A 57,671-nucleotide genomic window follows, 5' to 3' on the forward strand; every position below is an offset into this window, starting at 1 on the left:
GAATATACTTCTTCAAGCCAAGGCTGAAGGGTGTTCTTCAGCTCGCGACCTTCATTGGTCAGCAGGATCAGTCTATTGCGCCTGTCCTTTTCGTCTTCCGTTCTCAATACCAGTTCTCTTTTGACCAGGTTGTCGATAAGGTACGTCATGCTTGACTTATCTTTAAGGATATGATCTGCAATTTCCTGCTGGTTGATGCCGTCTTCTTTCCATAGTAAGGACATCACTTCCAGCATCTCAAAGGTGATGTCAATCTTTGCCTCTTTGATTTTCTCCTGGATGTATTGACGCATAAAAGTTCTCAATTCGGCCATCGAACGGCCAAGCGATATTGCCAGCTCCATTTTATTTTTCTCCATAAAGTTTCATTTATGTAAATGATCAAGTTCGTCAGGCTTACCTGGAGCGGAGATGGATTTTCCGGTTCCCGAATATTGATGACTACAATAATTTTAATGAGTAATATAAAGTTAACGGGATAATAGTTTAGATTCAAACCATTATACTGTATTTATTTAAATATGATTTTTCTTTGATGAAGCAGTTTGTGATGTAATGTCGATATGGAGATAAACAAATAAAGCATTCCGATATAGGCCTATCTATACAAAAAGAGGCCGATCATAATTATGATACGGCCTCAGGAAGGATAATTAAGACAAACAATACCCCAACTACCTTTTCATTGGAATAGCTGACTGAGTACACTCAAGTCCTACAAGAAAGGTACGCTGACACCAAACGTCACATTGCGTCCGGCATTGTAAATTCCCTCGGGCTTATAGCGGCTAAGGTGATTGAAATATTTCTTGTCCAGCAAGTTCTGTCCGGTAATCCAGATGTTGAATTTTCCTTTGGCAGTGCGGATGGCAGTACCTATTCCGGCGTCTAAAAGTGTATAACCACTGGTTAGCGTTTCAAAATCATCAAATCTTGACTGTTTGAAAACATTGTTTAATCCAACTTTGATATAACTGTCGGTCATCCCTTTAATGCTAGGCTCAAAGCGCAGTTCGTTATTCAGACTAGCTGCCGGAATGAAAGGCAGTGCCTGATCATTATCGCGATTGGTACCTTTAACATAAGCAAAGGAGTTTTCAAAATGTAAGGATTTGATCAGGTGTATATCCACAGATGCTTCCCCGCCAATCAGGTCTGCATCGGTCTGCACAAAACGATACACCGGCAATGTCTCTGCTGTCCCATCTTCATTGATCAGATCCGTTGTTTCATTATTGAAATTTCCCGGATAGATGTAATTGTAGATGCGGTTGGCGTACGCATTAAGACCCAGCGTTACATTCTTACCTGTATATTCAAGTCCGAGGTCAAACTGAAGACTGGTTTCCTGTTTAAGGTTACTATTGCCGATTTCATACCGAAAAGTCCCCTCATGGCGTCCATTTGCTGCGAGTTCTGCGATATTTGGTGCACGGAATCCGGAACCTGCATTTCCTTTAAACACCAAATCTTTAGCGACTTCAAATGAGAAACCTAAAGATCCTGAGACATTGGAGAAGCTATTGTCAAATGCGGCAAACACTTGCTCTCCATCAGCAGTAAGCTCATCGCCATTAATCTTTTTATAATCATAACGAGCACCGACATTGATTGCCCCTTTTTCAAAGTTGCGTTTTAGATAGAAGAACGCGCCAATGTTATTGCTGCTGTAATCAGGAATCAGAAACTCGTCGCCTTTATTGACGTTATCCTGATACATACCCTGTACGCCAATTGCAGGTTCCCATTTACCTGCATTGGGGAAGTAATATTTTACATCGTAGGTGTAAGAGTTCAGATTGAGGTTCAGTCCTGGTTCCTGAAGTCTTTCTTCAAATTCCTTTCTCATGTTACGCTGAAAAGCAAAAGTTGTTTTCAGCTGACCACTGCCAAGGATGAAGTTACTGTTCAGCGCAGCGCGGTAGTGGTTGATGTCCTGATAAGGCAGTCCCAGCCGACGTTCACGGGCTACAGATTTGGTAATGACATTGCCATCTTCGTCGAGGTAATTTCCGTCGCCATCAGGGCCAGCTTCTACCAGGCCGATATTGGTATGAAAACGGGAGAAGGTCAGGTGAGAGTATCCCCAGCTCTTGTTGAGTCCAACCATTCCATTGAGATTGAACTCATCAAAACCGGAGTTTGGTACGACTGCATCTTTATATCCGAAGCCGTAAGCATTTTTATAGGAGGCACGACCACGATAAACAAAGCCGTTATCGTTTCCCTGAAGCATCAGTGATGAAGCAGTCAGTCCATTGTTAGTGCTGTAAGCACTGGTAAAACTACCATTAAATACCCCGGGTGCCGGAACGACATCGTCGATAATGTTGATGACACCACCCAGAGCATCGGAGCCATATAACAAACTGGCTGGTCCTTTGAGGATTTCCACCCTCGCCGCGGCGAACTGATCTACTTCAATACCATGCTCATCTCCCCATTGCTGGGCTTCTTCGCGGGCACCATCAACCATAGTTAACACACGGTTGTAGCCCAATCCCCGGATGGTGGGCTTGGAGATTGCTCCTCCTGTACTTACCTGTGATATTCCTGGAATCCTGGCTACCGCATCAATGAGATTTGTACCAGCCGCCTGAGTCAGCTTATCTTTGCCAACGGTAACCACAGATAGACTGTTGGTCTTATTGTTGGAGCTGAATGGTGATCCGGTAATGACGACCTCTGCACTTTCCACTACAGAAGATTCGAGCAATACCTCAAGGTTTGTTCCTTTTGCAAGGTCTACAACCTGAGAAAAGGTTTTATAGCCTACATAGCGTACCTCGAGCAGGAATCTGCCTTTTGAAGGTATATTTTTGAGGTTGAACTCGCCGGCAGCATTGGTTGTTGTAACCGCCTTCAGGTCGGTAATGTAAATGGTCGCACCCGAAAGCGGGGCATTGGTGGCAGCGTCTTTTACCTGTCCACGCAGTTCCGAAAATCCGGAAGCGAAGCTGCTGATTGTATATAATAATGCGGTGATGAATAAAGTTATCTTTTTCATTTATATATCATTTTCCCGAACGGCATTTTTAGCATTCGGGATGGCCGGAGCCGTTTTCAGGATGTGTGAATTGTAATAGAGATATGGGCTAAAAAATGCCAATAAAAAATCAACAAACGCATAGCGTTCATTCCATTGTTATCAAACTTAAAAAGCCTAAACAGAGGGTGGCCCCCGAAGAGCGGTGCCAATGAGGGCAACGTAACTTCCCGCACATACACTGAAGGTTTTCAACAATGGTTTTGAGAGGAAATAAGTTTCAAAATGATTTTGTGTTGCCGTATAGTTCTTCTCAAAATGGGCCGCACAGACCAGGCAGTTATCAGAATGACTATGAATGTGAACGGTATGAGCACAGATCTTACCTGTTGCTGCGCATATTGGTTCTTCCTCATGATGATGGAAAGCAGAAAATGGAGTTAAGGCAATAGCGAAGACCATCAGCAATATTGCCGACAGAAAACGATTGATATGTGACCTCCTCCTTTTCAAACTAAAGCCCAAAACTAGTCAATTTTAGACATAAATCTCAATATACATCCAGCTGAGGAAGCTAGGAATTACACCTTTTCTACACAATGTGGCATTTGCACGGCAGGGAAAGCAATTCAGGTTCTACCGATACGTCAAAAGCCTAATGGAAAATTACACAGTAATGATCAAATAATCAGCTATATTGGAAAATTGTTAAACTAAGCAGGTTCGTAAAACGTTATTAAATAAAAAAAGAATGGCAACGTCTCAGCAAATAAAAACCGCATACATCGACTTCGTACTCAGCAATGACGAGCAACCTAAGTCTGTCTATAGCTTTGTAAAAAAACTTAAAATCTCTGAAGCAGATTTCTACGAGTTTTACGCTTCGTTTGACAGTATAGAGCGACTCATATGGGTAGAGTTGACCATAGAAACCATCAGCACCATCCAGCAACAGGAAGTCTGGCAACAGTATTCATCACGCGAACGCGTATTAAACTTTTTTTACAGTTATGTAGAAGTGTTGAAACGCCAGCGGAGTTTCATCCTATATAGTCTTAAAAAACACCAAAACAAACTGGGTATGCCGGCGATATTATCTGGTGTAAAGCCCATCTTCGAAAACTTCGCCGAAGAATTGATAAATGAAGGGCTGGAAAGTGGGGAACTAGCCGAACGCAGGTTTTTGAGCAAGCGTTATAAAGATGCCTTGTGGTTGCAGTTTGGCTTCATCCTGAATTTCTGGGTTGGTGATGAGAGTATCGGTTTTGAAAAAACAGATGAAGCAATTGAGAAGGGGATCAATGTCACCTTCGACCTCTTCCAACATTCTCCAATAGACAACCTGCTGGAGTACGGAAAATTCCTTTCCAGAAATGGAAAGTTTAAGGAAAAGATGGGACTATAAATAATCCATGAAAGAACAGAAAAGTATCCCGGTGACCAGAACTGAAAGGTCTGCGAAATTTGTAAAAACAGGCATTCAGATTGGGGGAAATTACATCAAACACTATTCAAAAAAGCTATTTAATCCGCAATTGAGCCGAGATGAGCTGAATGAAGACAATGCCACTGACATTTACAAGTCACTCAGTGAGCTGAAGGGTAGTGCATTAAAAATAGCACAGATGCTGAGCATGGACAAGAATATCCTGCCAAAATCATATGTCGACAAATTCACGCAATCTCAATACAATGCCCCTCCGCTCTCCGGACCACTAATTGTAAGAACTTTCAGCAAGATCTTTGGTAAAACGCCGGATCAGATTTACGATCATTTTAATTTACATTCGACGAATGCGGCTTCCATCGGGCAGGTACACCAGGCCACCCTTGACGGAAAAACTTTGGCGGTTAAAATTCAGTACCCTGGGGTGGGCGACAGCATTTCATCAGATTTGAAGCTGGTAAAACCTTTTGCATTCAGGTTGCTCGGAATGAGCGAGAAGGAACTTAATATCTACATCAAAGAAGTGGAAGAGCGCCTGCTGGAAGAAACAGATTATGAGCTGGAAGTAAAAAGGTCAGTCGAGTTTTCCGAAGCTTGCAAACACCTGAACAACATCACCTTTCCGAAATATTATCCGGAGCTTTCGGGTAAACGCATCATCACCATGGATTGGATCCAGGGTCTTCACCTCAAGGAATTTTTAAAAACAAATCCTTCACAGGAGCTGCGAAATAAGATTGGACAGGCATTATGGGATTTTTATAATTTCCAGCAACATCAGCTCCGGGCGGTCCATGCTGATCCACATCCGGGAAATTTCATGATCACGACTGATGAAAAACTTGGGGTAATTGATTTTGGCTGTATTAAAGAATTGCCAGACGACTTTTATGTGCCCTTCTTTTCGTTGATTTCTACAGATGTTATCAACGACAAAGCAAAAACCATTGAAGCCTTCCGCCAGCTGGAAATGATTCATCCCGAAGATACCGACATACAAATAGAATTCTATTATAAAGCTTACCTGGAGATGATTACCTTATTTGCAAAACCCTATACCAGTAAATCTTTCGACTTCAGTGAACCGGAATTTTTCAAACAGCTGTATAACTACGGCGACAAGATTGCGAAGATGCCTGAGTTTAAGCAGGCCAGAGGTGTAAAACATTTTATCTATGTGAACCGCACCAACTTCGGACTGTATACGATTCTTCATGAACTAAAGGCAATGGTAGATACAGAAACTTATCTACCTCACTTTTAGTCTTTTTTGATAGAGATTAGAGGGCTGATAGCCACGTTGGGATGGTATAAAAAAGGTGCAATCGCCACAATTACACCTTTCGTACTAACCTAAAAACTAATAATAAGACGCAACAAGATTCAAAAGGTTTCATCTGACCAAAAAAAAATTTCACAAAAGTCACCATATCAGTATTTTGCAGCGACCAAGATCGTCAACAATGGCCCACAAGGGTATTTAAAGGCCATTAAAAAAAATTGTTTACAATAATCAAATAATATGTAAACAAATCAATCTTCTTAAATATATTTGTACTCTTAAAAATACCCCGATTTGGCAAACAGCTCAAAAATTTATAAAAACATACTTGTTATTGAGGATAATCATGCCATTCTGGATGTGATCACATTAATTCTTCAAAGCGAGGCTTACAAAGTATCTGGCCTGAATAAAAGCGAGAACATGATGCTTCACATTGCTGATTTCAAACCTGATCTTGTGATTCTTGACATCATGCTTCCAGATGCTGATGGCCGGGAGCTGTTAAAGCAGCTAAGGTCTGAGGCCAGCACCGCGCACATTCCTGTGCTGATGATTTCTGCAAGGTACACGGAGCAAAATGTCCAGCATGGAGAGATCAGGCCAAACGGCTTTCTCGCCAAACCTTTTGATATCGACGACCTGCTGGACAGGATTGAAGGAATTCTGGCAGGAAAATCTTATTAACCTTTCTGATTATATTCCTTAGCTTTAGGGGAAAGACAACACTATGAATCCCAATGAAGCGCTGTTACATGCTTTTTATACCTGCTTTAAAAATGCCGATTTTATTGGTATGCAGTCTTGTTACCATGATGAGGCGGTCTTTAATGATTCCATTTTCAGCAACCTGACTGCAGATGAAGTTAAAGCGATGTGGGCAATGCTGGTTAGCGGCGCCAAAGACATGCAGGTCAACTTCAGCGATATACGTGCAGACGATCATTCAGGAAGCGCGCATTGGGAAGCAGTTTATACATTCTCCTCCACAGGAAACAAAGTAATCAATAAAATTGACGGTAGCTTTATTTTTAAGGATGGAAAGATCCTGCGACATAACGATCACTTTGACTTCTACACATGGGCGACACAGGCTTTTGGCCTGACAGGTATACTGATTGGCTGGACCTCTTTTTTCAAACATAAAGTAAAGGGACAGGCACAACAAAGGTTAAAAAAATACATGAGCCATTAGTAGGAACTTTTTTTAGCCATTACGAAAGGGCCGCTTTCCTTTTTTCCCGGAGAGGACTAACGTCCAACCCGGGTAATGATTTCTGCAATCGCCAGTTTTTCCTGTTGACCAGTCCGCATATCTTTTAAAGTCAGTAGTCCCTCCTGCATTTCTTCACTTCCAATCAGGACAACATATGGTATATTTTTAGCATCAGCGTAGCTCATTTGCTTCTTGAGTTTCGCAGCCGCTGGGTACAACTCTGCAGCGATACCTGCAGCACGTAGCTGTTGTAACAAAGGCAATGCGTAGCGTTCAGCAGCATCGTCAAAATTACTGATGAGCACGCGGGTACCTGCCACGGCAGATTCAGGGAAGAGATTCAACTCCATCAATACATCGTAAATGCGGTCAGCACCAAAGGAAATCCCTACTCCTGTAAGCCCTTTTAGCCCAAACATACCAGTAAGGTCATCGTATCGGCCGCCACCTCCGATGCTACCCATGGTAGCCTCATTGGTTTTTACTTCAAAGATGCAGCCAGTATAGTAATTCAGTCCCCTGGCAAGGGTAATGTCCAGCTCCACGTTTGGCTGGTGCATTGTATCGGGATGTTGTAGCGCTGCCAGGTAGCCAAATACCGTTTCAATTTCAGCGATCCCCTTCATTCCAGCCTCAGAGGAACCAAGGACCTTGCGCAGGCTATCAAGCTTCGCTTCATTGGTGCCCTGCAACAAAATCACAGGTGTTAGTTTCTCCAGATCGCCTTCCGTAAAACCGCGCTCCAAAAGTTCTTTACTGACACCATCAAGACCAATTTTGTCCAATTTATCGATGGCAACAGTCATATCAATGATCAACTCAGGCTTACCAATGATCTCAGCAATTCCAGTCAGGATTTTACGGTTATTGAGCTTTATGGTAAAGTCTTTTAACCCAAGGTCGCTCAATGCTTCCTGATAGATCAGAATAAATTCCGCTTCATTCAGCAAGCTATCCGAACCTACAACGTCCGCGTCGCATTGATAAAACTCTCTGTAACGGCCTTTCTGTGGTCGGTCTGCTCTCCATACCGGTTGCACCTGGAAACGCTTAAAAGGAAGCGTTATATCATTCTGGTGCATCACCACATAACGTGCAAATGGAACAGTAAGGTCATAGCGCAAAGCCTTCTCGCTAATTGATGAGGTGAGCGCATTGGAATTGCCCGCTGCGAGCAGCTCCGGATTAGCTTTAGACAGGTAATCGCCGCTATTGAGGATTTTAAAGATGAGCTTATCACCCTCGTCCCCATACTTCCCGGTCAAAGTACTCAGGTTCTCCATAGTTGGCGTTTGAATCTCGGCGTAACCAAATTTCAGGAATACCGTTTTTATGGCATCAAAGATATAGTTGCGTTTGACCATTTCCTGTGGGGAGAAATCCCGGGTTCCTTTAACTAAAGAAGGTTTAATATTCGACATGGCGCAAAAGTACAAAAAGTAACAGGCATAAAAAAAGCTGCCGAAGCAGCTTTTTAGATTTTAAATGTATTTGTGTTAAACCAATAAACGAACTGGTTCTTCTAACAGCGATTTAAAAGTTTGAAGGAATGCAGAACCTGTTGCTCCGTCTACCACTCGGTGATCGCAGCTCAAGGTTACTTTCATTACATTTCCTGGTACCACAGCACCATTTTTAACTACAGGTACCTGAGATATCCCTCCAATTGCAAGGATACATGCATCAGGCGGGTTGATGATTGCAGTAAACTCATCGATACCAAACATACCTAAATTAGAAATGGTAAATGTCGAGCCTTCCCAATCTGCAGGCTGTAGTTTTTTTGCTTTGGCACGTTGTGCAAAGTCTTTTACTTCAGCAGAAATGTGCGACAATGATTTGCCATCTGCGAAACGTACTACAGGCACAAGCAGTCCGTCTTCAACGGCAACAGCCACACCAATATTTACGTGCTCATTGTAACGGATTTTATCACCTAACCATGAAGAGTTTACAGCAGGGTGTTGTTTCAGGGCGATGGCGACAGCTTTCAGTACCATATCATTGAATGAGATCTTTACAGGAGCAAATTCATTGATTTTAGTACGTGCAGCAATGGCACCATCCATATCAATAGACATGGTCAGGTAGAAGTGAGGAGCAGTAAACAAGCTCTCTGATAAACGCTTGGCAATTACCTTACGCATCTGAGTAACTGGTTTCTCCGTAAATTTCTCTTCACCAATATATTGAGGAATAGCCGGCGCAGATTTTTCTGCAGGAGCAGCTGCAGCTTCAGTTGGTTTCGCAGCTGGTTTGAAGTTTTCAATATCTTTTTTAATGATACGTCCCCCATCAGCACTACCCGCTACTTCAGCAAGGTCAATTCCCTTATCTTTTGCAATTCTTTTAGCTAATGGAGATGCTTTTACGCGATCCGATCCAGTCGCCACTTTTGGTACTTCTTCTGCCTTTGCAGCTTCCGTTTTTTCGGCTACAGGTGCATCAGATTTTTTATCTGCAGCAGGTTTTGCCGGAGCATCACCCTGAGCAAGGATACCACTGATGTCAGTGCCTTCAGGGCCTACGATCGCAATGATTCCATTTACTTTTGCCGCAGCACCTTTTTCAACACCAATATGGAGTAAGGTACCTTCAGCATAACCCATTACTTCCATAGTCGCTTTGTCAGTTTCTACATCAGCAAGGATGTCATCATTTTTGACCTGATCACCTACTTTTTTGTGCCATTCAGCGATCACACCTTCGGTCATGGTATCGCTCAGCAGTGGCATTCTCACTACAGTAACGCCCATTTTCTCCAGATCAGCATCAGTTACAGCAGCTGCTGACGACTCTGCTTTGGGAGCTTCTTCAGTTTTTGCCTCAGCAGGTTTGTCTGCTGTCTTATCTTCTTTAGCAGGAGCAGCGCCACCTTCTGCATCGATTGCAGCCTGGAAATCTTCTCCTTCTTTACCTACGACAGCGATGATGGCATCAACAGGAACAGCTTTACCTTCTTCTACACCAATGTACAATACGGTACCGTCCCAGTAAGACTCCAGATCCATGGTCGCCTTATCGGTTTCCACTTCAGCCATTACATCGCCACTTTTGATTTTATCGCCAACTTTTTTATGCCACTTAGCCATCACACCTTCGGTCATGGTGTCGCTCATTTTGGGCATTTTAACTACTTCAGCCATTCTATATTATATAAATGAAATGCGTTCTAAAATTAATCTTGTACGTAAGGATAGTCTTGTTGAACATATACATCAGTATACAGTTCGGAAGCTTCCGGCCATGGAGACTCCTCAGCAAATTTAACAGAGTCATCAACGATCTGTTTTACCTTCGCTTCGATTTCTTCGATCCAGGCCTGGTCAGCATATTTCTCTGTCAGAATGGTTTCTCTTACCTGCTCAATCGGATCTTTTGTTTTGTAAGATTCCAACTCGTCTTTAGTACGGTATTTTGCAGGATCGGACATGGAGTGTCCGCGGTAGCGATACGTTCTCATTTCCAGGAATGTTGGTCCTTCACCATTTCTGGCGCGTTGAGCAGCTTCATCCATTGCATTGTGAACCGCTACAGGATCCATGCCATCTACCGGAGCACAAGGCATATCGAATCCAAGACCAATTTTGTAAATATCAGTCATGTTAGTGGTACGTTCTACAGAAGTACCCATGGCATAACCATTGTTCTCGCAAACAAATATCACTGGCAACTTCCATAACATCGCCATATTGAAGGCTTCATTTAAAGCACCCTGACGAACAGCTCCGTCCCCCATATAACAAACATTTACATTTTTTGTGCCTTTATATTTCTCGGCAAATGCAATGCCGGCACCCAGAGGGATCTGACCACCAACGATACCATGACCGCCGTAGAAGTTATGTTCTTTACTGAACATGTGCATAGATCCACCTTTTCCTTTTGAACATCCGGTAGCTTTTCCGTACATCTCAGCCATGATGCTGTTCGCACTCACTCCTTTTGCCAGGGCATGAGCATGATCGCGATAAGCGGTAATCATAGAATCTTCAGGCTGCAGGGCAGAGATTGCGCCGGCAACTACAGCTTCCTGGCCTATGTATAAATGACAAAAACCACGGATCTTTTGTTGTCCGTATAGCTGACCTGTTTTCTCTTCGAATTTGCGCATCAGCAGCATCGACTCAAACCACTTTAGATAGGTATCCTTATTTATTTCTACTGCACTCATTTTTGGGTATTGATTTTTTATTTACGAGAGCAAATCTAGTTTATTATTGTAACAAATCGAAGAAATAGATGTAAAATGAACACTAAGGTTACAATGAAATGTGGATAACTTTTAGATTTTAACAATTTACATTTGGATAACATTTGTAAAATACATAGTTTTGGCCTCCAGACAATAAGCCCTAGTGGTGTACGTTTAAGTGTAAGTGCCTAATACCCAAACTTAACAGTATAACATGATAAAAAAGTTTTTGTTATTTTCCATAATTGCTTTGTGCAGCGTAACGGCGGTGAATGCACAGTCAAAAACTAAAGAAACCAATAAACTAGAAGATCCGGACAATTTGGCCTCTCAATATTTTTCCCAGGTAATGGGTGTGGCGATGGATGCGACTTCAAATGTTAAACTCTACAAATTCATTTATGAATGGATAGGCACTCCTTATCGTTTCGGTGGAAACACCAAGAGAGGGATCGACTGTTCGGCATTTACAAAAGCCATTTACGATAAAGTTTTCAACACTACCATCCTAAGAAACTCAAGGGATATCTTCAGCATGGTTGACCCCCTGCCTAAAGATGAACTGAAAGAAGGTGATCTGGTGTTTTTCAAAATCAAAAGCCGCAGCATTACCCACATCGGGATCTACCTTGGCGACAACCGATTTGCACATGCTTCATCAAGCCGCGGTGTAGTCATCAGCAACCTTAACGAACCTTATTATTCAAGATATTTTTACAAAGGCGGAAGAATCCTTGATCCGGTCAAGAACGATCTGATTGAAGAATAAAGAAACAAGCCTGAATGCAATACGAGTCCTCCTAACATCTGGGAGGACTTTTTTTATGACAAAAACAATCTTACATGAAATTATTAAATACATTGCTGTTGTCCCTTGCGGCGGGCTTACTACTGTTAAGCTGTGCTGGAAACACCAACATTGCAGCCCAGGAGCCCGTTGCATTAAAAGACACCATTCCTGATTCCTTAAAAAAAGACACGATTAGCATTGCTGCTGTTGGTGACATCATGCTTGGCTCTGCATACCCCTCAAAAACCAACCTGCCACCTGATGACGCGGTGAATAGTTTTAAAGAGGTGTCGGATTTCCTGAAAGGCGATGTGGTGTTTGGGAACCTGGAGGGCTGCCTGCTGAACGGTGGCAAGTCGTCCAAATGCAAAGATCCAAACAGCAACAGCTGCTTTGCTTTCAGGATGCCCGAGCGTTATGCAGGCATTCTAAAAGAGGCGGGGTTTAATTTATTCAGCGTCGCGAACAATCATGTTGGTGATTTCGGCCTGAAGGGCCGTCAAAGGACCACTGCAATTCTGGATTCCTTACAGATCTATTATGCAGGATTACAATCACATCCTTTCCAGATTTTTGAAAAAGATAGCATCAGGTATGCTTTCTGCGCTTTTGCGCCCAATGAAAACACGGTATCCATCAACAAAACTGATAGTGCCACAGCACTCGTTGCCAGACTAAAATCGCAGGTAGATATTGTCATTGTTTCTTTTCACGGTGGTGGAGAGGGGGCTAAGTTTGAGCATGTACCGCGCCGGAATGAGATTTTCTATGGCGAAAACCGGGGAAATGTTTATGCTTTTGCTCATGCGGTCATTGACGCAGGAGCCGATGTGGTACTTGGACATGGCCCACATGTTACCCGGGCAGTGGAAGTTTATAAAAACAAGTTCATTGCCTACAGTATGGGAAATTTCTGCACTTATGGGATGTTCAGTTTGAAAGGCTCAAATGGCTTTGCGCCGCTTCTGCAACTGAAGCTGAACAAGAAAGGAGACTTCCTGTATGCGGACGTCACTTCTGTAAAACAGGACAAGTTAAACAGGCTTACACTGGATGATGATCATACTGCATTTCAAAAGATACGTACACTAACAAATGCCGACTTCCCGGGACACCAGCTCCACTTTAGGGGAACAGGACGGATTGAATTAAAAGATTAGGCATAAAAAAACGGGCTGCAATTCTGCAGCCCGTTTTTTTATAGTATCATGGATTTAAAATTTGTTAGACTGTGGTGCTGCTTTAACCAGTTCCGCTTTATTTGATTTCTGGATCAGGTCACCTACCACCTGGAGACTTTCGTCAAGTATGAAGTCAAAACTTTCTTCTTTTGTCACCTTATCACCTTTTTTCAACTTCGCAAGACCTCTTGAAGACCTCAGCTCATTCACACGCGCAAGGGATTTAGCCTCAGCTGCATCGCGCTCTTCTTTCAGCTTAGCCTCATTTAGTGTTACAGAAACCTCACCTTCACGTTTCTTCATGTCTGATATATCTTCCTGCAGCATTTTGTAGTCAAGAGATTTAGCCATACGCTCTTTGTGTAACCTTACCAGATCCGTTTTTATAGGATTAAGATTGGCTACAGCCGTAAAGTTAGACTTTTGGATCTCATCCCATGGCAATGCAGAAGGCTCTGTATCCTCACCGATTTTATCCATAGGATACAGTGAAGGAAATTCGATATCCGGCATTACTCCTTTATGTTGAGTACTGCTACCGGTTACCCTGTAAAACTTTGCCATAGTGAGGTTAATCTGTCCCAGTTGCGGGGTAGTTTCCTTTGTTGTTCCGGCAATACTGTTTTTCTTGTCTACAAGGGCTGCAATGCGCTGAAGGATTGAGGGATTCACTACGCGATTCATGTCGATAGATGACTGTACGGTACCTTTGCCATAAGTTTGAGTACCCATGATGATACCCCTGCCATAATCCTGTATTGCACCTGCAAAGATTTCTGAAGCAGAAGCGCTCAAACGGTCAACCATCACACCGAAAGGACCGCTCCAGGCCACTCCTGCATTTTGATCTTCGTTTACTTCGACGTCATTTTTGATGTCTCTTACCTGTACTACTGGACCTCTGTCAATAAACAAACCAGTGAGATCAATGGCTTCCACCAAAGAACCGCCACCATTTGCGCGAAGATCCATTACAATAGCGTCGACCTTATCCTTATTTTTCAGGGTGTCGATCAGTAACCTGACATCCCTTGTAGTACTCTTATAATTTGGATCACCCGCATTTGCTGCTTTAAAATCTGCGTAGAATGCAGGGACCGTAATGACCCCTATTCTGTAAGGCTGTCCGTTGGACTGGATCGTTTTAACTGTCTTCTTAGCCGATTGCTCTTCCATCACGATCTTCTCTCTTGTCAGCTCAATGATAACAGGCTTAGAAGACATCTCTTTACCTACAGGGACAATTTTCAATCTTACTTTTGTGCCCTTAGGTCCTTTGATTTTTGAAACGGAATTCTCAATTCTCCAGCCAATGATATCTTCAAACTCACCATTACCCTGGGCTACAGCAACAATTCTATCGCCCGCACTCAGCAATTTGCTTTTAAATGCAGGGCCACCGGGAATGACCTCAGCAATTTTAAGCACCTCGTTTTCAAGTTGCAGCCTGGCACCAATTCCTTCGAATGAGCGGGCCATGTCCTCATTAAACTGCTGTGCATTTGTAGGGTTAAAATAGTTGGTATGCGGATCAATGGTTTCCGTAAAAGCATCCATCACAATTTGAAAAACATCCTGATTGTTGATTTTAGAAATTTGTGTCTTGAGGCTCTGGTATCTTTTGCCGAGTGTTTCAACATTTTTGTCGGCAACAGTTCCGGCAATTTTCAGGTTCACCAGTTCATACTTTACACGTTGTTTCCAGATGCCGTTCAGGTCTCCTGTGGAGTTTGCCCAAGGCATTTTCTCACGATCATAAACGTAAGTTTCATTTTTTGTGAAGTCATATTTACCGTTGATTTGCGTAGTTGCATAAGCAATCCATTCATTATAACGCTTCAGATAAACGTTGAAGATATAAAAAGGAGCACTCAGGTCCCCATTTCTGAAATCATCATCCAACGAATTTCTATATTGCTCAAACTCCTTAATGTCGGACGCCGTAAAATAATTCCTGGAAGGATCCAGTGTTTTCACATATTTATCCAGTATCAGAGATGATATGGAGTCATTTAATTTAATCTTTTTATAGTTATAGTTTTCAATCAAGCCCACGACCTCTCTGCAAACCAGTGATTGCTTCTCATCAGGAACAATATTGATCACACCAGGAACCTGAGGCTGAGGTTTTGGTGAAGCCTGACAGGCTAAAACAGCTGCGGTAAAGGTTACCAGTAATATTCTTTTTAACATCTCTTTGAATAATTTAAAATCCATTTCTTAATCCACAACTAATATGATACCAATATCACGAATAAACAGAAAAGAGACAGTATTATTACCGTCTCTTTTCTGTAAACTTACCAAAAGTAGTTAAAAAAATTATACAAAAAACTATCACTAAGCCGATAATTTTGAGGGCAAAAAGATTAGGTCTTATTTGCTATTTTCGAGGGGATTAGGGCCCTGGCATCTCTTATTCTCATTTTGAAACTGGAGTTGTTCGACGACCTGGCCAGCAGTTCAGCACGGTTGAGGTCCCGGAGTGCCATTACATATTCTTTTTTCTTTATCTTAACATTCGCAATTCCCAGCACAGATTCGATATACTCAGTGTTGTTGTTTACCTGTTTTGCCAGGATTCCCTGCTGGGTATAAAACCAAAGGGATTGAGTCAGTTTATTGGAAGCTAGGTAGATTTTCCCAAGCTGACTATAGGAATCCATCTGTCCTGCCTTACTGCCTAAGCGCGAGTAAGTTTTCAGCGCCACATTGAGTACTACCTGTTCTGCCTCTCCATAATGCGAAAGCTGATAATGAACATTGCTCAACCGCATCAGTGCCTCTGCATAACGGGAAAACAGCTTGGAGCTATTGTATTCAAATGCAGCCTTACCATAAAGTGTAATTGCATCGTTGAGGTCACCACGACGCTCGTTTTTTTCTGCCTCAGCAAAATAGAGATTACCGTCAGCAATTTCCAGACTGGAAGAAGCAATCGTTACCGCTCCAGAAGGTTCCTGAGGCTCCTGAGGAATAAAACTGCTGCTCTGTGGCAAGACCTTGGTTGTCATCAACAGACATAGGACCACCAAACAAATTTTGTTCATTTTATAAATATATAACAAATTTAGCTAAACACCTGTAAATTAACATCAAAAGATGCCCATACCATATATGGATGGGAGTCTGTATGATAACACTCCCCTTCGGCTGTGATGCCGATGACTCCAGCAAAACCATCAATTGCGGCGAACTCCTGAAAAGACTTGTCGCAGGCAGCCTTCAATGTAAGACCATCAGTTACCCTGGTAACAATCTTTGCAGCGAGGGCTGCGCTTACGATATCTTCGCCAACACCTGTACAGGATACAGCCGCATGTTCATTTGCAAAGTTACCGGCAGCTGTTGCGGAATCACTCACACGGCATGGGATTTCAAACCCTTTCCCACCCGTAGAGGTCGCCGCAGCCAGGTTTCCTGCCGAATCCAGCGCAACACAGCCAATTGTACCCATACCTGAGTTTTGCTGCTTCTTATGAAGGTATTCTGCCCTGCGTTGTGGTGTAATGGGATCATAAAAATCAAACCCCTTGCTGCGGGCAAAGGCCAATGCCCCTTCCCCACTTAGCACGCGATCATCATATCCCATCAATTGTTCCGCAACCCGAATCGGATTTTTAACATCTTCTATATTGATCACACCACTGAACCGCTGTGTTTTTCCATCCATCAGAGAAGCGCTCAAACGCACTTTACCATCGCTCTGGATTTGCGAACCCAATCCTGCATTGAACAAGTCGTTATCTTCCAATAACCCGGCGACATATACGACCGTTTCTACTGCAGTATGTTCCTGAAGATAGGTGTATCCTTTGGAAACAATCTCAGACAACGCATCCTGTTTTGCTTTTTTTGTTTCCTGATTGGTAGCAGACTCACTAAAAAAGCCACCGTGAATGATAATTTTCATTTTTTAGCCTATTGAAATGGATTTCGGATGATGAATGGTCAGTTTGTGGGTGGCAAGGTCATAGACATCTCCATCAGACATCGTATGTACCGTCATGTTACTGATGGAAACCGGTTGACCCATCTCAACATCAGTAAGGTTGGTATCTGCCATGTTACGCCCATCTACAAGGATCACCATGCCGGAGCCAATGGCCTCCATGGTGTTGCCTCCGGAGATATATAGTCCGGTATCTTCGCCCAATCCGATCCCCAGGATTCCGGGGTTACTTGCTGTTGCATAGAGCAACCGGCCGATCCTGCCACGCTGTACAAAATGTGTATCTACTATAACCCCGTCTATAAACCCAAGTCCGCCGGTGATCTTTACTTCTCCTTTTAACAAAGCATCCTTGCTACTTCCTTGATAAATCATGTTCTTAGAGCTCGCAGCCGCACCAGCTGAAGTCCCGGCAATAACAATAGGCTCATGCGCATACTTCTCCAGCAGAATTTGGTGAATGGCTGTACCTCCAAAAATGGAAGATAACCTCAGCTGATCACCACCGGTAAAGATAATGACATCGGCGGCTTTTACGCGCTCACTGTTTTCGAGCGCATTCGCCTGTTCACGACTACAAATGTTCAGCACACCAACATCATGTACATCGAGTTGTGCAAAAGCTTTAACATATTCTTCTCCGACCTTTTCAGGAATCAGAGAAGCTGTGGTAATGATCTCAAAACGTGATGCCGTGTTTTTTGAAGATTCTGTAGTAATTCTTTTTAAAATCCCACGCTCGAAAAAATTCATGTTCTGAGGAAGTCCAAACGTTGTCTCCGTGAAACTACCCGTATTTATCGCACCACCTATAATTATTAGTTTACCTTTTGGAGTCATTTTAACAATTTACATTACCAATAATTCCAAATATATATTCCTTAGAATAAAATCTGCGATTTTTTTATTAATAATGAGTTTCACCACCATTTTTTTATTACTGAATGGCGCATTATTTGTTCAGCAAATACCACTTAACAATCCTTTGGAGTGATCATGTAATTTCAGAAAAATATGTATACATTAATATCTCCATTTTGACCTTATAAAACAGCCCAACAAGACTTCCATAATATGGTCACTATCAACAAAAAACAACTAATTTCAGCATGAAAATTTTAGGCATACAGGTGCTCCGTGGACCAAACATCTGGTCTGTTAACAGAAAAAAACTGATCCAGATGCGTCTGGATCTTGAAGAGATGGAGCAAAAGCCAACGAACGTCATCGACGGTTTTGCTGGCCGAATAGAAAAATTAATTCCAAGCCTGTTTAGCCACAGGTGTTCTAAAGGAGTGCCAGGTGGCTTTCTGGCACGGGTGGAGGAGGGTACCTGGATGGGTCACGTAATTGAACACATCGCCCTGGAAATCCAGACGCTCGCTGGCATGGATACCGGATTTGGCCGCACAAGGCAGACCAAAACCGAGGGAATTTACAATGTGGTGTTTAGTTATCTTGAGGAGAAAGCCGGTCTTTTTGCGGCAGAATCTGCAGTAAGAATTGCGGAAGCTCTCATCAACGGAGAGGAATACCCACTGGAAGAGGATATCCAGCGCATGCGGGAGCTTAGGGAGATGGAGCGGCTAGGCCCAAGCACAGGCTCAATTGTCGACGAGGCCATCTCCAGGGACATTCCATGGATCAGACTAAACAAAAGTTCGCTGGTACAGCTTGGTTATGGGAAAAATCAGGTTCGCTTCAGGGCCACGATGACAGAACGGACAAACTCCATTGCGGTGGACATCGCCGGGAATAAAGATGAAACAAAAAGATTGCTCCAAGATGCTGCAATTCCTGTGGCCAAAGGGTTAACCATTGCTGACATCAGTGAGCTTCAGGATGCTATATCGAAAGTGGGCTATCCACTGGTATTCAAACCTCTGGACGGCAATCATGGTAAAGGAGCGAGCATCAACGTGAAAACAGATGACGCAGCGAAAGCTGCATTTGAATATGCACAAAAATATTCCCGCAAGGTCATCATCGAGAAATTCATCAGTGGCTACGACTTCCGGGTGTTGGTGATTGACCATAAAATGGTGGCCGCAGCACTTCGTGTGCCTGCTCATGTTACCGGAAATGGACAACAAAGTATACAGGAGCTGATTGATAAAGAAAACAGTGACCCAAGAAGAGGTTACGGTCATGAGAATGTACTGACGGAAATCATCGTCGACAGAGATACGCTTGACCTGCTTTCTAAAAAAGACTACACACTTGACACCGTACCACCACAGGGGGAGATCGTTTACCTTAAATCTACGGCAAATCTGAGCACCGGAGGAACCTCTATTGATGTGACCGACCTGGTCCATCCCCAAAATATTTTCATGAGTGAGCGGATTTCCAGAATTATAGGACTTGATGTGTGTGGTATTGACATCATGGCAGAAAACCTTACACAACCACTTCCGGAAAATGGAGGAGTGATACTTGAAGTCAATGCTGCACCAGGATTCCGGATGCACCTTGCACCAAGTGAAGGCCTTCCAAGAAATGTTGCGGCCCCTGTAATAGACATGTTATATCCGCCGGGGAAATCAGCCAGAATCCCCATCATCGCCGTAACAGGAACAAATGGAAAAACCACTACGACCCGACTCATCTCCCATATTGTAAAGAGCAACGGCACCAGAGTGGGCTTTACTACTTCTGATGGGATCTATGTGCAAAACACCTTACTTATGAAGGGAGATACCACGGGGCCGGTCAGCGCAGAGTTTATCCTCAGAGATCCAACGGTAGAGTTCGCAGTATTGGAAACCGCAAGGGGCGGAATCCTCAGAGCCGGCCTGGGCTTTAATAAGTGCGACATTGGCGTGGTTACAAACATTCAGGAAGACCACCTTGGGATTTCCGACATTCATACCCTGAGTGACCTCGCACGCGTGAAAGCAGTAGTGATCCGTGCGGTGAAGAGAAGCGGCTGGGCAGTACTGAATGCAGACAATCAACACTGCGTGAGGATTGCTGCCGATGCAGATTGCAACGTTTCCTATTTCAGCATGGACGAAAGCAATCCAGTGATTGTGGAACATTGCAAAAAAGGAGGCATTGCCGCTGTATATGAAAATGGTTACATCACCATTAAAAAGGGCGATTGGAAAATCAGGGTCGAGAAAGTGACACACATTCCGCTTACTTTTGGTGGAAGCGTAGATTTTATGATCCAGAATGTCCTTGCCGCTACACTGGCAACGTTCCTGTGGGGTTATAAGATCGAGGACATCAGGATGTCACTGGAAACTTTCATTCCTTCGGCCGCACAGACTCCAGGGAGGATGAACACGTTCAGGTTCAAAGAGTTTAAAATTCTGGTCGACTTCGCACACAATCCTGCAGGATTTAAGGGCATCAAAACCTACCTTAAATCGATAGACGCCACGGAACATATTGGTGTCATCTCGGCAACTGGAGACCGGAGGGATTCCGACATTCTTGAAACTGCCAGAACGGCTGCAGAAATGTTCGATAAGATCATCATCTGCCAGGAAAAATACCTCCGTGGTCGTAAACAACAGGAACTTATCGACCTTCTGCTTCAGGGTATCCGCGAGGTGAAACCGGAGATGGATGTAATCATCAATAATAACGGCGAAGAAGCACTGAAGTACATCATTGCAACGGCACGTCCAGGTTCGTTCATCACCATACTGAGCAACACAATCGATGACGCCATCGTTAAGGTATCTGATTATCTTGATAAAGAGTTTGGTGTCTGATTTGACAAATCCTTTTTAAAAACAACTCCCCTTTCAAAGCCCCTAACCTATGGGACTGAAAGGGGAGTTTTGATATCGCCATATCTGCAGCCTATAATTCGGATTTCGCTTTGATCTCTTCTATCAATTGTCTGCAGCGTTCTTCAATCTGCATAAACACAGGTTCAAAAAGCTGATCGTCAAAATAAGGATCTGTCACTTCCAGTTCATCAGGCAAAAACAACATCACCTTTCTACGGTATTCCGGATGGTCACTTATACGAAGTACATCGCGCAGGTTATTTCTATCCATTACCAGGATGTGGTCAAAGGACTCAAACATTTCCTGGTTAAATTGCTGTGCTCTTTGTTTCGAAATATCATAACCAAAGTCCCTGGCTACGGCAATGCTCCGTTTGTCTGCAGGCTGGCTGACATGCCAGTTTCCAGTGCCGGCAGATGCAACCTGCCAGTCGAGGCCTGCTTCAGCAACCAGTTGTCTCATCACCCCTTCCGCAAGCGGAGAACGGCAGATATTGCCCAGACAAACCATCAAAATCTTCATCAATGCCTATTTATAAATTTCGTTCAACACATTTGCAAGGCAGATGCCTCCTTTCAGCAATTGCTCATTCAGCAACTTTAAAAAGTTAAAATTATATTGATAACTCAGTTTATCATCGCCCTTAGTTTTTGCATAGATTTGATTACAAGCCTCGTAGGAGCCATAAACATAGTCTCTTAATGACAGTCCATTCCAAGAGGCCAGCTGTGCCGTTGATGGATAATCAATCGCCTTTGCATATTCGGTATAGCTGAGCTGCTGGTATTCGATCAGGCCCTCATCCCACACCCTATGAAGGTTCGACTTTTCACCAAACCAGGTAACAGCAACCTTATTCCCTCCCAGATCATCTTTTCTTGCAGTATGCATGGGCTGGTTGAGGTCACCGATCAGGTGTACCAGCATCCGCATGGCAAATACTTTTTGTTCCGCGGAACTGTTATTGTCTTTAAGGATGGCGACCATCTCCGGAACCTTATTGTAAACGTTGGGTTCCTGCACTTTGTCCAACACATTAAAAACACCCTGCTTATCCAGTCCCGCCGGCAGGTTTACGAAATGCCAATTGTACAAGTAGTTATAAGATGTATCCGATTTGATAAAATCACCCCAATTACTAGCCATGGCCAGCGTCTCATTGCCCAATACTCCCTTTACCCCTTTAAGGGCCTTCTTACTCAAATGAGCTTCCGCGATCTGACCAACAATGCGGTGCCCGAGCATACCCCAGGCATTTGCATGTAATGGCAGACAGGTCATACACCCTACAATTAAGAGGGCTTTTGTCATTTTTTTTATGAATCTTAATTTCATCAATTAATCTTAAATTTTAAAGTTCCTTTGGCTCACAAACGACTTTCTGCTTTAATACCAGGTTGCATTCCCGCTGATCGCTGGTATTTTCCAGGAATAAAGAATCCGGCTTGAAGGCCCGGATGTGAAAACTCTTGATGTAGCGACCGATATTATAACAGCCAGTCAGTTTCTGCTTATAGCTGGCATGAGTATAGGTACCCTCAAGGATCAGGCTGTCGTTGCGTACCTCGTATACACCTTTGGCATACTCCTTCCAAAGTCCGTTGTTAAAACAGGAATCAGCATAGTAGTTTACCTTCGAGTGCGTGGTTAAATCTACGTAGAAAGAGTCACAGGTAAACTTAAATTTATGCTGTGTGTAGTTGAGCAACTTTCCCGAATTGGCTACACTATCCTGATTCCATACTCCCTGTATAAAGGCCTCCCCTTCTCCCTGAACGTTCGGCAACCTGGTACAGGAAACCGCCATTGCTGTAAAGAACAGCAGGTAACACATCAATCGTTGTATCAAGGGCATTTACTGACTATTTTAAACTACCTACCATATCTTCCGGACGCACCCACTGATCAAATTGTTCAGCAGTTAGTAAACCCAGTTCTACTGCTGCAGCCTTTAGTGTTTTATTTTCTTTATGCGCTTTCTTCGCAATCCTTGCTGCATTTTCATAGCCCACATGAGGGTTAAGTGCGGTAACCAGCATCAAGGAATTTTCAAGGTGCCTCTTAACCTCAGGGAGATTTGGAAGGATTCCTTCTGCACATTTCTCACTGAAAGAAACACAGGCATCTCCAATCAACCTACCCGACTGCAATACATTAGCGGCAATGACCGGCTTGAACACATTGAGTTCAAAATGACCATTACTCCCACCAATACCTACCGTAACATCGTTACCCATCACCTGCGCACAAACCATCGTAAGCGCCTCCGGTTGGGTAGGATTAACTTTACCAGGCATGATAGATGAACCGGGTTCATTGTCAGGAATAATAATCTCACCGATTCCGCAACGCGGACCAGAGCTGAGCATCCTCACATCATTGGCAACTTTCATCAGAGCTACGGCAGTACGTTTATACGCAGCAGAAAGTTCTACCATGGCATCATGGGCAGCAAGCGCCTCAAACTTATTCGGTGCAGTGACAAAAGGAAGACCGGTCAACTCAGCAATCTTTGCCGCCACCAGGACATCATAACCTTTCGGCGTATTTAATCCTGTACCGACAGCGGTGCCGCCAAGAGCAAGCTCACTGATCATAACCAATGCATTTTTGATGGCCCGGATGCTGTTGTCGATCTGCTGAACATATCCTGAAAATTCCTGACCAAGTGTTAGCGGTGTCGCATCCATAAAGTGTGTACGACCGGTCTTAACAATATGGGAAAACTCTACCGCTTTCGCATGCAGCGTATTACGTAATTGCATAAGACCCGGAATGGTGATTTCTACAGCCTGTTTATAAGCCGCAATGTGCATGGCTGTAGGGTAAGTGTCATTGGAAGATTGCGATTTATTTACATCGTCATTGGGGTGTAATACTTTGTTTGCGTCAGTAAGCTCACCACCATTAAGTACATGTGCCCTGTAAGCAATGACTTCATTTGCATTCATGTTGCTCTGTGTACCGGAACCTGTTTGCCAGATCACCAGGGGAAACTGGTCGTCCAGTGCTCCTTCTGTTACCTCATCACATACTTTGGCAATCAAATCAGCTTTTTCCTGACTAAGCACCCCCAGTTCTGCATTGGCCAGGGCAGCGGCCTTTTTTAAATAACCAAATGCATGAATGATTTCTTTTGGCATGCTCGCCTCAGGACCTATCTTAAAATTATTACGTGAACGTTCAGTCTGCGCACCCCAGTATTTGTCTGCGGGCACCTGTACTTCGCCCATAGTATCGTGTTCGATTCTAAAATTCATATTTGCTCATGTTGTTTTACCTCGCAAATTTAGAGTTTTTATACTTTTAAAGGTGGCTTTATTGTCAGATGTTTAATACAAGTATAAAAAAACCATCATTTACAAAAAACTTATAGAACTGGCCTTGAGCATATTATTTCATGAGCACCTAAAAAGCTGTTTCTCAAATGAAAAAAACGGCAATGTTTAAAACTCTTTTACGTTTAGAACCTTAATTATCCTTATTTTTCGGGCTTTTAAAAAGTACAACACACCTCATGACTTATCGTAATATTTTAGCCATCGCTGTGATGGCCGCTTTTTTATTTACCGCCTGCTCTAATTCCAATAAATCGAAAACGCCGGCGGTGCCCAGCAAAGAGCGCACAAAAGATGACGACAAAGCGGACAGCCTTTTACTGGTCTATAATCCGGCACAGGGCGATAAGTTTATAGCTGACTTTGTCCAAAACCTACATAAAAAATATGGCTTCAATGGCAATATGCTGGTGGCTAAAGACAATAAGATCATTTATGAAAAAGCCATTGGCTGGGCGGATTACCTCCATCGCGACAGCTTGAAAATCAACTCAGAGTTTGAGTTGGCTTCCATCACCAAGACCTTTACCGGCACTGCAATCATGCAGCTCGTGGAAGAAGGAAAATTAAACCTGACAGACGACGTCAAGAAGTTCTACCCCAACTTCCCTTATGAAGGGATCAATGTGAAGCTGCTGCTTACACACCGCAGCGGAATGATGAACTATGTATACTTTACTGATGGCATCTGGAAGGACAAGAAAAAGCCAATGAGCAATGTGGACGTCATGAACCTTATTGCCGAACATAAACCCAACCGTTACGCCAAGCCTGACACACGGTTCCACTACAACAACTCTAACTACATGGTCCTTGCGGCCATCATCGAAAAAGTAACAGGAAAACCGTATGCGGACTACATGATGGAACACATTTTCAAACCTGCAGGGATGAAAAATACGCATGTTTACTCCACCACAGTATATCCGAAAATACCTGTTGATGTGGTTGGCCACGACCGCACCTGGCGCTACTCTGTAGTACAAAATTTCCTGGATGGCCCAGTTGGCGATAAAGGAATTTACAGTACGGTGCACGACCTTGTTCTGTACGACAAAGCACTGAAAAACGGAAGATTATTAAAAAAAGAAAGCCTGGATTCCGCTTATGCAGGACACAATAAACCTGTGAACGGCCACTTTAACTACGGCTATGGCTGGAGGATGTTTGACGGCGAGAATGGCAGAAAAGTGGTATACCATACTGGATGGTGGCATGGCTTCAGGCACATCTATGTCCGTGATACACAGAAAAACATCGTGGTCATCTTTCTGGGAAATCTAACCAACGGCAGTCTGATGCACCTGGATGAACTTTATAAATACCTGAAAATGCCGATCATCAGAAAAGGTGCTTATTCAGGATCAGGATCACTTCCAGGTTCAGACGAAGATTAAAATCTCTAAGAGATTTTATCGAAAGCGATCCCTCTGCTTCGTTTAGCAAGGTATGTTTTCAACAGGCTGTATGCGGGGTCTTCCAGTTGTGGATCTTTATTCAGAATATCCATCACAGTACTTCTGGCCTCCTGCAAAATCAACTGATCGGTAGCAAGGTCTGCCAGTTTAAGCTCTAATACACCACTTTGCTGTGTCCCGGTGATGTCCCCTGGTCCGCGCAACTGGAGGTCGATTTCTGAAATCTCAAAGCCGTTATTGGTTTTCACCATGGTATCCAGACGGAGTCGCCCATCTGCACTGAGTTTATTGCCCGACATGAGGATGCAATAGGACTGTTCAGCCCCGCGCCCCACCCGGCCACGAAGCTGGTGTAACTGCGACAGTCCAAAACGCTCGGCATTCTCAATGACCATAATGGATGCATTCGGCACATTTACGCCTACTTCGATAACAGTTGTGGCCACCATGATCTGGCTCTTGCCATCTATAAACTGCTGCATCTCAAATTGCTTATCGGCATTACTCATCTTTCCATGCACAATGCTGATCTGATATTCGGGCCTCGGAAACTGATCGCTAATCTGTTCGATGCCAGCTTCCAGATGAAGAAGGTCAAGCTTCTCACTCTCCTTAATTAGTGGATACACAATGTATACCTGCCGCCCCTTAGCGATTTCCGCTTTCATGAACCCAAACATCCGGAGCCGTTGCCCTTCAAAAAAATGACGCGTTTCGATGGGTTTTCTGCCAACAGGTAGTTCGTCGATTACCGACACATCGAGGTCGCCATAGAGTGTCATGGCCAATGTACGTGGAATGGGTGTTGCTGTCATGACAAGGATGTGTGGAGGAACGGTATTTTTACGCCATAACTTCGCACGCTGTTCCACACCAAAACGATGCTGCTCATCAATGACCACCATGCCCAGGTTTTTGAAAACAACTTTATCTTCTATGAGTGCATGGGTACCCACGAGGATATCAATTTCACCATTCTGAAGTTCTGCATGAAGTTTTGTCCTCTGTTTTTTAGTTGTACTACCTGTCAGCACTGCAACCTTTGACAACTTTCCGTCCAGCAATGAGGTAATTGACTCATGATGTTGTCGTGCCAGGATTTCAGTTGGTGCCATCATGCAAGCCTGAAAGCCATTGTCATTAGCCAGCAACATACTCATGAGGGCGACCACAGTCTTCCCGCTGCCAACATCTCCCTGAACCAACCGGTTCATCTGAATGCCGCGCTGAGTATCCATACGGATTTCCTTAATCACGCGCTTCTGCGCTCCTGTCATTTCAAAGGGCAAAATATCCTTATAAAAGGTATTTACCCTCGATCCGACAGCCTCAAACCGATGTCCTTTAAACTTCAATTCCCTCAGTTTTTTGTTATGCAACAGTTGCAGCTGGATAAAAAACAGCTCCTCGAATTTAAGTCTGCGTTCTGCTGCTTTTAGCGCCTCCACATCCTTTGGGAAGTGAATATTCAACAGTGCCTGTTTACGGGATACCATCTGATATTTCTGCAGTACAGGCATAGGTAATGTTTCCCTAATTTCGGATAAGTGCTGTTCTATAATCAGCGTTTGTAACTTCTGAATGCCCTTACTATCGAGAAAGAACTTCTTAAGCTTCTCGGTAGAATTATAAACCGGCTGGAGCCGAAGATTGCCCGTCATGGTTGTTGGCCTTGGATAGGGCTCCAACTCCGGGTGCGAAATGCTGAAACTCCCATTGAAGAGGGTAGGCTTGCCAAAGACAATGTAGACCTTGCCACGCATGACATTTTCGTCCACCCACTTCAGACTCTGAAACCAGACCAGCTCTATAGATCCGGTCTCATCCGTAAGACGTGCCACAATCCGCCTTTTATGCTTCTCCCCAATCTGCTCCTTTCCGGTAATCCGACCCAGGATCTGAACATAAGGCAAGTCGGGGTTTAGCTCTTTCACTTTATAAAACCGCGTACGGTCAATGTATCGGAAAGGAAAAAAATTAAGCAACTGCTCATAGGTATAAATGCCAAGTTCTTTTTGAAGAAGCTCAGCACGCTTGGGACCAACGCCCTTAAGAAATTCTATAGTCGTATCTAATGATGCCGCAAACAAAACTTTAACTGATTTTTCTCTTAAATGTAAGGATATCTTTTAGCATGCCCCAATTAAATACGATAACGGAAACTGCCAAAAATGCATACGCAATCATTTTGCCAGAGTCCAGATGCTCACCAAAATAGAGAATAGCGACAGCAAACGCAATAATTGGATTAATATAAATGATGATACCAAGACTTGATGAAGGAATGCCTATAAGCGCATATAGGCTCAGAAACAGTGGGACGATGGTAAATACAACGGCCACAATAATAATATTACCCCAGAACCAAGGCTCGATAGGCACAGCATTGTGTTTGGAAAGATAAAATGGCAATATAAGAATAGCTGCAAGCACGATCTGAAAAGCAAGTAGGTTTAGCTTATCCAAGTGTTGCATTTTGCGCTGCATGATGAGATATAGTGCATACAAAGTGGCAATAACGACGGACCAGAGGACTTCAATCAGGGAGCCCGTTCCGAGCAATATGACACTTAACAACGCAATTCCCAGAGAGATCAGCTTTAACCTAGAAAGCTGCTCATTCAGTAGGATAAAACCACCAAAGGCAGTGATTAACGGGCATACCATATAAGCGAATGCACCGGACTGGAGGCTGACATGATTAACCGCATAAATGTAGGTATACCAATTCCCAGTAAGCAACAACGTGGAAACGAGTATCTGAAGTCCAATCCTGATGCGTTCAGAAGCTGTTGAACTTGCAAGAAAATCCACATCACACCTAAGTTCTTTTCTTCTGAACAAAAGAATTGCCAGCCAGATGCAAACCAATGAGACGAAAATCCTGTAGTACAAAATTTCCTGGGACGGGTATGCTTTTAAATTACGAAGGGGGATAGAAAACATCCCCCAAATGGCAAATGATAAGAAACCTGCAAGGAAATACCTCACATTTGATTTAGCCACTTTTATCCTCTGTAAGCAGTCATAGAAATTTCCACATTCACTCCTTTAGGCAATCCTTTTACTGCTACCGTCTCACGTGCAGGGAAATTGTTCTCAAAGTAGGAGGCATATGCTTCATTTACCTCAGCAAAAAGGCTCATATCTGTCAAAAATATAGTGGTCTTAACGACATGGGCAAAAGTGCAGGACGCCTCCATAAGAACGGCCTTAATGTTTCTCATCACCTGATGCGTTTCTGCTGCAATAGAGCTTTCCGTTACTTCACCGGTTTCAGGATTAATGGCCACCTGACCCGACAAAAAAAGAAAGCCATTTGCCATTACAGCTTGACTGTATGGGCCGATTGGAGCTGGTGCATTGTTGGTATTGAAAATCTGCTTCATAATGTTATAGTAATTTGTTTGTGATCTGTGACGAGCTTTTAAAAAACGGGTACTATTTAAGTAAAAACCAATCCACTAGTTTCCAAAGGATGCCAGCCACAAACATAATGATCGCCAGAGCATTGATCAGATGCATGATTTTAATATTGATATTTACCGGTCTTTGAGAATCCTTTTTTCTAAATAAATACATACCTGACAAATGTAGGTATAAAAAAAAGAGGGCTTCAAATCTGAAGCCCTCTTTTTAATATTTACTTAGAAATAATTAGTTTCTAGCAGATTCTACACGACGGTTTTGGATACGACCTTCTTCAGTATCGTTTGAAGCAATTGGGTTAGCTTCACCATGACCTTTAGTTACAACTGCACTAGAGTTAACACCAGAGTTAACTAAGTAAGTTTTTACTGAATTTGCTCTGTCTTTAGATAATTTCACATTGTATGCAGCAGTACCTTCGCTTGAAGCGTAACCATGTAAAGTTACTTTACCACCGTTTTCACGCAATACTGAAGATAATTTATCTAAAGTAGGGTAAGACTCAGTTTTTAATACTGAACTGTTGAACTCAAACTGAACAGTTTCGAATCCTGTCAGGTTACTGTTATCAGCTACAGCAGTTTCCATTTTAGGTAGAGGACATCCTGAACCGTCAACAGCAGTACCAGCTGGAGTACCTGGGCATTTATCGAATTGATCAGCAACACCGTCTCCATCAGTATCTTTTTTCAAATCTTCAACAGATTTTTCAACATTAGATACACGAGTTTTCAGTGCTTCAACTTCTTGACGTAATGAAGGATCTTTCAATTCGTCATACATTAAAGCAAGTGGGTTAACCCAGTCTAAAGCAGGTTTAGATTTAGATCCCAGAGAGAATTCTAAACCAGCAGAACCATAAGAGAATTTATCTTTAGTTGTTGCTTTAGCATAAACTCCATCAAAGTTATCTCCATCGATGAAGTGCATTGTATAAGCAAGGTTGAATGACACACGGTCAGACACTTTGAACTTGATACCAGCACCTACAGGGATGTAAGCTTCTTTGATGTAATCTTTGTCGCCATCTTCTCCGTAGTTACCTTTTTGATCAACACCGTTTACTGAAGGGTTATAAGCAACCAAACCGTAACCAGCAGTAACGAAGAAATTCACTGAGTTCTCACGACGTAAAAAATCCACAGTTGCAACGTTAACAACACCTCTTAAGTCAGCAGCATATTGAACATCGGTAGAGAATTCTCTAACACCATTCACAGCACCACCTACGGCGTCTTTGTTTGATCCAGAAACTTTACCGCGGATGATGTTACCTTCCAGGGCGAAAGCATGACCTAATTGTTTTCTCAAAGAGATACCATAACCTAAGTTAGCATCGAAGTTTGTGAAGTCATTTGATCCACCGATAGCCAGGAATGGAGATAAAACACCACCGTTAACACCGATTGACCAAGTTCTGTACTGTCCTCTTCCACCAAATACCTTGGCTGAAGAAGAAGAAGTCGCTGTAGAATCCTGAGCACTAGCGAGAGTTGTTGCTCCCATTAATGCTACGAAAGAGACTGCAAGACCCTTTTTTAAAGTAGAATAATTCATAATTTTCTTTTTTAAGGTTAAACAAATTTTATTTGCATAATTTTTTTGTTGAGCAAAATTAAACAAATTTTTAAATTCTCAAAACGGTTCTGCAAACTCCGTTCCAAACTTTACAAACATCTAAAAATAGCTCAAAATAGCGATTATGCAATGTAAATTCCCTATCGGCACAATATACAATTAAAACGATAATTTTGTTTTAACAACATATGGTTACGCAGAAAAACTAACTGAAATACAGCCATATAGCATTTGACCAAAGAAAAAACATTAATTAAGCTGACTATCAGACCTCAAAATGTCAGTTCCAATTGACAACCGCTATGCCTTTGTTTGCCTTTTTGTCGTGTTGAGCCCTAAAACAACGGAGGTGTAGATCTTCATTGTCCTATTCGCTTGGGCAATAAAGTCCTTTTTTTAAGACATCCCCGGATACAACGTTAACGGGTGTGTGATTTAGAAGGGGATGATTCTATAACGGTCGTCTCAGCAATATCGCGGTTCCTCGTTGGCAAGATATAGAGCCACTTTAAAAAAGCGGGAGCTAACATAAATGGTCGGGAATAGCACTATCTTTGCGCTACACTATAAAAAAATCATCACCCAATGAAAGTTGCCGGGTTTACATTTATAAGAAATGCAATTCTCAATGATTATCCAATTATTGAAGCTATTAATTCCATTCTTCCTATATGCGATGAGTTTATTGTGGCAGTTGGCAATTCTGACGATGAAACCCTGCAGTTAATTAAAAACATATGCTCTCCAAAAATTAAGATTATCCAAACAATATGGGATGATAACCTGAGAGAAGGGGGCCGGACTTTTGCTATAGAAACGGATAAGGCTTATAATGCCATATCTGACGATGTAGATTGGGCATTTTACATTCAGGGAGACGAATGTATTCATGAAAAATATTTGCCTTTGATATGTAGCGAAATGGAACGTTCTCTCGTTGATAGTGATATTGAAGGTCTACTTTTGAAGTACAGGCATTTTTATGGTTCATACGACTATACTGCTGAATCGAGGCGATGGTATCGAAGAGAGATCCGCATAGTGAGGCGACTTCCAGGGATACAATCATACAAAGATGCACAAGGGTTCAGAATTAATGACAGAAAGCTGAATGTGAAATTAATAGACGCATGGGTTTACCATTATGGATGGGTAAAGGCCCCTAAAGGAATCAGCATGAAGATGAACAACTTTAATAAGTTCTATCATGATGAAGAATGGGTAAATCAACATTTTCCTGTTCAGGAATCGTTTGATTACGGGAACGCAGATCGGATTGTACATTTTAAAGATACGCCGCCTGCAGTAATGAAAAATAGAATCCTTAACATGAACTGGAAATTTGAATTTGATCCGACAAAACAGGAGATTAATAGAAATGTCAAACGTAAAATACTTCAATGGATAGAAGAAAAAACTGGTTTACGCCTGTTTGAATATAAAAACTACAAGATTGTAAAATAAAATCCAGGACCTTAGGCCCTGTCATTTACCCGATGCACAAAACACCGACCATCTCTTTAATTATATCAACGTATAACTGGCCTGAAGCACTGGAATTGGCCCTGTTAAGTGTTAAGGCACAGTCCATCATGCCTACGGAGCTTATTATCGCCGACGATGGGTCAGACTCCAGAACAAAACATATGGTCGATAAATATCGTGCTAAAATTAGCATCCCGATAAAACATGTGTGGCATGAAGATGAGGGATTTCGACTTGCAAAAATACGTAACATGGCAATATCGCGGGCATCCGGAGAATATATCGTACAGGTCGACGGAGATATCATCATGCATACTCATTTCATTGAGGATCACATGAACTTCGCTCTTCCCGGCTCCTTCGTCAGGGCTAGCAGAGTTTACATTAACAAAGAGACCTCAAAAAAAATGATTCAGCATCGGTTGCATCGTGCAAGTGCTTTTAGCCCGGGGATATCAAATTTTTTCAGTGCGCTCCGCGTACCTTTTCTATGGAGGTATTTTGAAAACACCTATAAATCCAAGGGTAACGAACGTTACGAAATCCATGGCTGCAACATGGCATACTGGAGAAAAGATGCCATTAAAGTAAATGGATACAATGAGCTATTCAATGGCTGGGGCCCTGAAGACAAAGAATTTGTAGCCAGACTGCTGAATATCGGCCTTCAAAAGCGCTTCATTAAATTAGGCGCAATTGCTTTTCACCTATATCATAAGGAAAGTTCAAAAAAATTCCTTAAAACAAATGTAAATGCCTTTCGTAAATCTATAGAACAAAAACTAATCTATTGCGAACTTGGTATTAATCAATATATTTAATTTATGCCGATAAGTAAAGTCAGCCTTCTGGTATCAACCTACAACTGGCCAGAAGCGTTAGCGCTCGTTTTAAAGAGTGTCCTGAATCAGAGCACTCTACCTGCTGAAATCCTGATCGCGGATGACGGTTCAAATGATGACACCAAAAAGGTAATTAATGACTTCCGATCATCTACAGAAATTCCAGTCAGGCATTTCTGGCATGAAGATAATGGCTTCCGGAAGACAATCATTATGAACGAAGCACTCGAACACGCAGAAAGCGATTATATCATTCAGATAGATGGCGATATTATTCTGCATCGGGACTTCATAACAGATCACATCAGCGAAATGCTTCCAGGCTTTTATATTAAAGGAAGCAGGTCAATGCTCTCACCAAATAGAACTGCGGAGATATTGAGGACAAAAAGAATCGAGATTCATCCACTGAGCAAAGGCGTAGGAAGCAAAATCAACGCTACAAGGATCACTTTATTTTCTAAAATATTTCGGGGAGACCGGTTAAGGTCTGACAATCTGAGAGGTTGCAATTTCTCTTTCTGGAAGAAGGATTTAATTGCAGTAAATGGATACAATAATGATTTGCAGGGTTGGGGACATGAAGACATTGAACTTGCAGCACGTTTAACTAATTTAGGGATCAAGCAGCGACAACTAAAACTCAAAGCTATCTGTTTCCATCTTTATCACCGCATAAATTCCAGGAGCAACGAAGACTTGAACTACAGTAAATATTTAAAAGTGATATCAGATGGAACGATTTCCTGTGAAAATGGAATCAAAAGACATTAATAATTACCAGCCCAAAGAGAATCAGAATCATCTTTATAATTTTCCACTTATTTAATCTAAACCAGCCGGGGTTTCTTCTGGAAAACCCCATATCAATCCGTTCGGCGAAACCGGAGATTCTAAAAGTACCCAAGCTTTCCAACAAATAACCAAATTCATAGGAGTTTTTAAGCCATAAAACGTCCCAAGCGATCGCAAGAGACCATCTTCTGGTACTAAAAAATACCTTAAGCAGGCTGGTGATGAATTCCGAGAAAATCACAATCAAGCAGATCAGCAGTAAGGTTGAAACATCACAAAAAGCCACTGCCACAGGTGCTGTTATTATCAATAAAAGCAGTGTCTCCGCGGTATTCGTAAAATCGTGAAAGGTGTATGGTTTTATAACAGGTAAACTGGCAATCTGGGCGGCTCCACCACCATATCGAAAAATTCTCTTGCTTTGTAAGGCCCCATGGTCCCACCATGGATGCTCCACTACTGCATCAGGCACCCCTATATAATGATCGTTAAATCTCTGTACATTTCGCAAAAGGAATTCAATATCTTCCCCCCCTTTTTTTAAACGCTTATCGAATAACTTTGGATCCATTTTACAGCGATTAAGCATCACGTTGGCAGTGGGTACCCACATCAACTCCTGATGATGCCTAGCTGCGGAAAAATGCCCAGTCATTCCCTGAATGACCATTGCCTTGGTAGCAATATTTAATGGTTCCGGAAAGTCGGTAACTCCTGCAAAACCAATAGCATCCGGACGTCCTCCAATAGCGGTAGCATAAGCCATTAACAGGCCATCATCAGGAACAATGTCATCATCCAACAACAGTAACCACTTGCTATTCCCCAATCTGATTCCTTTGTTTCTGGTTTCGGCAAACCCAAGATTGGTTTCATTGATGACCAGATGAATTGAGCCATCTGAAGCCAATGTCGCAATTGAATCAGGGACAGTCAGCAATGGGTTGTCGGCAATAAGATAAAAATTTATCTTGATTTCTAACGGCTGAGTAAGATTTATGATCCTCAGAAGTATCTGCTCGTCCAGACGGAAGGAAGGAATCACCACATCTATTGCATTGGCTATATACATACGCGGCAAATATACATAGTTTAAATCACCCGGCCATTTCCTATCTTTGAACATGAAACACGCTGTAGAAGAAGGAAACGACAATATTTTGCTCTCCATAATCATAGCGACATACAACGCTGAAAGATACATCAGAGAGGGACTTCTTGCTGTTTCCAATAACATACAAGCCGCTTATGAAATCATCATTGTGGATGGCAATAGTCAGGACAATACGGTTAAAATTATAAATCAGCTTCATTTAGACCATTGCCATCTGACTTCTGAACCTGATAAGGGGATTTATGATGCAATGAATAAGGGTATCATGTCGGCAAAGGGCAAATGGATCCTATTTCTCGGTGCAGACGACAGGCTTCTGCCATCTTTCAATGAAATTTTGCCAGAACTTCAGGACCAACATTCAATTTATTATGGAAATTGCCGGAATGGCGAGCATCAGCTGGGGGGGGCATTCTCTCAAGCCAGACTAGCGAAGATGAACCTTTGTCACCAGGCGATCCTTTACCCGCGGCAGGTATTTGAAAAATACAAGTTCAATCTTAAATACCCAGTATTTGCAGACTACCTTCTAAACATGCAATGCTGGGGGGATAAAGCAATCCATAAAATTTATGTACCGGTTGACATCGCTTACTACGACATGGAAGGTTATTCTTCAACTGCTAGAGACCCAGACTTTATCCGCGACAAACCATTCTTTGTGAAAAAACATCTTGGTCTGTTCATCTACATAAAGTATCGGTTCAGGAAGTTTAAAGAATCCAGAAAGCCTGGAAGCAAGTTCTTCTAATCCGTACAAGATAAATATATGTACATTTGTCTTTTTAATTATTACTTATAGAATGAAAATCTATTTCAGATTACTCTCTTTTGCAAAACCAATAGAAAAGTTCGCTATTCCTTATGTGATCGCTACCGTACTATCTGTCATATTCAGTGTGCTCAACCTCACACTTCTTGCACCACTATTTGAAACTTTGATTGCCGACGAACCGGAGAAACAAGTTTCGATGGCCGACAATGCGGCTTCAGCATTCAATATAACAGCCCAGTTCAAGAACTTTGTACTGGCCTCGATATCCAGTAACGGTCAGCAGACAACATTAACCTATATTTGTATCGTGATCGTTTGCTCTGTATTACTGTCTAACATATTCAGGTATTTTTCGCAACGCATCATGGAGGATTTGAGAGTACACACTTTACTGAATCTCCGTAAAAAGGTTTTTGACAACGTCATGAATATGCACGTTGGATTCTTCAATAACGAACGTAAAGGAGACATTATCTCTAAAGTTTCTTCAGATGTTCAGGTGGTACAATATACAGTTACCAATACGCTTCAGGTAGTGTTTAAGGAGCCACTAACATTAATTTTTTACATCATTGTGTTGTTGGGCATTTCTGTGAAACTTACGCTATTCTCACTAATGGTCATTCCCGTGTCAGCATTTATCATTAGCAAAATCGTAAAAAGAATCAAACAACAAGCCAAGGAATCTCATGAGTCATTTGCAAAAATGATTGGATTTCTTGATGAAGCACTTGGCGGCATAAAGATTATCAAAGCATTCAATGCTTCAGAACGCACTAAAGAAAGATTTCATCGCGAGAATGTCTTTTACTCTAACCTGAATAGAAAAATGGTTAGAAGACAGCAACTGGGCTCACCAGTATCCGAATTCCTGAGCATTCTTATGGTGTCATTTATTGTCTGGTATGGAGGTAGTCTCATACTTAGTAAACAACCAGGCGCACTTTCGACAAGCCAGTTTATCGCCTACATTGCCATATTCTCACAGGTGATGAGGCCCGCTAAAGCCCTTACCGATGCTTTTAGTGGCATTCATTCCGGCATTGCAGCTGGAGAACGGGTATTGGACCTCATTGACACTGAACCTGAGATCATAAATGAACCTCATGCACAGCCTCTTGTGGGTTTTCAAAAATCTCTGACCTTTGAAAATGTATCATTCAGCTACGGAGAACGCGCAGTCTTAAAGAACATTTCTTTAACCATACAAAAAGGAGAAACTGTTGCACTCGTAGGCCCGTCCGGTGGAGGAAAAAGTACATTGATGGACCTTATTCCTCGTTTTCATGATCCAAAGTCAGGTACGATTAAGATTGATGGTTTTAATTACAAAGATTTAACGCTGGAAAGTATACGCGCACAGATGGGCATTGTCAATCAGGAATCCATTTTATTCAACGATAGCATTTTTAACAACATAGCCTTTGCCAATCCAATGGCTTCCGCAGATGAGGTCATTGCTGCAGCCAAGATCGCCAATGCACATGCTTTCATAGAGCAAACTCAGGATGGATACCATACTTTTGTCGGAGACCGCGGAAACAGGCTCTCTGGAGGACAAAAACAAAGAATTTGTATTGCAAGAGCGGTACTTGCCAACCCTCCGATCATGCTCTTGGACGAGGCAACCTCTGCTCTTGACACAGAGTCTGAGAAACTCGTACAGGAAGCATTAAACAACCTTATGAAAAATCGCACCTCCATTATCATTGCTCATCGTTTGAGTACGATACAACATGCGGATAAAATTATTGTAATTGATAATGGAGAAGTGATTGAATCCGGAAGTCATCATGAACTGATTCAAACTGACGGTCTTTACAGAAGACTTATCGACATGCAGGCATTCAATAAATAAACTGGAAGCCTTGTAAGATCATCAACTAAGCCTTTGAGTTGAAAAAATTCTTAAGCTTGTTGACTCGTTTGTTGATTTTTTTTGCAGCTTTTTCAGCGAAAAGTAGATACAAATGATAAAAGTAAGGCCCCGTCCCCAAATGGTTCCTGATCAATTTACTTCTGTTTTTAAAAAACAATCTATCCCAGTCATGTCCCGAAATACCGGTATGGTTAAATATGCACAGCAGAATTGGATGATATTCGAATTTGATCTTGTTCTCTTTCCACAACGTGAGCAGTAATACATTATCAGCAGCTATGTTGTAGGAAATATCGTATCTGTGGGTTTCAAAAACTATTTTCGGGTATAATAAGGCCTGATGAGGAATATTTTCTCTAACAAGCTTAAAACGATCGACAGGCCCATCATAACGCTCCACTCCCCTATAAACTACGCAGCCATAATACGCCGTATGCACATCTAATAAATTATCCATCATTTGAGAGAATCCATCAAGTAACAAATCATCTACTCCTAAAAAGAAAATCCAGTCTCCTGAACAGTAAGGAATCGCCTTATTCATTGCATCATAAATTCCCCGATCAGGTTCACTGATCCAAAACGCCACCCTGTCACTATTGGACTTTAAAATTTCAACCGTTGCATCCGAACTATTACCATCCATGATAATATGTTCAATATTTGGATAAGACTGGGCACATACCGTATCGATACAGGATTGCATATCCTTTTCCCCATTACGAACAACTGTAACAACTGAGACCAAAGGCTTTCCCATGACTTTTTTTGCATCAATATTATTCGTAATAAACCCTCCTTTAGTCATATTCAAACGATTTCATGAAAGACCGAAGATACCAACTTTCGCCAAAGAAGTAATATGTGTGCTAATTTTTATAATTTTAGCGCATGATAAATATACTTTCAGATCATCAGATATTTGACATGCAGAGGTTTGGTGGTATCTCAAGATATTTTGCAAATATCTATCATCACCTGAAAACTGATAAAAATTATAGTAACGAACTAAGCATCCTTAAAACCAGCAATTACTACCTTGAAGAAGATACTTTTTCAGCAAATCCCATTGTTCAGTTGTTCCTGAAAAAGCAGAGAAAGCAGGCGAAATTTAATAGAAAATACTCCCTCAAAAAAGTGAGCGGTAACAGATTCGACCTTTTTCATCCTACTTATTATGATCCTTATTTTTTAGGGGCCTTAAAAAAGCCTTTTGTATTAACTGTTCATGACATGATTCATGAAATTTATCCGATATATTTTGCTTCTTTCGATCAGTTCGCCCGATACAAACGTGAAACCATCCAAAGGGCAGATCACATCATTGCAATTTCAGAGACGACGAAACAGGACCTGCAACACTTTTTTCCTATTCCCGACGAAAAGATTACCGTTGTTTATCATGGTGTGGATATCAAAAAAAAACAGGACCAGCCCTTACTTGAAAATATAGATTTTCCTTATATTTTATATATTGGAGACAGAAGTGGATATAAAAACTTTTATACAATGGCAACGGCATTTAAAGAGATTAGCAACTCCTATAAGGATGTTCAGCTCGTCTGTACAGGAAGTCCTTTCAACTCCGTAGAAACTGAGTTTTTGATCAGAAGTGGGATCTCTGAAAAGGTCGTACACATCAGCGCAACAGATACAGACCTCCAAAGCCTATACCAACATGCTGTTTTTTATATCAACCCCTCGCTTCTGGAAGGATTTGGCTTTCCAATCCTTGAGGCCTACGAAAATGAATGTATGGTGCTCCTGAGTGACACCAGTTGCTTTCATGAAATCGCTGGGGAGGCCGCAATGTATTTCGACCCTAATTCCGTTCAGGATATATCCTCATGCATGTCAAAAGCTATTGACGACCTGTCTGTCAAAAAAAAACTGATTGGCAAGGGAAAAGATCAGCTGTTAAAATTTCCACTACAGAAGTCTATGCAGGAAACCATAAACGTCTATTCCAAAATCCTTAATCGTTAGCCTGTTAACTGACAGCTCAGCAGTTATTTATCTGACTTTAATATTGATCCGCTAACATCACACAAAGCAAAACACTTATGACCGATTACCACTCCAAATCACCAGTACTCTTTATTATTTTCAATAGAAAGGATACCTCATTAAAGGTTTTAGAGCAGATTAGACGAGCGCGGGTTCCACGTCTATACATCATAGCGGATGGTCCTAGGGGCGACCGTCCAAAAGAGAAACAGCTTTGTGCAGAGACAAAGGAGGCTGTCATGCAGATGATAGATTGGGACTGTCAGGTTAAAACGCTTTTCCACGATAAAAACCGTGGACCCAAAGAGGCAATTTCATCAGCAATCGATTGGTTTTTTGATCAAGAGGAAGAGGGAATCATCCTTGAACACGACTGCCTCCCGGCCAATAGTTTCTTTAAGTTCTGCGATACGCTATTAGAGAAGTATAGAGACGATCAAAGAATCTGGTTAATATCAGGATGTAACTTCCAGAATGGGAAAAAATGGGGCGATGCATCCTACTATTTTTCAAATCTGACCAGCGGATGGGGATGGGCGACCTGGCGAAGATCCTGGAATACCTACGACAAAACACTCAGTAAATACGAGACACATGAGGTGAGGCCCCAACTGGAGAAGTTATTCAGTCACCCAATGATTGTGGATACCTGGGAGGAAATTTTTGAACAAACTAAAGCCGGAAAAATCGACACTTGGGATTATCAGGTAACGTTTGAACATATGTTTAGTCATTCTATGAATATCATGCCCAACAGTAATCTCGTCAGTAATATCGGCTTTGGGGAACTGGCAGAGAATACCACTGACGCCAATAGTATGTTTGCCAACGTACCTTTGCAAGAAATAACAGAAATCACCCACCCAAAATACTTTTTACCCGAGGACGGGGCAGATACCTATCTATTAATGGAAGAGTTCGGCATTGTCAATAGGATGCGGGCATTAAAAAAACACAACTCCTTGAGAAGACGATTTAAAAGATGGATAAAACATCCTTTTCAGAAATCAAATTAATGCCTACCACTTTAATACCAGCTCACTCAAAAAAAGGGTGTCACGCAATACAGCATGACACCCTTTCTTATTAATTACTTATATTAAAGTTTTCTCTTAACCTCTACTTGTTCGTAGGCTTCTACGATATCGCCTACCTCAATGTTATTGAAATTCTGAATGTTCAACCCGCATTCATAACCTCTTGACACCTCTTTCACATCATCTTTATAGCGTTTCAAAGAGGCCAGCTCACCAGTATAGACTACCACACCATCTCTAACGATACGGATTTTACTGTTACGGGTAATCGTACCGTCCAGTACCATACATCCGGCAATAGTACCCACTTTCGTAATCTTGAAAGTTTCCCTGATTTCCACGTTTGCAGTAATCTTCTCTTCAAACTCCGGCGCAAGCATACCTTCCATCGCAGCCTTGATCTCGTTGATTGCGTCGTATATGATTGAATACAGACGTATGTCAATCTGCTCAGCCTCGGCCAGCTTACGAGCACCTGAAGAAGGACGAACCTGGAATCCGATGATGATCGCATCAGATGCAGATGCCAGTAATACATCAGATTCTGAAATCTGACCTACCGCCTTGCTAATAATATTGATTTGTATCTCTTCAGTAGACAGTTTCAGTAACGAGTCAGATAATGCCTCGATCGATCCATCCACATCCCCTTTAACAATCAGATTCAGCTCTTTAAAGTTACCGATTGCCAAACGACGACCAATCTCATCAAGCGTAATGTGTTTCTGCGTACGCAGTCCCTGCTCACGCATCAACTGAAGACGTTTATTGGCGATTTCCCTGGCCTCAACTTCACTTTCCAGTGCATTGAATCGATCACCGGCAGTAGGAGCACCCTGCATACCCAGTACCTGTACCGGTACAGATGGGCCAGCCTTATCTACCTTCTGTCCGCGCTCATTGAACAATGCTTTTACACGTCCGCTATAGCTACCGGCAAGGATAGGATCCCCAACCTTCAATGTACCTGCCTGAACAAGCACAGTAGTTACAATACCGCGTCCTTTATCTAATGTTGCTTCAATTACGCTACCTGTAGCCCTCTTTTCAGGGTTGGCTTTAAGTTCAAGCAATTCTGCTTCTAATAAAACTTTCTCCAATAATAAATCTACATTCAGACCGCTTTTACCTGAAATCTCCTGCGATTGGAAACTTCCACCCCAATCCTCAACAAGGATATTCATGATGGATAATTGCTCTCGGATTTTATCAGAATTTGCACCTGGTTTATCAATTTTTGTGAAGGCAAATACCAATGGTACACCTGCAGCCTGCGCGTGGTTGATCGCCTCTTTTGTTTGAGGCATCACAGCATCGTCTGCGGCAACCACAATGATCGCAATATCGGCCACCTTCGCACCACGTGCACGCATCGCCGTAAAGGCCTCGTGACCTGGTGTATCCAGGAAGGTTACTTTTTTACCTGTAGAAGTCGTTACCATATAAGCACCAATGTGCTGAGTAATTCCTCCCGCCTCACCGGCAACCACATTCGCTTTACGGATATAATCCAGCAAAGAGGTCTTACCATGATCGACGTGACCCATGATCGTTACAACAGGCGCTCTAGGTACCAGGTCTTCTTCGTTATCTTCTTCCTCAATCAGAATATCGCTTTCATCATCAGGTTTAACAAACTGGATCTCGTAACCAAATTCATCTGCAACAATTGTAAGGGTTTCCGCATCTAAACGCTGGTTGATCGAAACGAACATTCCAAGGCTCATGCAGGTTCCGATAATTTTAGTTACTGGTTCATCCATCATCGTTGCCAGCTCATTTGCAGTTACGAATTCGGTCACCTTCAATACCTTCGACTGCAACTCCTGCTCCATTGCTGCTTCATCCGCAGACATCGCCACATCATCACGTTTCTGACGACGCAATTTAGCGCGCTGAGCAAACTTACCAGACTTACCAGCACCACTTAAACGTGCAAGTGTTGCTTTGATCTGATCTTGTATTTCTTTCTCCGTAGGCTCTTCTTTAGGCCCTCCCGCACCAGGTCCACCTGGTTTGTTGTTCCTGAAGTTAGGCCTGTTGGCAGTATTGTTGGTATTGTTCCTGAAATCAGGTCTGTTGGTAAATGTTGGAGCAGTCCGTGGAGCAGTGCCTTGCTGGCCTGTACCCGATGGGTTCTGCTGGTTGCCAGATGGCGCATGTCCTCCCTGACCAGGATGCTGGCCCGGAGTTTTCTTGCGTTTACGCTTACGCTTTGCATCGTTACTGTCGCCCGATGAGGCTACCGGTGATGACTTGCGGTCCGGAGTAGTCGGCAATACAATTTTACCAATAATGTTAGGTCCCGAGAGCTTGACGGAACGTGCTTTAATAACCTCCACCTCGTCAGGTTTATCTGCTTTAGGAGGTTCGACAGGCTTTGGAGCTTCTGCCGCTTTTGGGTTTTCTTCTGCCTTGGGCGTTTCTTTCACTTCAGGTGCTTTAGTAATGGGTTGTTCAACCGGCTGTGGCGTCTCCTCAGCTTTAGGTTGTTCAACAGGCTTAATTACTTCTTTTGGCGCTTCAACGGGTTTCTCAACCGGCTTCTCTTCCTGACGTTCAGCCTGCACAGGTGCAGCCGCGGGAGTTTCCGCTTGAGGAGTCTCCACTTTCGGAGCTTCCGGCGCTTCTTCTTTTTTAACAGGGCGTGTTTTTGAGTTGAGCTCATCAAGATTGATCTTTCCGATGATCTTCACACCAGGCAATGCGCCTTCTTCTGCTTTTTCCTCAACTGCCGGAGCCGGTTTTGCAACTTGCTCTTCTTTCGGTTTCTCCGCAGGTGGGGTATAGGAATGAAGGTTTTTTACCAAAATGCCTTCATTCTCAAAATCTACATTCTTTTTAGGTGCTTCAGCAACTTTATCAGTCACTTCCGGCTCATCACGACGAATTTTACCAATAACAATCTGATTGGCTTCTTCTTTTACGATTTTATCGCCCTGAAACTCCTTCAACAGTGCATTATACATGTCACGTGAGAGCTTGGTAGTGGGTTTATTCTCAACAGAAAAGCCTTTCTTTTCTAAAAACTCAACGGCCGTAGCTATCCCTACGTTAAGTTCCTTAACTGCTTTAAATAAAATTATTGGTTTGTCGTCTGACATTGATATCCTATTTTTTCTTTAATTCTTATACAAAAGTAACGTTTATTCTTGTTTATTTCATGTGTATGTCATTTGTTTTTAATTTCCGCACACGCTTCCAATCCCAAGATAAACATTATTCAAATTCTGATTTTAAAATGCTCATCACTTCTTTGATGGTTTCCTCCTCAAGGTCGGTACGTTTTACCAACTCATCAATAGATAGTGCCAGCACACTTTTTGCCGTATCACATCCGATGGCTTTCAGCTCATCGATGATCCAGCTATCGATCTCATCTGAGAACTCTTCGATATCCACATCTTCATCTTCTTCTCCAGCCTCACGATAAACATCAATTTCATAACCAGTCAGCTTTCCTGCCAGTTTAATGTTATGACCTCCACGACCAATCGCCAGGGAAACCTGATCAGGCTTCAGATAAACTGATGCATGCTTCGTCTCATCATCTAATTTGATGGAAGTGATCTTAGCAGGACTTAACGCACGTGTGATGTACAATGAAATGTTGTTCGTGAAGTTGATCACGTCAATATTTTCATTTTTAAGCTCTCTGACAATGCCATGTATCCTGGATCCTTTCATACCCACACAGGCACCAACAGGATCAATCCTGTCATCATAGGACTCTACCGCAACCTTAGCACGCTCGCCCGGTTCACGTACAATTTTCTTGATGGTGATCAGACCGTCGAAAATCTCCGGAACCTCAATCTCGAACAGACGCTGCAGGAAGTCTGGAGCAATCCTGGAGATGATGATCTTTGGAGTCGCATTTACCATATCCACCTTTAAAATCACCGCACGAACCGTGTCACCCTTTTTGAAGTAATCAGCAGGAATCTGTTCTGTTTTAGGCATCATCAGTTCGTTGCCTTCATCATCCAACACCAGTGTTTCTTTTTTCCAGACCTGATAAACCTCACCGGTAACGATTTCACCTACCCTGTCTTTATATTTTTTGAAGATTTCGTCTTTCTCCAATTCGAGCACTTTAGAAACAAGCGTCTGACGTGCAGCAAGAATTGCGCGACGGCCAAAGCTCTCCAAGGTGATCTGCTCAATGTAATCGTCTCCAACCTCCATATCAGCATCCAGCAGTTTTACTTCAGCCAGCTCGATCTCCAGATCATCATCCTCAGAAAAACCATCCTCCATCACCTTTCTGGTACGCCAGATCTCCAAATCCCCATTGTCCGGGTTAACAATTACGTCACAATTCTCATCAGTACCGTACTTTTTACGTAACATACTGCGGAATACCTCTTCCAGCACACTGATCACTGTAGGACGGTCGATGTTCTTGAAGTCCTTAAACTCCTGAAATGAATCGATTAAATTAATATTGCTCATTTTTATTTAAATGAAATTAAAACCTTTGTTTCTGTTATACTATTAAAGTCAACACTGGTCTCTACCAGCTGTGCTTTCTTTCCTTTTTCCTTCACTTTTGCTTCAATTATGATGCCCTTGTCATCTACTGAAAGCAGCTTACCTTCCTTTACTTCACCGCCGCTAAGCTTCACGCTCACCTCTCTGCCAATGTTTTTATCATATTGTCTTTTCAGCTTCAGCGGCTCTCCAACCCCTGGAGAGGAGACCTCAAGGTTGTAGGCCTTTTCAATCGTATTTTCCTCTTCAAGATGAAAACCTACATGCCGGCTGATTGCTGCACAATCCTGAATGCTGATACCTTCGTCGCCATCAACGTGAATAATCAGTTTATTGTTGGGCAGCATCTTCACCTCAACTAAAAACAATTCCGGCCTGTCCGAAATTTTTTCCTCAATTAACTCTGTTACTCTTTTTTCTACCTGCATATCCAATTTCCTAACAAAAGAAAAGAGGGGACTTCTGCCCCCTCTTACCCTCTATTACAGTGCAAAGATAGGAAATAATTATTTCAAATCAAAAACACAGATGATGTTCAGCATTTTGACTCTGTTTAAATGGCTGGATTTTTTTGGTAATCAGCCCATAGCTCATCAATAGTTTTTCCTGTCAGTGCTTTCCAGATGTCAGCAGTGTAAGTATGGTCCCTCAGGCTTTTATCCACTGCTCTGATCGCACCTTTTTTTACCTTCTGATCGATATAGGCGAAAAACCTTGCGGTAATGCGATAGCTGTTATCATAATGATGGCTGGGTTTCAACTCTGGCAGGCTCCAACCAGCACCCGAGTTGTCTACTCCAAACTGGTAACGTGCATAGTCCGCGATACCTTCAGTCACCCACCAGGGACCGACACTACTACCATAATCCTGCACAATATGCATCACCTCATGAGTAACGACATCAATGTCCTCGGGATGAGTTTTCATCCAGACGGAACTAAAACTCACCTTTCCAGCAGCTGTAGCTGCTACGCCTTTATATGCAGTATCTACAGAAAACACGACCTCTTTTAAGGTTTTCGGATTGTACTCCTTTGCCAGCTTCGGATATACGACAAAAAAGGTTTCAATCAGCCTGGTCTTCAATTTAGGGTCCAGCTCAGCATAATTGTTTAAAAAAGTAAGTGTATATCCATTGCGTTTGACCGTTTCCTGGGATTTCGCCTGGGTAAATGGAAGAATAGCTAACAAGGCAGCTACATTGATTAACAGTATTTTTTTCATTCTTGTAAAATTTTGATTTAGGTTTCTTGTGTTCATCAAAACAGGTTAATAAAACGTTTTAATAAGCCAATAATAACCATTAATCTTCAAAGTAGAAATGACATCAGGTAATTTATATGTTGCAGATGTACAGCTACCTGACAAGTCGCTGCTGCCGTGGCCGGACACCAGGATTCAGTCCGCCTTTTAAAACCTTCTCTAAATCACCGAATCGCACATTCAAATAGGTAATAACCAGATATGCAGTACCTTTGACAAAAGAATGTTCAGGAATAAAAACAATGTTGCTATCTGTCAACATCACGCGCCCAGGTAATGGAATCTCCTGATATGCGGTATCCGTATCTTCAGGAGCCTCAACAACAGTCACCAGACTTTTCAACAGACTATCCCTGTTGTTTTCATTTTTCAACTTCAACAAACCTGCGGGATCAATATGATTCAGCTCCAACGCAGTGCTGTCAGCGGAGAACACAATGGAAAGTGGCTTATTCTTTGTATCAGAACAACCAAATAACAAAAACAGAATACTACCAAGAATAGAATACAATTTTACCATCCCACTAAACTAAACATTATGAAACTGATTATTGAGATTTTATTGATGGGCCTTGCCGTCCTGATCGGTGCTTACCTGGTACCGGGCGTTGTTGTCAATGGCTATGGAACCGCCATTGTTGCAGCCATTCTCATCGCCCTTGCAAACGCCACTATAGGTACTATTCTCCGGATCTTCACTTTCCCGATCAATTTCCTGACACTGGGAATCGTCTCTTTTATCATTACCGTACTGATGATCATGCTGGTCGACAACGTAATGAGTGGCTTCAATACCACGGGTTTCTGGGCTTCCGCCATTCTAGCTGTAGTAGTAGCGTTAATCAAAAGCATTTTCAGCTTATTCCTAAGTTCGGACAAAGACTGAGGCAGCTAAATATAAAAGGCGGGACTGCCCGCCTTAATGTTATTTAATCAACTCTCTGGAGATGACCAGCTTTTGAATTTCAGAAGTTCCTTCATAAATTTGCGTAATCTTAGCGTCGCGCATCAGTCGTTCCACGTGATACTCCTTCACAAAACCGTATCCTCCATGAACCTGAACAGCCTCCGTAGTCACCTCCATTGCCACTTTGGAAGCGTATAACTTCGCCATTGATCCCGCCAGCGTATAAGGTTTACCCTGATCCTTTAGCCAGGCAGCCTTGTACACCAACATCCTTGCGGCTTCAATCTGTGTTGCCATATCCGCCAGCTTGAATGCCACTGCCTGGTGCTCTGCGATCGGCTTACCAAAAGACTTCCGCTGCCTCGCATAATCAAGCGCCAGCTCATAAGCCCCCGCAGCAATACCCAAAGCCTGAGCAGCAATCCCAATCCGTCCACCCTCAAGCGTCTTCATGGCAAACTTGAATCCAAAGCCTTCCTCACCAATCCTGTTCTCTTTTGGGACTTTCACATCATTAAACATTAGGGAGTGGGTATCAGAACCGCGGATACCCATCTTATTTTCTTTAGGTCCAATCGTAAACCCCTCCATTCCTTTTTCTACGATAAAAGCATTGATGCCTTTATGTTTTAACGAACGGTCAGTTTGTGCAATCACGAGGTAGGTAGAAGCAGTGCTGCCGTTAGTAATCCAGTTTTTCGTTCCGTTTAAAAGGTAGTGATCCCCTTTGTCTTCAGCAGTGGTCTGTTGGGAAGTGGCATCCGAACCAGCCTCAGGCTCAGACAAACAGAAAGCGCCAATCTTTTCACCTGCCGCAAGAGGCTTCAGGTACTTCTCCTTTTGAAATTCTGTACCGAAAGACTCCAGACCATAACATACCAGGGAATTGTTTACCGAAACCACTACAGATGCAGAAGCATCCACCTTGGATAACTCCTCCATCACCAGTACGTACGAAAGGACATCAAGGCCACTGCCGTTATATTTTTCAGCAACCATCATTCCCAGAAAACCCAGTTCCCCAAGTTTTTTCACCTGTTCTGCGGGAAATTTCTGATGTTCATCCCGCTCAATCACTCCGGGCTTAAGTTCATTTTGCGCAAAGTCGCGGGCAGCCGCCTGGATCATCAATTGTTCTTCACTTAATTGAAATAGCATAATTTGTCAGATAAAATATACGTATTGTCAAATTTAATGTATCTGAACCGAAATACTATGGCTGCATAGTATTATTTTATAACTGTACCTCTTATTTCAACAGATGATTATTGTCGTCAGGGAATACCAGAATAGGATGGTATTTTTTTGCCTCCTCTATAGGAAGGGAGCCATAAGACATAATGATAAGAATATCTCCCACCTGTACCTTACGTGCAGTAGCACCGTTCAGGCAAACTGTACCCGTACCGCGCTCTCCTTTGATCACATAAGTCTCAAAGCGTTCACCATTATTATTGTTTACGATCTGAACCTTTTCATTGGCGATGATCTGGGCTGCATCCATCAGATCTTCATCGATTGTAATACTGCCAACATAATTCAATTCCGCCTGTGTTACTCTAACACGGTGTATCTTCGATTTTAATACCTCGATAATCATACTGCAAAGTTAACTAAATTTGTGGTTACCATGGTCCTCCTGATTGTCAATTGAGTAGCATGTTATCAATTAACCTCGTTTGGCCAACTTTAGCTGCAACCAGCGCGACCAGTCCAGGATGATCCTTATCCGTCTCCGGAAGCAAGGTCCTTCCGTCAGCAATGGTGAAATAATCCAGCTCTACGCCAGCCGTATTTGAAATCATGGCCCTGGCCTCCTGCAATAAAGCAGGAATTTCCTCCTCTGAAAAATGATCCCTTACATAAGTCAATGCGCGGCTCAGCACCAACGCATTCCTGCGGTCTTCTGCAGTAAGGTGTATGTTTCTTGAGCTCATGGCCAGACCATCGTCCTCCCTGATGATCGGGCAGGAAACCAGCTGCACGGAAAGACCAAAGTAAGCCACCATATTTTCGATCATCAGGATCTGCTGGAAATCCTTCTGCCCAAAGAAAGCAAGATCAGGCAATACCGCATCAAAAAGCTTTTTCACAATTTGGGTCACTCCTTGGTAATGCCCCCTCCTGAACTCACCTTCCAGCAGAAACTCCGCAGGTCCCAGATCGATATGCCAGGACTCAGCCTCTGGATACATCTCCTGTACAGAAGGCATGAAGACCACATCACAGCCTGCGTCTTTCAACATCCTCATGTCGTGTTCCAGCGGACGGGGATATTTCTCCAGATCCTTGGGGTCAGTAAATTGTGTGGGGTTGACGAAGATACTGCAAACCACTACATCCGCGTATTGTTGTGCAATACTGATCAGTGATACGTGGCCCTTGTGTAAAGCGCCCATTGTCGGAACTAAGGCAATTTTCTGTTGACCCACTTTCATGGGCTCAAGCAACGTCCTTAACGCTGCAATAGTATTTATAACTTTCAAACTAGTCGATAAAGTTTCAGCGGGCAAAGTTGGTTATTTATACATTCCAAACAAAACATCTTGCGTATATAATTGATAAATAGTATTATTTTGCTTATCTTTGCCCCCTGATAATCTTTTCTTTAACATAAATTTTTATTTACAGAATATGGAGATGGCAAAAACGAAGCTACTGATTGTTACACACGAGATGTCGCCTTTCCTTGAACTCACAAAAATTTCCGAAATCACCCGTCAACTGCCTCAGGCGATGCAAGATAAGGGATTTGAGATCCGTATCTTAATGCCTCGGTTCGGAAACATTAATGAAAGAAGGAACAGATTGCATGAGGTGATACGCCTGTCTGGTATGAACATCATCATCGACGACAATGACAATCCCTTAATTATTAAAGTTGCTTCTATCCCGGCTGCCCGTATGCAGGTATACTTCCTGGATAATGAAGACTATTTTCAACGTAAATATGTATTCAGAGACAAAGAGGATAAGTTCTATGCGGACAATGACGAAAGGACCATATTCTTCTGTAAAGGTGCCCTGGAAACTGTAAAGAAATTAGGATGGGCACCCGACATCGTTCACTGTCACGGATGGATGACCTCACTGGTTCCGGCCTATATCAAAACATCTTATAAAAATGACCCTACATTTAAGAACTCCAAAGTAGTGTACTCTATCTATGAGAACTGCTTTGAAGGCAACCTGAATGCAGACCTTCATAAAAAAGCAATCATGAACGCCATGACTGCTGATGATACCAAAATGTTTGAGAATGCAGACTGCAACACGATGCATATCGGTGCCGTAACTTACTCTGATGCAGTTGTGTTAGCTGATGAAAACATCCACGAAGATGTGTTAAAATTTGTTAAAGATTCTAATAAACCAACTTTAGCCTTTAATTTAACCGACGATTTCGAAAACTTCTATTCTTTATATGAAGAAATCTCGGACGAAGAATTAGCTACAATAGCATAACCTCAGGTATTATTAATTTAAATATGAAATTTACTAAACAAGACTTATTAACCATGTTGATAGGTCTTTTTCTTTTCTCTTCTTGTAAAGATGCCAATACAATCGGTCTGGATACCGATGATGACGCCTTGATCGGCTCTACACTATATGACCAGGCTGAGGTTACTTCGCGCACCGAAATCGATGCTCCTGTGACCACTGTTTCCCTGACAAGACATCCACTTGGAGAATTAAACGATCCTGTTTTAGGCAATACCAAGGCCAGCATTGCCATGACGGTAAATACCCCGGGGATGACTAGCTTCGGAACTAACGTTGAAATCGACTCTGCCGTACTTGTGCTTCCTTATTCCAGCCAGTTTTATGGAGATTCGACACAGGTTTATTCACTGAACGTGAGGCCGCTCACAGTAGATATGACCACAAAAAAGTCTTTCCTGAGCAATATCCAATGGCCGGTTGATGGAAATACCTTACTCGGCTCTTACAATGGCAGGGTCAGACCTACCACACGATTAACCATAGACAGCATTATTACCGGTAAGGCTGACACACTCCGGACAGTCGCTCCGCAAATCCGGATACAACTTACAAAAGCGTTTATCAAACAAAGGATCGCAGACCTGGACAGTGCAAAACTCACCAATAATGTGCGTTTTGCTGATAGTTTTAAAGGGCTCCATATCAGCGCCAACGTAGCTGGTTCAAGCAGAGGTGGTATGATGTTTTTTAACTTTACCGGCTCGGCTGCCAATCTTGAAATCTATTACAAAAAAGATGGCACAACATCAGGCACCCGTGATACGGTATCTTCTATCTTCCCTATCAATACCACTTCTGGTCCTGTAGCGGCAACGGTAAGCCATGATTACAGCAATGCCCCTGCTGTTCAGGAACAACTGGATAATCCTACCCAGCAGTACGCGGTCACCTACCTGCAAAGTATGTCAGGCTTAAGGAACAGGATCGCCTTCCCTGATCTGGCAAAACTCAAAGAGAAACTTGGTGTTAATAAATTGGGGATCAATAAAGCGGAACTCGTCATCGACCTGACTGCAGATGCAGACACCTACTTTCTTCCTGCACAGCGATTGAGCTTATATCGGTATGATATTGCCGGACAGCGCAAAAATGTACCTGATAATGATAATTTTGTCTCCGGAGTAACCAATGGCGATCCTGGAGCTTTGGGTTCGGAAGTCTTGTTCGGCGGTTATTTTGACTCAGTGAACAGAAGGTATATCTTCAATATCTCCTCTTATGTAAAATACCTGATCAACGGAACAACGCAGGATTACGGAACATACCTTTCTGTAACACCTTCAACAGAATTCAACCTGTTCCCTTTTTCAACCACAGCATACAGATCCATCCTTTTACAGCCTAAAAACAATGCAGCGGCGGGCGAAAAAAGAATGAAGTTAAACATCTACTATACCAAAGTAAATTAATTAAAATACAAGTGCTTTTATATCCCCCGAGATTCATTAATTTCGGGGGATTTATTTTTTAAACCCAATATATAAATATGTGTGGAATTGTTGGTTACATCGGTCATAGAGAAGCCTGGCCGATCGTCATAAAAGGATTAAAGAGACTGGAATACCGTGGTTACGATAGCGCCGGAATTGCTTTAATCAACGAAACCGGATTGAACATTTACAAAAAAGCCGGTAAAGTAGTAGAGCTGGAAAACTTTGCTGAAGGCAAGGACCTTTCAGGAACTGCAGGCATTGGCCATACCAGATGGGCCACACACGGTGCTCCTTCAGACAGGAACTCTCACCCTCACACCTCAAACAATGGCAAACTTAGCATCATCCACAATGGGATCATAGAAAACTATGCCATCCTCAAGGAAGAACTGATGAATAGAGGACATGTATTCTCCAGCGATACCGATACCGAGGTGCTTGTACACCTGATTGAAGAGATTTATAAAAATGACAATACCGACCTGCTTGAGGCCGTACGCCTCGCGCTGAATGAAGTCAGCGGTGCTTACGCCATCGTGGTGATGGACGAAGATCACCCTGATCAGCTGATCGCTGCCAGAAAAGGAAGCCCACTGGTCATTGGTGTTGGCACAGGTGAATATTTTATTGCTTCTGATGCTACTCCGATCGTAGAATATACCAAAAATGTAATTTATCTGAATGACAACGAAATTGCTTTCTTAAAGCGGGATGAGTTGCTGATCAAACGTCTCGACAACGTCATCCAGACACCTTATATACAGGAACTGGAACTTAAACTGGAAATGCTCGAGAAAGGTGGTTATGACCACTTCATGCTGAAGGAAATCTTTGAACAGTCAAGATCTATCCGGGATTGCCTGCGTGGCAGGATTTATCCTAATGAAGGAACTGTACAGCTTGGTGGGATCAAAGAATATGCTGACAAGCTAAAAAACATCGACAGGATCATCATAGTTGCCTGTGGTACGTCATGGCATGCCGGCTTGGTCGGAGAATACCTGATCGAAGAATATGCGCGCATTCCTGTTGAAGTGGAATACGCGTCGGAGTTCCGGTACAGAAATCCAATTATTACGGAAAAAGATGTCGTTATCGCCATCTCCCAATCCGGTGAAACTGCCGACACCATGGCCGCGATTGAAATGGCCAAGGAAAAAGGAGCAACCATCTTTGGCGTTTGTAATGTGGTTGGGGCTTCTATCCCACGATTGACACATGCGGGTGTTTATACACATGCTGGACCGGAGATCGGTGTAGCCTCCACAAAAGCTTTCACAGCTCAGGTAACTGTGCTTACACTAATGGCATTCTACATGGCCCAGCAGAAAGGAACAGTTACACATTCTAAACTGAATGAATTGCTGACAGAACTGGATTGCATACCTGAAAAAATCCAGAAGGCTTTGGAATCCAATGAGCTGATCAAAGAAATCTCGGAAAAGTTCAAAGATTCCAGAAACTGCCTGTTCCTGGGAAGAGGAAGCGGCTTCCCTGTCGCATTGGAAGGTGCCCTGAAGCTGAAGGAGATATCCTATATCCACGCGGAAGGTTACCCGGCTGCAGAGATGAAACATGGTCCGATCGCATTAATTGATGAAGAAATGCCTGTGGTAGTTATTGCCACCAAAAACTCTTCTTACGAGAAGGTCATCAGCAATATCCAGGAAGTCAAAGCCCGCAAAGGGATTGTGCTTGCCATCGTTACCGAAGGTGATACAGAAGTCAAAAAAATGGCCGATTACTGCATAGAAATCCCGGATGCAAGTGAAGCATTCCTGCCGTTACTGGCGACAATACCTTTACAATTGTTGTCGTACCACATCGCCGTCATGCGCGGATGCAATGTAGACCAACCGAGAAACCTCGCGAAGTCGGTTACCGTAGAATAACGAAAATCACCATTCCTTATAAAGGCTGGACATTTCAGAATGTTCAGCCTTTTTGATGAAAAGCCTCTGGATAAGAAAAATGCAGCGCACAAAAAAAATCCTCGTTATCTGGCGATAACGAGGATAATCATCCCTATTGTTGTTATATCATAAATGAATAACGATATCATTAAGGCAACTATCCCGCCGGCTTAAAAAAAGCAGAAAACAAAATATTAAACAACTAACTATCAACACATTACAAATAATAATAAAAATAAAGCGCGCTCGTCGAACGGGGATTAATATTCCTCATTGGGGAAAAGCAACAACATCACACCCCATACATCAACCGAATAAGATGGAGAATACATCTTCAATCTTGCTCACTGCAGTCAGTTCAATTTTAAAACGTTCCGTCTGCAGTCCCTTAAGATTATAATTTGAGATGAAAATCCGTTCAAAACCCAATTTCTCCGCTTCTGAGATCCGCTGTTCAATACGGTTCACCGCCCTGATTTCACCAGACAATCCCACTTCAGCGGCAAAACAGATTTTGGAGGAAATTGAAATGTCCTCATGAGAAGAAATCAATGCCACGAGGATCGCCAGGTCAATAGCCGGGTCCTCCACTTTGATACCTCCCGCAATATTCAGAAAAACGTCTCTTGTACTCAGACGAAAGCCACATCGCTTTTCCAGCACCGCCAGCAACATATTCATGCGTTTGGTATCAAAGCCATTTGCGGAGCGCTGAGGCGTCCCGTAAGCGGCGGTGCTCACCAGCGCCTGAGTTTCGATCAACATTGGCCTGGCACCTTCTAAAGTAGCTGAAATCGCAATTCCACTGAGCTCTTCATCACGCTGTGACAACAGAATCTCCGAGGGGTTGGAAACCTGCCTTAAACCACTGCCATGCATTGCATAAATGCCCAGCTCCGCGGCTGCACCAAACCTGTTTTTAATAGATCTCAGGATGCGGTATACATGATGACGATCTCCTTCAAATTGTAAAACTGTGTCCACCATATGCTCCAGGATTTTCGGCCCTGCGATCGTACCATCCTTAGTGATATGCCCGATAAGGAACACAGGGGTATCCGTCTCTTTCGCGAATTTCAGCAGTTCAGCCGTACATTCCCTCACCTGAGAAACACTTCCCGGAGTCGATTCGATATGAGCAGAATGGAGTGTCTGAATAGAATCTACGATCAGTATTTCCGGTTCCAGCAGTTCTACCTGTTTGAAAATATTCTGCGTCGATGTTTCCGTTAAGATATAACAACTTGCTTTAGGCTGATCTGTAATCCGTTCTGCTCGCATCTTGATCTGTTGTTCACTCTCCTCACCGGAGATGTACAGCACCTTTTTCCCGACAATATTCAGGGCCAGCTGCAGCATTAGTGTAGACTTCCCGATTCCGGGTTCACCACCAATCAGCGTTACCGATCCCGGAACAAGTCCCCCACCCAACACTCTGTCCAGCTCGAGGTCACCCGTAGGCACACGCTCTTCCGTGATGGATACGATATCTTCTACCTTACTGGGGGTACTTACCCTTGAATTACCGGCACCGGTCTTCCAGGCAGGTACTTTGGCGTTTCCTTTTTCAATGACCTCTTCGACGAAGGTATTCCAGGAGTTACAGGACGGACACTTGCCCAGCCATTTTGCGGATTCATACCCGCAACTCTGACAAAAATATGCTGATTTGCTTTTAGCCAATGGATTAAAATTTAATGACCGACGAATTTAACGCTAATTACCCTAAAATAAAACAGGTCCGATCCCTTCGGGAATCAGACCTGTTTTTGGAAATTTACCACTATTATAATTTGATCTCTTCGTCTTTCGCAGAAATAAAATGGAATTCTGTAAGATGATACGATGGAACTGCCCTAATTTTGATGCGCTGCCCAAATTTAAAGAACCACTTCCATTGCAGTGATATAAACCCTTTTTTGATGAATGCTTCAATATAAGGGTGTACACAAAGTGTAATATTTTTTTCATTTTGCTCCTGCAAAATATAGGTAAGGTTGTTCTCAATGTCATCCATCAAAACAATGCTCGCCTTAATTTCACCTGTACCATCACAGGTTGGGCATTTCTCGCTGGTAACGATGTTCATTTCCGGGCGCACGCGCTGACGGGTAATCTGAACAAGACCAAACTTACTCGGAGGAAGAATGGTGTGCTTCGCACGATCCAGTAACATCAGCTCCTTCAGATAATCAAATAACATCTTCCGATTTACAGGTTTATGCATATCGATAAAATCGATCACCACAATACCTCCCATATCACGGAGACGCAGTTGCCTGGCAATTTCCTTTGCTGCTTCTTTATTCACCTGGAGTGCATTCTCCTCCTGGTTCTCTTTACTGGCAGTCCTGTTTCCGCTATTCACGTCGATGACGTGCAATGCTTCTGTATGTTCTACCACCAGATAGGCTCCCCCAGCCAGATTTACAGTTTTACCAAAAGCATTTTTGATCTGCTTCTCTATACTGAAATGTTCAAAGATGGGTTCTTTATGTTTATAGAGCTTCACGATTTTCTCCATTTCCGGAGAGATCTCATGCACATAAGAGCGGATATCTTCAAACAGGCCACTGTCATTCACATAAACATTTGCGAAATCAGTGCTTAAAATATCACGGATCAGGGTGGATGTACGATCCATTTCTCCCCATACACGTTTAGAGGGTTCTGCATCGGGCAGCTTCTTGATGAAGTTCTCCCACTTTGTCACAGAATCCAAAAGGTCTTTTTGGAGTTCATGTACTCCCTTGCCTTCAGAAACCGTTCTAATGATGACTCCAAAGTTTTTAGGCTTAATACTTTCGATAATCTTTTTTAAACGATTACGTTCTGTATTGCTCTTAATTTTTTTGGAGATCGAAATGACATTAGAGAAAGGGACCAGTACGATGTAACGCCCGGCTATGGATAAGTCGGAGCTTAATCTGGGTCCTTTTGTTGAAATGGGTTCTTTAGCAATCTGAACAGGAAGAACAAGATTCTTGCTGACCACCTCAGATATTTTGCCTGCTTTGTTAATATCTCCCTCTAGCTTGAAATTATCTAATAAAGTTCCGTTAACAGAGCCATTACGCTTGATTTTAGTAAGCTTTATCAAAGATTGTACCTGTGGACCAAGGTCGAAGTAATGCAAAAAAGCATCCTTTTCGTAACCTACATCAACGAACGCAGCATTTAGGCCCGGCATTATTTTCTTTATGCGGCCTAAATAAATATCACCTACGGCGTAGTTGTTATTGATGTGTTCCTTATGAAGTTCTACAAGTTGTTTATCTTCAACTAAAGCTATGGTCACCCCCGAAGGAGTTGAATCTATAATTAGTTCCTTTACCAAAAGCTACAGTTTAAAAGGCTTTAGGCCTTATTAACACATGGACAATAAAAAACATTGCTAACAACAAATTAAGGCTATGATTTCATCCTAGCCTTAATTTATCATGCAAAACAAGAAGAAACTATTTTTTCTTATGTCTGTTTTTTCTTAAACGTTTTTTACGTTTGTGCGTAGCCATTTTATGTCTCTTTCTTTTTTTACCGCTTGGCATAATCTTAGGTTTTAAATATTTTTATAAATCTGTTTATTATTTTTTATTCTTTAACGCAGACACTTTGTCGTCAACAAACTTTGACAACGTCGCATTTGCAGCTAATTTTTTA

51 protein-coding genes (2 of these 51 only partly in view) are annotated in these 57,671 nt (G+C 42.6%); 19 read left to right on the forward strand and 32 right to left on the reverse strand.

From position 1 onward, the window contains the following. The 3 genes from PBAL39_RS07640 to PBAL39_RS25555 all read right to left on the reverse strand — a co-directional run. On the reverse strand, positions 1-359 hold the 5' portion of the coding sequence (locus tag PBAL39_RS07640; protein ID WP_008240046.1) for a MarR family winged helix-turn-helix transcriptional regulator. 82 nt of this gene lie to the left of the window's left edge; only the first 359 of its 441 coding nucleotides appear in the window; it begins with the start codon at positions 357-359; its stop codon lies off the left edge, out of view. Positions 360-715: 356 nt separating this feature from the next. Beyond that, on the reverse strand, positions 716-3,007 hold the full coding sequence (locus PBAL39_RS07645) for a TonB-dependent receptor (protein ID WP_008240047.1): 2,292 nt from the start codon (positions 3,005-3,007) through the stop codon (positions 716-718). Positions 3,008-3,163: 156 nt separating this feature from the next. Beyond that, the gene (locus PBAL39_RS25555; protein WP_198139790.1) at positions 3,164-3,511 is read right to left on the reverse strand and encodes a hypothetical protein; all 348 of its coding nucleotides are present in this window, start codon (positions 3,509-3,511) and stop codon (positions 3,164-3,166) included. 226 nt (positions 3,512-3,737) lie between these two features. On the opposite strand from PBAL39_RS25555, the gene PBAL39_RS07650 reads away from it, so the two are divergent. The 4 genes from PBAL39_RS07650 (at position 3,738) to PBAL39_RS07665 (ending at position 6,910) form a co-directional block, all read left to right on the forward strand. Next, positions 3,738-4,391: a TetR family transcriptional regulator C-terminal domain-containing protein gene (locus PBAL39_RS07650; protein WP_008240048.1), complete on the forward strand. Its 654-nt coding sequence runs from the start codon at positions 3,738-3,740 to the stop codon at positions 4,389-4,391. A 7-nt stretch (positions 4,392-4,398) separates the two neighbouring features. Further along, entirely contained in the window at positions 4,399-5,697 is a 1,299-nt protein-coding gene (locus PBAL39_RS07655) for an AarF/ABC1/UbiB kinase family protein (protein ID WP_008240049.1), read from the forward strand. Positions 5,698-6,009: 312 nt separating this feature from the next. Then, positions 6,010-6,402 (forward strand): response regulator transcription factor, encoded by a 393-nt coding sequence (locus tag PBAL39_RS07660; protein WP_008240050.1) that lies wholly within the window; start codon positions 6,010-6,012, stop codon positions 6,400-6,402. 43 nt (positions 6,403-6,445) lie between these two features. Beyond that, positions 6,446-6,910, forward strand: coding sequence for a nuclear transport factor 2 family protein (locus tag PBAL39_RS07665; protein ID WP_008240051.1), 465 nt, complete (start codon positions 6,446-6,448; stop codon positions 6,908-6,910). Positions 6,911-6,966: 56 nt separating this feature from the next. On the opposite strand, the gene hisS is transcribed toward PBAL39_RS07665, so the two are convergent. From hisS to pdhA, 3 genes are all read right to left on the reverse strand, one after another. Further along, positions 6,967-8,352 (reverse strand): histidine--tRNA ligase, encoded by a 1,386-nt coding sequence (hisS, locus tag PBAL39_RS07670; protein WP_008240052.1) that lies wholly within the window; start codon positions 8,350-8,352, stop codon positions 6,967-6,969. A gap of 75 nt (positions 8,353-8,427) precedes the next feature. After that, positions 8,428-10,077, reverse strand: coding sequence for a pyruvate dehydrogenase complex dihydrolipoamide acetyltransferase (locus PBAL39_RS07675; RefSeq protein WP_008240053.1), 1,650 nt, complete (start codon positions 10,075-10,077; stop codon positions 8,428-8,430). Between the two features lie 32 nt (positions 10,078-10,109). Next, entirely contained in the window at positions 10,110-11,105 is a 996-nt protein-coding gene (gene pdhA, locus PBAL39_RS07680) for a pyruvate dehydrogenase (acetyl-transferring) E1 component subunit alpha (RefSeq protein ID WP_008240054.1), read from the reverse strand. Positions 11,106-11,340: 235 nt separating this feature from the next. Here pdhA and PBAL39_RS07685 point away from each other — a divergent pair, with 235 nt between their 5' ends. Together PBAL39_RS07685 and PBAL39_RS07690 are read left to right on the forward strand one after the other, a co-directional pair. After that, the gene (locus PBAL39_RS07685) at positions 11,341-11,895 is read left to right on the forward strand and encodes a C40 family peptidase (protein WP_008240055.1); all 555 of its coding nucleotides are present in this window, start codon (positions 11,341-11,343) and stop codon (positions 11,893-11,895) included. 74 nt (positions 11,896-11,969) lie between these two features. Beyond that, complete coding sequence (locus PBAL39_RS07690) at positions 11,970-13,076, forward strand: CapA family protein (RefSeq protein WP_008240056.1); 1,107 nt, start codon at positions 11,970-11,972, stop codon at positions 13,074-13,076. A 54-nt stretch (positions 13,077-13,130) separates the two neighbouring features. Here PBAL39_RS07690 and PBAL39_RS07695 read toward each other — a convergent pair whose 3' ends face one another. The 4 genes from PBAL39_RS07695 to PBAL39_RS07710 all read right to left on the reverse strand — a co-directional run bounded on the left by PBAL39_RS07695 (position 13,131) and on the right by PBAL39_RS07710 (position 17,889). Then, positions 13,131-15,314 carry a carboxy terminal-processing peptidase gene (locus PBAL39_RS07695; RefSeq protein WP_008240057.1) on the reverse strand — a complete coding sequence of 728 codons (2,184 nt, stop codon included), beginning with the start codon at positions 15,312-15,314 and terminating at the stop codon, positions 13,131-13,133. Positions 15,315-15,466: 152 nt separating this feature from the next. Then, on the reverse strand, positions 15,467-16,147 hold the full coding sequence (locus tag PBAL39_RS07700; RefSeq protein WP_232282911.1) for a hypothetical protein: 681 nt from the start codon (positions 16,145-16,147) through the stop codon (positions 15,467-15,469). Positions 16,148-16,167: 20 nt separating this feature from the next. Continuing rightward, entirely contained in the window at positions 16,168-17,010 is an 843-nt protein-coding gene (locus tag PBAL39_RS07705) for an isoaspartyl peptidase/L-asparaginase (RefSeq protein WP_008240061.1), read from the reverse strand. A gap of 3 nt (positions 17,011-17,013) precedes the next feature. Next, positions 17,014-17,889 (reverse strand): cyanophycinase, encoded by an 876-nt coding sequence (locus PBAL39_RS07710; RefSeq protein ID WP_039866231.1) that lies wholly within the window; start codon positions 17,887-17,889, stop codon positions 17,014-17,016. A gap of 269 nt (positions 17,890-18,158) precedes the next feature. On the opposite strand from PBAL39_RS07710, the gene cphA reads away from it, so the two are divergent. Further along, positions 18,159-20,774, forward strand: coding sequence for a cyanophycin synthetase (gene cphA, locus PBAL39_RS07715; RefSeq protein ID WP_008240063.1), 2,616 nt, complete (start codon positions 18,159-18,161; stop codon positions 20,772-20,774). 91 nt (positions 20,775-20,865) lie between these two features. On the opposite strand, the gene PBAL39_RS07720 is transcribed toward cphA, so the two are convergent. Genes PBAL39_RS07720 through fumC form a run of 4 tightly spaced genes read right to left on the reverse strand, consistent with a single transcriptional unit; the run spans position 20,866 to position 24,056 of the window. Next, positions 20,866-21,318 carry a low molecular weight protein-tyrosine-phosphatase gene (locus PBAL39_RS07720; protein ID WP_008240066.1) on the reverse strand — a complete coding sequence of 151 codons (453 nt, stop codon included), beginning with the start codon at positions 21,316-21,318 and terminating at the stop codon, positions 20,866-20,868. A gap of 6 nt (positions 21,319-21,324) precedes the next feature. Beyond that, the gene (locus PBAL39_RS07725) at positions 21,325-22,107 is read right to left on the reverse strand and encodes a S1/P1 nuclease (RefSeq protein ID WP_232282912.1); all 783 of its coding nucleotides are present in this window, start codon (positions 22,105-22,107) and stop codon (positions 21,325-21,327) included. 40 nt (positions 22,108-22,147) lie between these two features. Further along, positions 22,148-22,651: a hypothetical protein gene (locus PBAL39_RS07730; protein ID WP_039866233.1), complete on the reverse strand. Its 504-nt coding sequence runs from the start codon at positions 22,649-22,651 to the stop codon at positions 22,148-22,150. A gap of 7 nt (positions 22,652-22,658) precedes the next feature. Further along, on the reverse strand, positions 22,659-24,056 hold the full coding sequence (gene fumC / locus PBAL39_RS07735) for a class II fumarate hydratase (protein ID WP_008240073.1): 1,398 nt from the start codon (positions 24,054-24,056) through the stop codon (positions 22,659-22,661). Positions 24,057-24,313: 257 nt separating this feature from the next. Here fumC and PBAL39_RS07740 point away from each other — a divergent pair, with 257 nt between their 5' ends. Further along, positions 24,314-25,531: a serine hydrolase gene (locus PBAL39_RS07740; RefSeq protein ID WP_008240075.1), complete on the forward strand. Its 1,218-nt coding sequence runs from the start codon at positions 24,314-24,316 to the stop codon at positions 25,529-25,531. A 5-nt stretch (positions 25,532-25,536) separates the two neighbouring features. Here the strand turns inward: PBAL39_RS07740 and recG are convergent, their stop codons facing one another. The 5 genes from recG to PBAL39_RS07760 form a co-directional block, all read right to left on the reverse strand. After that, positions 25,537-27,642, reverse strand: coding sequence for an ATP-dependent DNA helicase RecG (gene recG / locus PBAL39_RS07745; RefSeq protein WP_008240077.1), 2,106 nt, complete (start codon positions 27,640-27,642; stop codon positions 25,537-25,539). Positions 27,643-27,646: 4 nt separating this feature from the next. Further along, the gene (locus PBAL39_RS07750; RefSeq protein ID WP_039866235.1) at positions 27,647-28,558 is read right to left on the reverse strand and encodes an EamA family transporter; all 912 of its coding nucleotides are present in this window, start codon (positions 28,556-28,558) and stop codon (positions 27,647-27,649) included. 2 nt (positions 28,559-28,560) lie between these two features. Next, on the reverse strand, positions 28,561-28,941 hold the full coding sequence (locus PBAL39_RS07755; protein ID WP_008240081.1) for a RidA family protein: 381 nt from the start codon (positions 28,939-28,941) through the stop codon (positions 28,561-28,563). A gap of 52 nt (positions 28,942-28,993) precedes the next feature. Further along, positions 28,994-29,134 (reverse strand): DUF6728 family protein, encoded by a 141-nt coding sequence (locus tag PBAL39_RS25910; RefSeq protein ID WP_008240083.1) that lies wholly within the window; start codon positions 29,132-29,134, stop codon positions 28,994-28,996. A gap of 75 nt (positions 29,135-29,209) precedes the next feature. After that, positions 29,210-30,538: an OmpA family protein gene (locus tag PBAL39_RS07760; protein ID WP_039866285.1), complete on the reverse strand. Its 1,329-nt coding sequence runs from the start codon at positions 30,536-30,538 to the stop codon at positions 29,210-29,212. A gap of 606 nt (positions 30,539-31,144) precedes the next feature. On the opposite strand from PBAL39_RS07760, the gene PBAL39_RS07765 reads away from it, so the two are divergent. The 3 genes from PBAL39_RS07765 to PBAL39_RS07775 are packed head-to-tail and all read left to right on the forward strand — an operon-like array spanning position 31,145 to position 33,660. Further along, the gene (locus PBAL39_RS07765) at positions 31,145-32,023 is read left to right on the forward strand and encodes a glycosyl transferase (protein ID WP_008240087.1); all 879 of its coding nucleotides are present in this window, start codon (positions 31,145-31,147) and stop codon (positions 32,021-32,023) included. A 32-nt stretch (positions 32,024-32,055) separates the two neighbouring features. Next, complete coding sequence (locus tag PBAL39_RS07770) at positions 32,056-32,865, forward strand: glycosyltransferase family 2 protein (RefSeq protein WP_008240089.1); 810 nt, start codon at positions 32,056-32,058, stop codon at positions 32,863-32,865. Between the two features lie 3 nt (positions 32,866-32,868). Beyond that, complete coding sequence (locus PBAL39_RS07775; RefSeq protein ID WP_008240090.1) at positions 32,869-33,660, forward strand: glycosyltransferase family 2 protein; 792 nt, start codon at positions 32,869-32,871, stop codon at positions 33,658-33,660. On the opposite strand, the gene PBAL39_RS07780 is transcribed toward PBAL39_RS07775, so the two are convergent. Further along, the gene (locus PBAL39_RS07780; protein ID WP_008240091.1) at positions 33,647-34,807 is read right to left on the reverse strand and encodes a glycosyltransferase family 2 protein; all 1,161 of its coding nucleotides are present in this window, start codon (positions 34,805-34,807) and stop codon (positions 33,647-33,649) included. The genes PBAL39_RS07775 and PBAL39_RS07780 overlap by 14 nt on opposite strands. On the opposite strand from PBAL39_RS07780, the gene PBAL39_RS07785 reads away from it, so the two are divergent. Beyond that, the gene (locus tag PBAL39_RS07785) at positions 34,806-35,546 is read left to right on the forward strand and encodes a glycosyltransferase family 2 protein (RefSeq protein ID WP_008240092.1); all 741 of its coding nucleotides are present in this window, start codon (positions 34,806-34,808) and stop codon (positions 35,544-35,546) included. The two genes, PBAL39_RS07780 and PBAL39_RS07785, sit on opposite strands and share 2 nt — an antisense overlap. A gap of 52 nt (positions 35,547-35,598) precedes the next feature. Then, positions 35,599-37,428 (forward strand): ABC transporter ATP-binding protein, encoded by a 1,830-nt coding sequence (locus tag PBAL39_RS07790; protein ID WP_008240094.1) that lies wholly within the window; start codon positions 35,599-35,601, stop codon positions 37,426-37,428. A 25-nt stretch (positions 37,429-37,453) separates the two neighbouring features. Here PBAL39_RS07790 and PBAL39_RS24575 read toward each other — a convergent pair whose 3' ends face one another. Then, positions 37,454-38,257, reverse strand: coding sequence for a glycosyltransferase family 2 protein (locus PBAL39_RS24575; protein WP_008240096.1), 804 nt, complete (start codon positions 38,255-38,257; stop codon positions 37,454-37,456). Positions 38,258-38,340: 83 nt separating this feature from the next. Here PBAL39_RS24575 and PBAL39_RS07800 point away from each other — a divergent pair, with 83 nt between their 5' ends. Then, the gene (locus tag PBAL39_RS07800) at positions 38,341-39,435 is read left to right on the forward strand and encodes a glycosyltransferase family 1 protein (RefSeq protein WP_008240098.1); all 1,095 of its coding nucleotides are present in this window, start codon (positions 38,341-38,343) and stop codon (positions 39,433-39,435) included. 77 nt (positions 39,436-39,512) lie between these two features. Further along, entirely contained in the window at positions 39,513-40,472 is a 960-nt protein-coding gene (locus tag PBAL39_RS07805) for a hypothetical protein (protein WP_008240100.1), read from the forward strand. A gap of 83 nt (positions 40,473-40,555) precedes the next feature. On the opposite strand, the gene infB is transcribed toward PBAL39_RS07805, so the two are convergent. The 5 genes from infB to PBAL39_RS07830 form a co-directional block, all read right to left on the reverse strand. Further along, entirely contained in the window at positions 40,556-43,597 is a 3,042-nt protein-coding gene (gene infB / locus PBAL39_RS07810) for a translation initiation factor IF-2 (RefSeq protein WP_008240102.1), read from the reverse strand. A gap of 115 nt (positions 43,598-43,712) precedes the next feature. Further along, positions 43,713-44,948: a transcription termination factor NusA gene (nusA, locus tag PBAL39_RS07815; RefSeq protein ID WP_008240104.1), complete on the reverse strand. Its 1,236-nt coding sequence runs from the start codon at positions 44,946-44,948 to the stop codon at positions 43,713-43,715. A 2-nt stretch (positions 44,949-44,950) separates the two neighbouring features. Further along, positions 44,951-45,415: a ribosome assembly cofactor RimP gene (gene rimP / locus PBAL39_RS07820; protein ID WP_008240106.1), complete on the reverse strand. Its 465-nt coding sequence runs from the start codon at positions 45,413-45,415 to the stop codon at positions 44,951-44,953. A gap of 125 nt (positions 45,416-45,540) precedes the next feature. After that, positions 45,541-46,212 carry a basic secretory protein-like protein gene (locus tag PBAL39_RS07825; RefSeq protein WP_039866236.1) on the reverse strand — a complete coding sequence of 224 codons (672 nt, stop codon included), beginning with the start codon at positions 46,210-46,212 and terminating at the stop codon, positions 45,541-45,543. Positions 46,213-46,345: 133 nt separating this feature from the next. After that, on the reverse strand, positions 46,346-46,771 hold the full coding sequence (locus PBAL39_RS07830; RefSeq protein WP_008240117.1) for a hypothetical protein: 426 nt from the start codon (positions 46,769-46,771) through the stop codon (positions 46,346-46,348). A gap of 18 nt (positions 46,772-46,789) precedes the next feature. Between PBAL39_RS07830 and PBAL39_RS07835 the strand changes: the two genes are divergently transcribed. Continuing rightward, positions 46,790-47,137 carry a phage holin family protein gene (locus tag PBAL39_RS07835; RefSeq protein ID WP_008240119.1) on the forward strand — a complete coding sequence of 116 codons (348 nt, stop codon included), beginning with the start codon at positions 46,790-46,792 and terminating at the stop codon, positions 47,135-47,137. Between the two features lie 39 nt (positions 47,138-47,176). On the opposite strand, the gene PBAL39_RS07840 is transcribed toward PBAL39_RS07835, so the two are convergent. The 3 genes from PBAL39_RS07840 to panC all read right to left on the reverse strand — a co-directional run bounded on the left by PBAL39_RS07840 (position 47,177) and on the right by panC (position 49,644). Then, entirely contained in the window at positions 47,177-48,316 is a 1,140-nt protein-coding gene (locus PBAL39_RS07840; protein ID WP_008240122.1) for an acyl-CoA dehydrogenase, read from the reverse strand. A 91-nt stretch (positions 48,317-48,407) separates the two neighbouring features. Next, complete coding sequence (panD, locus tag PBAL39_RS07845; RefSeq protein ID WP_008240124.1) at positions 48,408-48,758, reverse strand: aspartate 1-decarboxylase; 351 nt, start codon at positions 48,756-48,758, stop codon at positions 48,408-48,410. Positions 48,759-48,804: 46 nt separating this feature from the next. Then, entirely contained in the window at positions 48,805-49,644 is an 840-nt protein-coding gene (gene panC / locus PBAL39_RS07850; protein ID WP_039866237.1) for a pantoate--beta-alanine ligase, read from the reverse strand. A gap of 154 nt (positions 49,645-49,798) precedes the next feature. Between panC and PBAL39_RS07855 the strand changes: the two genes are divergently transcribed. The 3 genes from PBAL39_RS07855 (at position 49,799) to glmS (ending at position 53,990) form a co-directional block, all read left to right on the forward strand. Continuing rightward, complete coding sequence (locus PBAL39_RS07855) at positions 49,799-50,623, forward strand: glycogen/starch synthase (protein ID WP_039866289.1); 825 nt, start codon at positions 49,799-49,801, stop codon at positions 50,621-50,623. A gap of 23 nt (positions 50,624-50,646) precedes the next feature. Continuing rightward, positions 50,647-52,074 (forward strand): DUF4270 domain-containing protein, encoded by a 1,428-nt coding sequence (locus PBAL39_RS07860; protein ID WP_008240130.1) that lies wholly within the window; start codon positions 50,647-50,649, stop codon positions 52,072-52,074. Positions 52,075-52,151: 77 nt separating this feature from the next. Beyond that, on the forward strand, positions 52,152-53,990 hold the full coding sequence (glmS, locus tag PBAL39_RS07865) for a glutamine--fructose-6-phosphate transaminase (isomerizing) (RefSeq protein ID WP_008240131.1): 1,839 nt from the start codon (positions 52,152-52,154) through the stop codon (positions 53,988-53,990). A gap of 327 nt (positions 53,991-54,317) precedes the next feature. Here glmS and radA read toward each other — a convergent pair whose 3' ends face one another. The 3 genes from radA to PBAL39_RS07880 form a co-directional block, all read right to left on the reverse strand. Next, entirely contained in the window at positions 54,318-55,694 is a 1,377-nt protein-coding gene (gene radA, locus PBAL39_RS07870) for a DNA repair protein RadA (protein WP_008240133.1), read from the reverse strand. Positions 55,695-55,797: 103 nt separating this feature from the next. Further along, the gene (locus PBAL39_RS07875) at positions 55,798-57,348 is read right to left on the reverse strand and encodes an Rne/Rng family ribonuclease (RefSeq protein WP_039866238.1); all 1,551 of its coding nucleotides are present in this window, start codon (positions 57,346-57,348) and stop codon (positions 55,798-55,800) included. Positions 57,349-57,595: 247 nt separating this feature from the next. After that, positions 57,596-57,671, reverse strand: the 3' end of a protein-coding gene (locus PBAL39_RS07880; RefSeq protein WP_232282913.1) for a tetratricopeptide repeat protein. 704 nt of this gene lie beyond the right edge of the window; the window shows 76 of its 780 coding nt (coding positions 705-780); its start codon lies off the right edge, out of view — the gene reads right to left on this strand; it ends in the stop codon at positions 57,596-57,598.

The sequence above is a fragment of the Pedobacter sp. BAL39 genome, assembly GCF_000170795.1.
GTDB lineage: Bacteria > Bacteroidota > Bacteroidia > Sphingobacteriales > Sphingobacteriaceae > Pedobacter.

What these genes read in the sequence shown, in the direction of transcription:
- glmS (WP_008240131.1), top strand. Translation starts at nt 52,152, where the DNA reads ATGTGTGGAATTGTTGGTTACATCGGTCATAGAGAAGCCTGGCCGATC.
- PBAL39_RS07740 (WP_008240075.1), top strand. Translation starts at nt 24,314, where the DNA reads ATGACTTATCGTAATATTTTAGCCATCGCTGTGATGGCCGCTTTTTTA.
- PBAL39_RS07655 (WP_008240049.1), top strand. Translation starts at nt 4,399, where the DNA reads ATGAAAGAACAGAAAAGTATCCCGGTGACCAGAACTGAAAGGTCTGCG.
- PBAL39_RS07840 (WP_008240122.1), bottom strand. Translation starts at nt 48,316, where the DNA reads ATGCTATTTCAATTAAGTGAAGAACAATTGATGATCCAGGCGGCTGCC.
- PBAL39_RS07650 (WP_008240048.1), top strand. Translation starts at nt 3,738, where the DNA reads ATGGCAACGTCTCAGCAAATAAAAACCGCATACATCGACTTCGTACTC.
- PBAL39_RS07760 (WP_039866285.1), bottom strand. Translation starts at nt 30,538, where the DNA reads ATGAATTATTCTACTTTAAAAAAGGGTCTTGCAGTCTCTTTCGTAGCA.
- fumC (WP_008240073.1), bottom strand. Translation starts at nt 24,056, where the DNA reads ATGAATTTTAGAATCGAACACGATACTATGGGCGAAGTACAGGTGCCC.
- PBAL39_RS07860 (WP_008240130.1), top strand. Translation starts at nt 50,647, where the DNA reads ATGAAATTTACTAAACAAGACTTATTAACCATGTTGATAGGTCTTTTT.
- cphA (WP_008240063.1), top strand. Translation starts at nt 18,159, where the DNA reads ATGAAAATTTTAGGCATACAGGTGCTCCGTGGACCAAACATCTGGTCT.
- PBAL39_RS07785 (WP_008240092.1), top strand. Translation starts at nt 34,806, where the DNA reads ATGAAACACGCTGTAGAAGAAGGAAACGACAATATTTTGCTCTCCATA.
- PBAL39_RS07790 (WP_008240094.1), top strand. Translation starts at nt 35,599, where the DNA reads ATGAAAATCTATTTCAGATTACTCTCTTTTGCAAAACCAATAGAAAAG.
- PBAL39_RS24575 (WP_008240096.1), bottom strand. Translation starts at nt 38,257, where the DNA reads ATGACTAAAGGAGGGTTTATTACGAATAATATTGATGCAAAAAAAGTC.
- PBAL39_RS07855 (WP_039866289.1), top strand. Translation starts at nt 49,799, where the DNA reads ATGGCAAAAACGAAGCTACTGATTGTTACACACGAGATGTCGCCTTTC.
- PBAL39_RS25910 (WP_008240083.1), bottom strand. Translation starts at nt 29,134, where the DNA reads ATGTATTTATTTAGAAAAAAGGATTCTCAAAGACCGGTAAATATCAAT.
- PBAL39_RS07730 (WP_039866233.1), bottom strand. Translation starts at nt 22,651, where the DNA reads ATGCCCTTGATACAACGATTGATGTGTTACCTGCTGTTCTTTACAGCA.
- PBAL39_RS07765 (WP_008240087.1), top strand. Translation starts at nt 31,145, where the DNA reads ATGAAAGTTGCCGGGTTTACATTTATAAGAAATGCAATTCTCAATGAT.
- PBAL39_RS07775 (WP_008240090.1), top strand. Translation starts at nt 32,869, where the DNA reads ATGCCGATAAGTAAAGTCAGCCTTCTGGTATCAACCTACAACTGGCCA.
- PBAL39_RS07710 (WP_039866231.1), bottom strand. Translation starts at nt 17,889, where the DNA reads ATGACTCCAAAAGGTAAACTAATAATTATAGGTGGTGCGATAAATACG.
- PBAL39_RS07690 (WP_008240056.1), top strand. Translation starts at nt 11,970, where the DNA reads ATGAAATTATTAAATACATTGCTGTTGTCCCTTGCGGCGGGCTTACTA.
- PBAL39_RS07675 (WP_008240053.1), bottom strand. Translation starts at nt 10,077, where the DNA reads ATGGCTGAAGTAGTTAAAATGCCCAAAATGAGCGACACCATGACCGAA.
- panD (WP_008240124.1), bottom strand. Translation starts at nt 48,758, where the DNA reads ATGATTATCGAGGTATTAAAATCGAAGATACACCGTGTTAGAGTAACA.
- rimP (WP_008240106.1), bottom strand. Translation starts at nt 45,415, where the DNA reads ATGCAGGTAGAAAAAAGAGTAACAGAGTTAATTGAGGAAAAAATTTCG.
- hisS (WP_008240052.1), bottom strand. Translation starts at nt 8,352, where the DNA reads ATGTCGAATATTAAACCTTCTTTAGTTAAAGGAACCCGGGATTTCTCC.
- PBAL39_RS07700 (WP_232282911.1), bottom strand. Translation starts at nt 16,147, where the DNA reads ATGAACAAAATTTGTTTGGTGGTCCTATGTCTGTTGATGACAACCAAG.
- PBAL39_RS07665 (WP_008240051.1), top strand. Translation starts at nt 6,446, where the DNA reads ATGAATCCCAATGAAGCGCTGTTACATGCTTTTTATACCTGCTTTAAA.
- PBAL39_RS07835 (WP_008240119.1), top strand. Translation starts at nt 46,790, where the DNA reads ATGAAACTGATTATTGAGATTTTATTGATGGGCCTTGCCGTCCTGATC.
- PBAL39_RS07825 (WP_039866236.1), bottom strand. Translation starts at nt 46,212, where the DNA reads ATGAAAAAAATACTGTTAATCAATGTAGCTGCCTTGTTAGCTATTCTT.
- pdhA (WP_008240054.1), bottom strand. Translation starts at nt 11,105, where the DNA reads ATGAGTGCAGTAGAAATAAATAAGGATACCTATCTAAAGTGGTTTGAG.
- PBAL39_RS07720 (WP_008240066.1), bottom strand. Translation starts at nt 21,318, where the DNA reads ATGAAGATTTTGATGGTTTGTCTGGGCAATATCTGCCGTTCTCCGCTT.
- PBAL39_RS07805 (WP_008240100.1), top strand. Translation starts at nt 39,513, where the DNA reads ATGACCGATTACCACTCCAAATCACCAGTACTCTTTATTATTTTCAAT.
- PBAL39_RS07685 (WP_008240055.1), top strand. Translation starts at nt 11,341, where the DNA reads ATGATAAAAAAGTTTTTGTTATTTTCCATAATTGCTTTGTGCAGCGTA.
- PBAL39_RS07770 (WP_008240089.1), top strand. Translation starts at nt 32,056, where the DNA reads ATGCACAAAACACCGACCATCTCTTTAATTATATCAACGTATAACTGG.
- PBAL39_RS07645 (WP_008240047.1), bottom strand. Translation starts at nt 3,007, where the DNA reads ATGAAAAAGATAACTTTATTCATCACCGCATTATTATATACAATCAGC.
- PBAL39_RS07695 (WP_008240057.1), bottom strand. Translation starts at nt 15,314, where the DNA reads ATGGATTTTAAATTATTCAAAGAGATGTTAAAAAGAATATTACTGGTA.
- PBAL39_RS07780 (WP_008240091.1), bottom strand. Translation starts at nt 34,807, where the DNA reads ATGTTCAAAGATAGGAAATGGCCGGGTGATTTAAACTATGTATATTTG.
- infB (WP_008240102.1), bottom strand. Translation starts at nt 43,597, where the DNA reads ATGTCAGACGACAAACCAATAATTTTATTTAAAGCAGTTAAGGAACTT.
- PBAL39_RS07705 (WP_008240061.1), bottom strand. Translation starts at nt 17,010, where the DNA reads ATGAAAATTATCATTCACGGTGGCTTTTTTAGTGAGTCTGCTACCAAT.
- nusA (WP_008240104.1), bottom strand. Translation starts at nt 44,948, where the DNA reads ATGAGCAATATTAATTTAATCGATTCATTTCAGGAGTTTAAGGACTTC.
- PBAL39_RS07725 (WP_232282912.1), bottom strand. Translation starts at nt 22,107, where the DNA reads ATGACAAAAGCCCTCTTAATTGTAGGGTGTATGACCTGTCTGCCATTA.
- PBAL39_RS07800 (WP_008240098.1), top strand. Translation starts at nt 38,341, where the DNA reads ATGATAAATATACTTTCAGATCATCAGATATTTGACATGCAGAGGTTT.
- PBAL39_RS07755 (WP_008240081.1), bottom strand. Translation starts at nt 28,941, where the DNA reads ATGAAGCAGATTTTCAATACCAACAATGCACCAGCTCCAATCGGCCCA.
- PBAL39_RS07830 (WP_008240117.1), bottom strand. Translation starts at nt 46,771, where the DNA reads ATGGTAAAATTGTATTCTATTCTTGGTAGTATTCTGTTTTTGTTATTT.